The sequence below is a fragment of the Clostridium celatum DSM 1785 genome, from assembly GCF_000320405.1.
GTDB lineage: Bacteria > Bacillota > Clostridia > Clostridiales > Clostridiaceae > Clostridium > Clostridium celatum.
In genome coordinates, this window is the sequence record NZ_KB291640.1 from 57,672 (window position 1) to 100,728 (window position 43,057).

Annotated in this window: 37 protein-coding genes and 3 pseudogenes (1 of these 40 running past the window's edge); 37 read left to right on the forward strand and 3 right to left on the reverse strand. The window is 27.5% G+C overall.

The genetic code is table 11. The features are described 5' to 3' along the window. The 11 genes and pseudogenes from HMPREF0216_RS17485 to HMPREF0216_RS07435 all read left to right on the forward strand — a co-directional run. Positions 1–1,158, forward strand: partial view of a restriction endonuclease subunit S gene (locus tag HMPREF0216_RS17485; protein ID WP_005213129.1) — the 3' portion only. The gene continues 117 nt to the left of window position 1, outside the view; the window shows 1,158 of its 1,275 coding nt (coding positions 118–1,275); its start codon lies off the left edge, out of view; the stop codon is at positions 1,156–1,158. Positions 1,159–1,260: 102 nt separating this feature from the next. Then, positions 1,261–1,644 (forward strand): hypothetical protein, encoded by a 384-nt coding sequence (locus HMPREF0216_RS07395; RefSeq protein ID WP_005213131.1) that lies wholly within the window; start codon positions 1,261–1,263, stop codon positions 1,642–1,644. Positions 1,645–1,755: 111 nt separating this feature from the next. Beyond that, positions 1,756–4,770 (forward strand): type I restriction endonuclease subunit R, encoded by a 3,015-nt coding sequence (locus HMPREF0216_RS07400; protein ID WP_005213133.1) that lies wholly within the window; start codon positions 1,756–1,758, stop codon positions 4,768–4,770. Between the two features lie 195 nt (positions 4,771–4,965). Continuing rightward, positions 4,966–5,067: pseudogene (locus tag HMPREF0216_RS16745) on the forward strand (sporulation initiation factor Spo0A C-terminal domain-containing protein); the annotation flags it as partial. 274 nt (positions 5,068–5,341) lie between these two features. After that, on the forward strand, positions 5,342–10,651 hold the full coding sequence (locus HMPREF0216_RS07405; RefSeq protein ID WP_005213135.1) for an NPCBM/NEW2 domain-containing protein: 5,310 nt from the start codon (positions 5,342–5,344) through the stop codon (positions 10,649–10,651). A gap of 185 nt (positions 10,652–10,836) precedes the next feature. After that, the gene (locus tag HMPREF0216_RS07410) at positions 10,837–11,505 is read left to right on the forward strand and encodes an HD domain-containing protein (protein ID WP_005213137.1); all 669 of its coding nucleotides are present in this window, start codon (positions 10,837–10,839) and stop codon (positions 11,503–11,505) included. 81 nt (positions 11,506–11,586) lie between these two features. After that, positions 11,587–12,222 (forward strand): stage II sporulation protein M, encoded by a 636-nt coding sequence (gene spoIIM, locus HMPREF0216_RS07415; protein WP_005213139.1) that lies wholly within the window; start codon positions 11,587–11,589, stop codon positions 12,220–12,222. A gap of 71 nt (positions 12,223–12,293) precedes the next feature. Next, positions 12,294–13,172 carry a tyrosine-type recombinase/integrase gene (locus HMPREF0216_RS07420; RefSeq protein WP_040419322.1) on the forward strand — a complete coding sequence of 293 codons (879 nt, stop codon included), beginning with the start codon at positions 12,294–12,296 and terminating at the stop codon, positions 13,170–13,172. 41 nt (positions 13,173–13,213) lie between these two features. Next, a complete protein-coding gene (locus HMPREF0216_RS07425) occupies positions 13,214–14,386 on the forward strand; it encodes a phosphopentomutase (protein WP_005213143.1) in 1,173 nt (390 codons plus the stop codon). Between the two features lie 19 nt (positions 14,387–14,405). Then, positions 14,406–15,710, forward strand: coding sequence for a pyrimidine-nucleoside phosphorylase (locus HMPREF0216_RS07430; protein WP_005213145.1), 1,305 nt, complete (start codon positions 14,406–14,408; stop codon positions 15,708–15,710). A 91-nt stretch (positions 15,711–15,801) separates the two neighbouring features. Next, positions 15,802–17,022, forward strand: coding sequence for a D-alanyl-D-alanine carboxypeptidase family protein (locus tag HMPREF0216_RS07435; RefSeq protein WP_005213147.1), 1,221 nt, complete (start codon positions 15,802–15,804; stop codon positions 17,020–17,022). Positions 17,023–17,140: 118 nt separating this feature from the next. Here the strand turns inward: HMPREF0216_RS07435 and HMPREF0216_RS07440 are convergent, their stop codons facing one another. Continuing rightward, positions 17,141–17,788 carry an HAD family hydrolase gene (locus HMPREF0216_RS07440; RefSeq protein ID WP_005213149.1) on the reverse strand — a complete coding sequence of 216 codons (648 nt, stop codon included), beginning with the start codon at positions 17,786–17,788 and terminating at the stop codon, positions 17,141–17,143. Positions 17,789–17,947: 159 nt separating this feature from the next. Between HMPREF0216_RS07440 and HMPREF0216_RS07445 the strand changes: the two genes are divergently transcribed. From HMPREF0216_RS07445 to scpB, 17 genes and pseudogenes are all read left to right on the forward strand, one after another. Further along, on the forward strand, positions 17,948–18,577 hold the full coding sequence (locus HMPREF0216_RS07445; protein WP_040419324.1) for a hypothetical protein: 630 nt from the start codon (positions 17,948–17,950) through the stop codon (positions 18,575–18,577). A 312-nt stretch (positions 18,578–18,889) separates the two neighbouring features. Further along, positions 18,890–20,803, forward strand: coding sequence for an NADH-quinone oxidoreductase subunit 5 family protein (locus HMPREF0216_RS07450; protein WP_005213151.1), 1,914 nt, complete (start codon positions 18,890–18,892; stop codon positions 20,801–20,803). Next, entirely contained in the window at positions 20,803–21,660 is an 858-nt protein-coding gene (locus tag HMPREF0216_RS07455) for a respiratory chain complex I subunit 1 family protein (RefSeq protein WP_005213152.1), read from the forward strand. Before HMPREF0216_RS07450 ends, HMPREF0216_RS07455 begins: the two co-directional genes overlap by 1 nt. Before the next feature lie 30 nt (positions 21,661–21,690). Continuing rightward, positions 21,691–22,155 carry an NADH-quinone oxidoreductase subunit B family protein gene (locus HMPREF0216_RS07460; RefSeq protein ID WP_005213153.1) on the forward strand — a complete coding sequence of 155 codons (465 nt, stop codon included), beginning with the start codon at positions 21,691–21,693 and terminating at the stop codon, positions 22,153–22,155. Next, positions 22,145–22,510, forward strand: a complete 366-nt coding sequence (locus tag HMPREF0216_RS07465; protein ID WP_005213154.1) for an NADH-quinone oxidoreductase subunit C — start codon at positions 22,145–22,147, stop codon at positions 22,508–22,510. Before HMPREF0216_RS07460 ends, HMPREF0216_RS07465 begins: the two co-directional genes overlap by 11 nt. A gap of 1 nt (position 22,511) precedes the next feature. Continuing rightward, positions 22,512–23,591: a hydrogenase large subunit gene (locus tag HMPREF0216_RS07470; protein WP_040419326.1), complete on the forward strand. Its 1,080-nt coding sequence runs from the start codon at positions 22,512–22,514 to the stop codon at positions 23,589–23,591. A 23-nt stretch (positions 23,592–23,614) separates the two neighbouring features. Continuing rightward, positions 23,615–23,950, forward strand: coding sequence for a 4Fe-4S binding protein (locus tag HMPREF0216_RS07475; RefSeq protein WP_040419328.1), 336 nt, complete (start codon positions 23,615–23,617; stop codon positions 23,948–23,950). An 81-nt stretch (positions 23,951–24,031) separates the two neighbouring features. After that, positions 24,032–24,751, forward strand: coding sequence for a PspA/IM30 family protein (locus tag HMPREF0216_RS07480; RefSeq protein WP_005213158.1), 720 nt, complete (start codon positions 24,032–24,034; stop codon positions 24,749–24,751). A gap of 39 nt (positions 24,752–24,790) precedes the next feature. Further along, the gene (locus tag HMPREF0216_RS07485) at positions 24,791–25,855 is read left to right on the forward strand and encodes an SPFH domain-containing protein (protein ID WP_005213160.1); all 1,065 of its coding nucleotides are present in this window, start codon (positions 24,791–24,793) and stop codon (positions 25,853–25,855) included. A gap of 176 nt (positions 25,856–26,031) precedes the next feature. Beyond that, positions 26,032–26,643 (forward strand): DNA-3-methyladenine glycosylase, encoded by a 612-nt coding sequence (locus HMPREF0216_RS07490; RefSeq protein ID WP_005213163.1) that lies wholly within the window; start codon positions 26,032–26,034, stop codon positions 26,641–26,643. A gap of 294 nt (positions 26,644–26,937) precedes the next feature. Next, positions 26,938–27,303, forward strand: coding sequence for a methylglyoxal synthase (locus HMPREF0216_RS07495; RefSeq protein ID WP_040419353.1), 366 nt, complete (start codon positions 26,938–26,940; stop codon positions 27,301–27,303). 255 nt (positions 27,304–27,558) lie between these two features. Then, on the forward strand, positions 27,559–28,542 hold the full coding sequence (locus HMPREF0216_RS07500) for a CobW family GTP-binding protein (RefSeq protein ID WP_040419356.1): 984 nt from the start codon (positions 27,559–27,561) through the stop codon (positions 28,540–28,542). A gap of 12 nt (positions 28,543–28,554) precedes the next feature. Then, a complete protein-coding gene (locus tag HMPREF0216_RS16290; protein WP_005213169.1) occupies positions 28,555–29,391 on the forward strand; it encodes a GTP-binding protein in 837 nt (278 codons plus the stop codon). 23 nt (positions 29,392–29,414) lie between these two features. Next, positions 29,415–30,302: pseudogene (locus tag HMPREF0216_RS07510) on the forward strand (permease). Between the two features lie 15 nt (positions 30,303–30,317). Then, the gene (locus HMPREF0216_RS07515; protein WP_005213175.1) at positions 30,318–30,986 is read left to right on the forward strand and encodes a TIGR03943 family putative permease subunit; all 669 of its coding nucleotides are present in this window, start codon (positions 30,318–30,320) and stop codon (positions 30,984–30,986) included. A 69-nt stretch (positions 30,987–31,055) separates the two neighbouring features. After that, positions 31,056–31,808, forward strand: a complete 753-nt coding sequence (locus HMPREF0216_RS07520; RefSeq protein ID WP_005213177.1) for a segregation/condensation protein A — start codon at positions 31,056–31,058, stop codon at positions 31,806–31,808. Further along, positions 31,805–32,443, forward strand: a complete 639-nt coding sequence (gene scpB, locus HMPREF0216_RS07525; protein WP_005213179.1) for an SMC-Scp complex subunit ScpB — start codon at positions 31,805–31,807, stop codon at positions 32,441–32,443. Before HMPREF0216_RS07520 ends, scpB begins: the two co-directional genes overlap by 4 nt. A 202-nt stretch (positions 32,444–32,645) precedes the next feature. Here the strand turns inward: scpB and ytfJ are convergent, their stop codons facing one another. Next, a complete protein-coding gene (ytfJ, locus tag HMPREF0216_RS07530; protein ID WP_005213180.1) occupies positions 32,646–33,059 on the reverse strand; it encodes a GerW family sporulation protein in 414 nt (137 codons plus the stop codon). A gap of 8 nt (positions 33,060–33,067) precedes the next feature. After that, positions 33,068–33,481 (reverse strand): DUF2953 domain-containing protein, encoded by a 414-nt coding sequence (locus tag HMPREF0216_RS07535; protein ID WP_169317571.1) that lies wholly within the window; start codon positions 33,479–33,481, stop codon positions 33,068–33,070. 328 nt (positions 33,482–33,809) lie between these two features. Here HMPREF0216_RS07535 and HMPREF0216_RS18115 point away from each other — a divergent pair, with 328 nt between their 5' ends. The 9 genes and pseudogenes from HMPREF0216_RS18115 to HMPREF0216_RS17075 all read left to right on the forward strand — a co-directional run bounded on the left by HMPREF0216_RS18115 (position 33,810) and on the right by HMPREF0216_RS17075 (position 42,733). Next, entirely contained in the window at positions 33,810–34,970 is a 1,161-nt protein-coding gene (locus HMPREF0216_RS18115) for a D-alanyl-D-alanine carboxypeptidase family protein (protein ID WP_005213183.1), read from the forward strand. Positions 34,971–35,161: 191 nt separating this feature from the next. Further along, the gene (locus HMPREF0216_RS07545) at positions 35,162–35,773 is read left to right on the forward strand and encodes an NUDIX hydrolase (protein WP_040419330.1); all 612 of its coding nucleotides are present in this window, start codon (positions 35,162–35,164) and stop codon (positions 35,771–35,773) included. Positions 35,774–36,009: 236 nt separating this feature from the next. After that, positions 36,010–37,353 (forward strand): APC family permease, encoded by a 1,344-nt coding sequence (locus HMPREF0216_RS07550; protein ID WP_005213187.1) that lies wholly within the window; start codon positions 36,010–36,012, stop codon positions 37,351–37,353. Positions 37,354–37,528: 175 nt separating this feature from the next. Next, the gene (locus HMPREF0216_RS07555) at positions 37,529–38,302 is read left to right on the forward strand and encodes a hypothetical protein (RefSeq protein WP_005213194.1); all 774 of its coding nucleotides are present in this window, start codon (positions 37,529–37,531) and stop codon (positions 38,300–38,302) included. 211 nt (positions 38,303–38,513) lie between these two features. Further along, entirely contained in the window at positions 38,514–39,509 is a 996-nt protein-coding gene (locus tag HMPREF0216_RS07560; RefSeq protein ID WP_040419332.1) for a sulfide/dihydroorotate dehydrogenase-like FAD/NAD-binding protein, read from the forward strand. Next, positions 39,506–40,783, forward strand: a complete 1,278-nt coding sequence (locus tag HMPREF0216_RS07565; RefSeq protein ID WP_005213196.1) for an FAD-dependent oxidoreductase — start codon at positions 39,506–39,508, stop codon at positions 40,781–40,783. The genes HMPREF0216_RS07560 and HMPREF0216_RS07565 overlap by 4 nt, the downstream gene beginning before the upstream one ends. Positions 40,784–41,123: 340 nt before the next feature. Next, positions 41,124–41,315 (forward strand): annotated as a pseudogene (locus HMPREF0216_RS18230) (N-acetylmuramoyl-L-alanine amidase); the annotation flags it as partial. A gap of 182 nt (positions 41,316–41,497) precedes the next feature. Beyond that, on the forward strand, positions 41,498–42,463 hold the full coding sequence (locus HMPREF0216_RS17680) for an RpnC/YadD family protein (protein ID WP_005213197.1): 966 nt from the start codon (positions 41,498–41,500) through the stop codon (positions 42,461–42,463). Between the two features lie 102 nt (positions 42,464–42,565). After that, positions 42,566–42,733, forward strand: coding sequence for a hypothetical protein (locus tag HMPREF0216_RS17075; protein ID WP_005213198.1), 168 nt, complete (start codon positions 42,566–42,568; stop codon positions 42,731–42,733). Positions 42,734–43,057 lie beyond the last annotated feature (324 nt).

Sequence of the window (43,057 nt, forward strand, 5' to 3'; positions counted from 1 at the left end):
GAAATAATTGAAAAGCATAAAGGTAATGATATAAGTACTGAGTTATATATTACTGAAGAAAGATATAATGAGCTGAAAGAAAAATTTGGTGTACCTAATGCAGGAGATATATTATTAACATCTGTTGGTACTTTAGGAGTACCTTACTTAGTTAAAGATGAAGAGTTTTACTTTAAAGATGGTAACCTAACATGGTTTAAATCTTTTAATCAAAAGTGTAATAATAAATTTATTTACTACTGGTTACAAAGTCCTTTTGCAAAAGAACAAATATATAATAGATGTATTGGTTCAACTCAGAAAGCATTAACAATAGACACATTAAAAAAGTTTGATATAAAACTACCGAGCCTAAGAGAACAAAAAGAAATAGTAAATTTACTATCAGCATTAGATAGAAAAATAGAACTAAATAATGAGATGAATAAAACTTTAGAGGAAATAGCTCAAGCTTTATTTAAAAGATGGTTTGTTGATTTTGAATTTCCTAATGAAAATGGAGAACCATATAAATCAAGTGGTGGAGAAATGGTTGAAAGTGAATTAGGGATAATACCTAAAGGATGGGAAATAGGATATTTATCTGATTTAGTAGACTCTATTTCAGTTAAGCATAAATTTAATAAGGATAAGATTATATTCTTAAACACTTCAGATATACTAGATGGTGAAGTGCTAACTAATGAATATTCAGATGTAGCAGCCCTTCCAGGACAAGCAAAAAAGAGTATACAAAAAAATGATATTTTATATAGTGAAATTAGACCTAAGAATAAGAGGTATGCATTTGTAGATTTTAAGTGTGAAGATTATGTTGTTTCTACTAAACTTATGGTATTAAGAGCAAAGTCAATTCTTAGCCCGACATTAATATATCAATTTTTAACTAGTAGTGATACTGTAGATTATTTACAATCAATTGCAGAGTCAAGGTCTGGAACATTTCCACAGATTACATTTAAAGAATTAGAAAAGTTAAAAATAGCGCTTCCAGAACAAGAGACATTATTAAAATGGAATAATAGTATATCTTCATTATTCTATAATATTCAAGAAAATAAGAGAGAAAATAAGTCATTAATTGAATTAAGAGATATATTATTACCAAAGCTTATGAGTGGTGAAATAATAGTAGAAGATATAGAAGCTAATCTGTAATGGATTGGCTTTTTTCTTGTAATAAATAATATGAAGCTTTGTAATAATTAGATGAATGTAGGAGTATAAATTAATATATTATCAAATTTGGGAGGTATATTAATGTCTAAATATATGAGTGATGAGGAATTTAGTAGCTCTAATATAATAAGTTACAGGGAAATTTCAGATATAAGAGATGTTCTAGAAAGTAAAGGTATAACAAATCTTACTGAAAGAATAGATTATGTAAAAGAAAATTATAGTGAGAAAACTTATGTCTATTTTATGTTAGAAGAATTAGATAATAAAATTTTGATGAATTATCGTGAAGCTCCTGAAGAGTGTTCATTCTCGATAGGAGCGATAGATGGAATTTTGAGGGCTTTTTTATTTGCATCTAAATATATGCAGGATAGGCTTCCAGAGCATGCTTATAAGTATATTATAAGTAAATCAAGTACCTTTGTATATGAATTGGAGGAGCAGCTAAAAGATATTAAATAAAATTACAGTGAAGAAAGTGTTATAGAAGTTATTTCTACAGGACTTTCTTTTTATTTGTTCAAAATTAAGATATAATTATAAGTAATACTGTAAATAAAGAGGAAGAAAAGTATGAAATTTCAAGAAGCGAGTTTAGAGAATGTTGTAATTGAATATTTAAAAGAAATAGATTATGAATATATACATGGCAGCCAATTAGTTAGAGATGCTAAGGAAGTTTTACTATTAGATAAATTAGAAGAAAGTATTATTAAGATAAACAAAGGATTAGCTATTAGTTCTATTAAAGAAGCTATTCGTAAGCTTAGAACTTTTGAAACTAATGATGTATTTACTAATAATAAGGTTTTTCATAAGTATTTAACAGAGGGAGTAGAGATAACAGATTTTATCAATGGTGAAACTATTTATTCTACTGTTAAGCTTATAGATTATGAAAATATTAATAATAATGAGTTTCTTGTAGTTAATCAATTAGAGATTAATGAAGATGAGGTTAAGAAAATACCAGATGTAGTTGTATATGTTAATGGTATGCCTTTAGTTTTAATGGAGCTTAAGAGTACTTCAAGGGAAGAAGTAACTATTGAAGATGCTTATAAGCAGCTTATGAATTATAAAGAGGTTCATATACCTACATTATTTTATTATAATGCTTTTTTAGTAATAAGTGATGGAGTTAATAGCAAGGCTGGAACTTTAACTGCACCTTTTGATAGATTTATGGCTTGGAAAAAGGTTGAGGCTGATGATGAAGTTATAGATAAGCTTAATTTTGATACATTACTTTACGGTATGTTTGATAAGGAAAGGCTACTTGATATAATTAAGAACTTTATTTTATTTACTACTAAAGGAAAGATAATGGCTGCATATCATCAATATTTTGGTATGAATAAAGCTATACAAGCTGTTAAGAAAGCTGTTGATACTGATGGTAGAGCAGGGGTTGTGTGGCATACACAAGGTAGTGGCAAGAGTTTTTCTATGACTTTTTTAGCAGGTAATTTAGTTAAGGATAAAGCTTTAAATAATCCTACTATATTAGTAATAACAGACAGAAATGATTTAGATAATCAGTTGTTTAATACTTTTGGATCAGCTCATGACTTTTTAAGACAAAAGCCAATTAAAGCAGATAGTAGAGCAGATGTTAAAGCTATATTAGATAATAGAAAAACTGGTGGAGTTATATTCTCAACTATACAAAAGTTTGAAGAAGAAACAGGGCTTTTATCAGAAAGAAGAAATATTATTGTAATGGTAGATGAAGCTCATAGAACTCAATATGGTATGGATGGTAAAGTTGATTTAGACTCTGGAGAAGTTAAGTTTGGATATGCTAAATATTTAAGAGAAGCTATGCCTAATGCAACTTATATAGCTTTTACAGGTACTCCAATAGAAACTACTGATAAATCAACTTATGGAACATTTGGAGATTTAATTGATGTTTATGATATGACACAAGCTGTACATGATGGAGCAACTGTCAAGATTTATTATGAGTCAAGACTTGCAAGGGTTAAGATTGATAATTCTGTTTTAGAGGATATAGATAGGGCTTATTGGGAAATGCAAGTACATGAAGGTGTTGAAGATTATGTAGTAGATGCCAGTCAAAAGAAATTATCTAAAATGGAGCAGATTATAACTAATACTGATAGAGTTAGAGAATTAGTAAAAGACCTTATAGAACATTATGAGGAAAGAGAAAATTTAGTTAAGGGTAAAGCTATGATTGTAGCTTATTCAAGAATAGCTGCTTACAAAATGTATCAAGAGATATTAAGGCAAAAGCCAGAGTGGCAAAACAAAGTTAAGATGGTTATGACTGCTAATAATAGTGATGAAGAAGAAATGGCAAAGGCTATAGGTAATAAAACTTATCAAAAGGAACTTGAAAAAGAGTTTAGAGATGAAAATAGTGAATTTAAGATAGTTATAGTAGTTGATATGTGGCTTACTGGCTTTGATGTGCCAAGTCTTGATACTATGTATATAGATAAACCTATGAAAGCTCATAACTTAATGCAAGCTATAGCAAGAGTTAATAGAGTTTATCCAGGTAAAACTGGTGGACTTGTAGTTGATTATATAGGAATTAAGAAAGAATTATTTGAAGCTTTAAAAACTTACACTACAAGAGACCAAGATAAAATACAAGAAAATGAAGAAGGAAGAAAGATAGCTTTAGATATAGTTGAAGTTTTAAGAAATGTGTTCCATTACTTTGATTATAGTGGTTTCTTTGGTGATTGTGATAAAACTAGATTTAAGCTTATAAGAGATGGTGCTGAATATGTGCAGTTAACAGAGCCAAGACAAAAGGTATTCTTAAATGAAACTAAGAGATTAAAAGATGTATATAAGATTTGTACAAGTTTATTATCTAGGCAAATAAAAGATGAAATAGCTTACTTTATAGCAGTAAGAAGTTTTGTATTAAAAACAACAAGAGAAGGGGTTCCAGACCTTGCAGAAGTTAATAAGAGGATATCTGCTATGCTTGAACAAGCTATTTTAGAAGATGAAGTATTATCTTTAACAGAAGCAGGAAGTAAGGAAACATTTGAATTATTGACTGATGAAAACTTAAATAAACTTAGAGCATTACCTCAAAAGAATATGGCAGCTAATATATTAATGAGAGTGATGAAGGAAAAAGTCGGAGATATAAAAAAGACTAATTTAGTAGTAAGTAAGAAGTTCAGCGAAAGACTTGAAAAGATAATTGAAGCTTATAATAACAGAAGTGATGAAGCAGATGTATTTAAAGTATTAGAGCAATTAATACAGTTTAAACATGAGTTATTAGAAGCAATAGATAAAGGGCATCAAATAGGATTAACTTATGAAGAAAAGGCTTTCTTTGATGTATTAACAGCAGACCCAGAAGTTATAGCTGCTATGGGGGATGATACTTTAATAAAGATAGCAAGAGAATTAACTAAAACAGTTAAAGAGAATATGACTCATGCATGGTATGAGAAGGCACAAGCTCAAGCTAAAATGAGAAGTGTTATAAAAAGACTTTTAAAGAAGTATGATTATCCACCTAATAAGAGTAAGGAAGCTATAGAAAATGTATTAGAACAGGCTAAGTTACAATGTGTTAATTTGTAAAATGCTGAAATAAATACAGTTATTATTGTTGACATAACTGTAAAATTTAGCTATGATTATCATATCAAACATAGCACTAAATATATTGAACTTATAGCGACCAAGATATGGCTGTTATTAAAGTTAGATTTTATTAATGTTATGATACGAAGGAATGCTTGAAGCTACTGAATAAGCGAAGTTGAGCGTAGCTCACTATTTGGATATACTGTTCACAATGATAAAGGTAAGCCAACAAATTCAGAATTTATCGCTATAATTGCTGACAAGCTAAGACTTAAGAATAAAGTGAGCTAGTGAGGCTGTGAACGTAGTAAAATCAACGTAGAACACAATTTAACAATTTGTCAAATGTATTTCAGTTATGCTAACTAATTACTTTTTGACATTACTAAACTTAATAAGCAAAGAAAGTTAGAACACTTTCTATTGGTTGTTTAATACAAACAGCTAGTAGGAGGTGTTTTTTATAATTTAAATTACTAAAAAATAATAAAATACATAAATAATTTTACAAAATAAGTATGAAAATGTATAATATAGAATGATAAAACAATAAGGGGGAGAAAAAATGAGGAAGATAAAAAATAATGTAATGAAAAAAACAGCACTATTAACATCAATATTTATGGCTTTTTCATTAATATTAAACAGCAATAAAGCTTCTGCTGGAATATTTAAGAAAGAAAATTCTATTATTATTGATGTTACAGATTTCGGAGCAGATCCAAGTGGTAAGAAAGATAGTACAGAAGCCATCTATGAAGCTATTGAATCAGCAAAGGAATATAATAATGAGGTAATTATTAATTTTCCAAAGGGTGAATATCAAATTTACAAAGATAACGCTCAAAAACGAGAATATCACACTTCAAATACAAATAGTATGGAAAATCCAATTAAAACTATAGGTATTTTAATTGAAGAACAAGAAGATTTAACTTTAGAGGGAAATGGTTCACTATTTAATATGCATGGTAATATGATGGCTATTGCTGTGGTTAAATCTGAAAACGTTAAACTAAAGAACTTTTCTTGGGATTTTGAAGTTCCTACAACATCAGAAATGACAGTTTTAGATATAGGTGTAGAGGATGATAAAAATTATATTGATTATTATATACCATCAAATTTTAGATATCAGATAGTAGATAATAATACAAATATTTTATGGACAAGTGAAGAAAGCCCATATACTGGTAAATATTATTGGACACAAAAAGGGCACCATAGTAATTCATATGCTGTAGTTATATATGATCCCGAAATAGAAGTTAGTAGAAGATATCAGTTAAGTTCTAGTCCTTTTAACGGAGTAAATACAATAACTCAACTTAATGAAAACACAGTTAGAATAATTTATAACAATGCAATTCCATATGGTCAAAAAATAGGTGTTGTAAATGAAATGTGTACTTCAGCAATGAGAGAAACAGCAGGAGCATTTATTTGGGAGAGTAAAGATACTGTATTAGAAAATATAAATATTCATTATATGCATGGATTTGGATTTTTAACACAAATGAGTGAGAATGTAACTTTTGATACCGTTAATTTTATGCCAAGAGAGGGGACAGGAAAGTATACAACAAGTTTTGCGGACTTAATACATGTATCAGGGGCAGCTGGTAAAATAACAATTAAAAACTGTAATTTTTCTCATGCACATGATGATCCAATTAATATACATGGAACATTTACAAGAGTAGAAGAAAAAATTGATAGTAAAACATTAAAATTAAAATATATACATTCTCAACAAGGTGGATTCCCGCAATATTATGTAGGGAATGAAGTTGCTTTCTTTACAAGAGATACATTAATGTCTCCAGATAATGAAGAAAAAATGTATACAGTAAAAGAAGTGATTCAAGCAGGTGAAGAAGGTAATGATTTAAGAACTATGATAGTAACTTTTAATGAAGAGTTACCAAGTGATATAGATGAAAAAATAGGAGATCAGCCAAAGTATGTTGCAGAAAATGCAACTTATACTCCAGAATTAGAGATAGTAGATAATATATTCCATACAATTCCGACTAGAGGAATTCTTTCAACAACAAGAAAATCAGTTTTAATAGAAGGTAATGAATTTAGGAATATGGGGATGGCTACTATATATTTATCAAATGATTCAGCTAATTGGTATGAATCAGGCCCTATAAGAGATTTAACTATAAGAAATAATAAGTTCTATATAAGAGAAAGTGGACAAATTGAGTGGAGATTTAAATCGGCAATTTATATTAATCCAGTAACATTAGGTGGAGCTTTACCTTCAGCAGAAAGTCCAATTCATAAAAATATAACTATTGAAGATAATGAATTTTATATGGAGCATGATGCAGTTGTAAATGCAGAAAGTGTTGAAAATTTAACTATAAGAAATAATAAAGTATTTAGAGATAATCCTAATGTTCAATTAAATTTATCTTTAGATAATACAACCTTAAATGAAAATGAAAAAGCAAATTTAACACTAGAAAGCACTGGAACACAGATTTCAGGAAATGAAGAAAACGTATTTTACTTTAGAGGTTGTAAAAATGTTATTTTAGAAGGAAACACATATGACGATGGATTAATAAAAAATGCAGTTGTTACAAATATGCCTTTAGATTACATTACAAATAGCGATGATATAACTTTAAATGGAAGTACTACTCCAAGTATGCCGGTAAATAATATTAAATATGTAAGTTTAAATCCAGCTGTAGCAACAGTTTCAGCTTCTGGTGAAATAACAGCAATATCTTCAGGTGAAGCTGAAGTATTAGCATATTATGTATGGAATAATACTTCAATTGAATCAAACAAAGTTACAGTAACAGTTGTTGGAGAAAGTTTAGAAAAAGCAGATAGTATTGAAATTACTAATAAAGATAATAGTATTATAGAAAAATTAAGTGAAGGTATTAAATTCAATGCAGAAGTATTACCAGAAAATCTTTCAAATCAAATAAAATGGTCTGTAACTAATATAGATGGTACTAGTACTACTAAGGCTACAATTGATGAAAGTGGTTTATTAACTGCAAAAGAAAATGGAGTTATTATTGTTAAAGCTAGTATAAATGGATTAGAAGCAAGTAAAACAGTAGTAATATCTGATGAAGCTACCTCATATATACCAAGCTATGTAAATATAGTAAATGAAAATTCCCAAAATTTAACTATAAGTGAAAATGGAGAATCAGCAATCATAAAAATGGAAAGAGGAGATTTATATAACAGTGATAATAATATAAGAAATCTTGTATTAATTGATGTACCAGATTCAGTTAGTGCAGATGATATGAGATTTACTGTTAAAGTAGATAATCTTCCGTTAGCTGAATCAAACAGATGGGATACTGCTTCAGTATTACTATTCAAAGATGTAGATAATTATATATCTTTAGGTAAAAAATCACATTATAATGGATTAGTTACTGTAAGAGAAGTAAATGCATCTGCTATAGAAAATGATAAAAGTGGAAGTGTAAATGAAAGTACTTTAATTTTTGATGTGTATAATAAAGATGGAAATGTCACTATTAGCTACAAAACTCCAGATGGTGAGTATATAGAATGGGGAAATTTAGATAGTTCTTTCTTAGGAGAAGATTATAAAATAGGTTTTGCTGTTTGGAACCATGATGGAAGAGATAAGGATGTAACATTCTCAAACCTTAAAATTGCAACTGGTTCAGAATATAATAAACAAGAAATTGAAGCTATAGATAGCATAAAACTTAAATCTACAAAAAATAATAAACCTACTATTTCAGATGTAACAATAGAAAATACATCAGTAAAAATAGGGGAAGAGCTTGAAGTTAGTTATAAATATTACGATGAAGATAATCATAATGAAGAAGGGTCTATTTACAAATGGGAAACTACAAGTGCTACAGGTAAAACAGTTGAATATACTTCATCTAAAACTTATATAGCTAAGATTTCAGGAAGTATAACCTGCACAGTTTATCCAAGAGATCAGTATAACAGATTAGGAGATCCAGTAGTTAGTAATAGTGTTGAAGTAAGTGAAAATAAAGTAAATGGAACATTAGAGAGTATAAAAATAAATTCAATAGAATTAAGTGGATTTGAATCTGAAAAGTATGAATATGATTATTATTTAACTAATAGTCAAAATAATTTAATATTATCAGGAGCATCAAATAATGATAGTGATAATATTAAGGTAACTTTAAATGGAGAAGTTATTTTTGATGATATAGATAAATTTAGTAAAGAAATTACTTTAAATAATAGTGGTGTAATAACTATTGAAGTTGATCCAGTAGGTTTATTTAAGAGTAAAAAAGTATATACAATAAATGTAAATAAGTTAGTAGATAACTATGCTAAGCTTGATACAATATCAATTGAAGAAATGGATATTAATATAAGTGATAATATTAATAGCTACTATCACTATAATGTTAACTCAGATATTAAAGACATAACGTTAAGGTTATCTGCAAATGAGAGAGTTGGAAGCATTAAGGTTTATGAAACTGAATATAGACGTGAAGTTATTAATAATTCACTAGACAACAATAAATTTGAAAATAATGTCACTTTAGCGTCAGGAAATAATCTTATATTTATTGAAGTTACTGCAAAGGATGGAGTAACAACTAGCAAGTATATTATAAATGTTGCAAGAATGCCTTCTAGAGATGCAACATTAAGTGATATAAAAATTAATGGAGATAGTATTGACGGCTTTGAAAAATCAAAATTAGAATATACTATTAAATTAACAGAAGAAGAAAGTAAAAATATTACTGTGGAGGCTACTGCAAATAGTTATTACTCAACTATAAGTATTACTAATAATAATGAAAGAGTGGAAGCAAACAAAAAAGATGTTGAATTAAAGCCAGGACTTAATGAAGTTGTAATAGCATGTAAGGCTGATGATTTATGGACAACTAATTATTATACATTAAAGATTTTAGTTTCATCAGATTCTAATGCAACATTATTATCATTAGAAACTCCAAATAACAATTTAGATCCTATTTTTGAATCAAATAAGACAGAGTATAGCATAACAACAAGTAAGCAAGATTTTGAGTTAGTTGCAGTAGCACAAGAGGAAAATGCAACTTTAGAAATTTCGATAAATGGAAATAAGCTTAAAGCAACTAATAAAATAGAAATAAATGAAAAGCTTGTGGCAGGTGAAAATTTAGTTTCAATTAAGGTTATATCACCAGATAAATTACAAGAAAAAATTTACAATATAAATATTACAGCAAATGAATTTGTTTATCTTTCAGATTTGAATTGGAATCCAGAGTCATATGTTGGTTATGGAACATTTAATAGAGATAAAGCACCAAATGGCGGAGTAATTACCTTATTAAAAGATGGAGATGTTAAAAGTTTTGAAAAAGGGATTGGGGCACATGCTCAATCTGAATTAATTTTTGATATAGAAGGTAAGGGATATGAAAGGTTACAAGGATTTGCTGGTGTTGATTATAGCCAAGCTACAAGTTTAAATGGGCAAGTAACATTTAAAGTGTTATTAGATGGTGTAGAAGCATTTAATAGTGGAGAAATAAATGGAAGTTCTGAATGTAAGGAATTAGATTTAGAATTAAATGGAGTTAAAGAAGTTAGATTAATAGCATTATCAGGCCTTAATAATTGGAACGATCATGCTGTATGGGCTGATGCTAAGTTTTTAACTACTTTTGATGAGGTTATACCTCCAGTTAAGGATGCTGATTACAATGATGATGGTGTTATAGATATTAAGGATTTAGGAATGGCATCTAAAAATTATGGTAAAGATATACCACAATATGATATTAATAATGATAATATTATAGATAAATATGAAATACAATTTATAATGGATAAGATATTAGAAAAATAAATCGATTAAAAAGCTGCTATAAGACTGTAAAGTTTTGTAGCAGTTTTATTTTTTTAAGTTATAAACTTAAAAACTTAATTTTAATTATATATCAAAAATTAATTTATAAAATTTAGTGTTAAAATTTAATAAATTAAGTAAACTAAAAGTGAACGGATATAAAATTATACAAAAAGGAGAATGAAATGGAAAAAAATATACTTAAAAATATAGAAGAGCATCTGTTAAATGATGAAATTCCATCAACTTATTTAAAAGAAATAAGGTCGTCATTAAAAGACACTCCATTAGAAATAGTTCTTAGATTAAAAGGAACTATGCAAAATCCAGAGTTTCATCCAGAAGGGGATGTGTGGAATCATACATTAGAAGTTGTTGATATAGCAGCAAAGCTTAGGGAGTTTGCAAATAATAAAGAAGCCTTTATGCTTGCAACATTTTTTCATGATATAGGAAAGATAACAACTACAAAAAAGAATAAGCAAGGAAGATGGATTTCTTACAATCATGATACTGAAGGAGAAAAAATAATAAGAGAAATATTAGATAATTATGATATAAATGAAAATAAGAAAGAAATAATAATAAATTTAGCTAAATATCATATGCATCATATTTATATAAATAAGGATTTACCATTTGGAAAGCCAGAAGCAATGATTAAAACAGTTGATATGAATGATATGCTTTTAATGTTCTTAAGTGATAAATTAGGAAGAGGTCAAAAAGAAAAAGATAAGAAAATGAAAGAAATTGAGGAAGTAAAAAGTATTTTAGAAAAGTTGAAAAATAATAATCAATTAAATTTCCCTAAAGAAAGTGAATTTTTTGAAAAAATTATAAAAAAATTATAATTTACATATATTCACTTATGAATATATTTAAACATCTCATCATAGTATTAGTATACAGCTATATATTAGGAGGTGTTTAAAATGAATATATTAAATAAACTTAATTTTAATTATAAGGAAAATAAGCTATTTTACATGATGGTTTTTGTATTCTTTTGCGTGGGTATTGTACTAGGTACATATATGGTAAAATATATGAATTTAAATGACTCAACAGATCTTGCTGGCTATTTTTCATCTTTTACAAAAAGTATTACAGAAGATCCAGTAAATAATAAAGTTTTGCTTATTGATATATTAAAGAAAAATTTAATGCTAATAGGGATTATTATAGTACTTGCATTTACTGTATTTGGTACACCGTTTATATTACTTGTAGATTTAATTAAGGGTTTTACATTAGGATATACATTTAGCTTTTTAATTTCTACTTTTGATGGAAAAGGTATTTGGCTTGCGTTAGTATCCATATTGCCTCAAAACATAATATATATTCCATGTTTTATAGCTCTTAGTATTGTAGCTATAGAATTTTCTTCAACAAAACTGCGAGATAGGTTCTTTAATAAGAGTAAAGTAAATACAATAGTAGAGAGAGAACTAATTTTTAAAGTAGGAGTTTTATTATGTGTATTCATGGTAGGGACCTTAGTGGAAGCATACCTTAGTCCAGGTTTAATAAGGTTTGTTGTTACCAATGTTTATAAAGTTATTTAATCTGTGATAATATAGAGGAATTTTAAAATAATTGTCGAATAATATAAAATAAGATGGGAATGGGGATAGTTATGAAAGAGATAGTAAACGAGTATAGGGAATCATTACTTCAAAGTCATAAAAGTGAAAATACAGTTTATGCCTATGTTACTGATGTGAATTTATATATAAAATATTTAAATAGTAAAGATATATATTTAGACGAAACAGATAATGTAACTGTTAAAGCGTATATAGATCACCTTTTAGAAGAAGGAAAATCAGAAAGGTCTATAAGTAGAATAGTAATTAGTTTAAGGAGCTTTTATAATTATTTAAAAGAGCATAAAATAATTAGAGATATTCCTAAAATATATTATAAGAGCAGTGATACTTCTAAAAAGTTACCAGAAATACTTACTGTTGAAGAAGTTGATAGAATAATAAAGATAGTAGATAAAGATTGTAATAAAGGTATAAGAGATAATGCATTATTAGAACTTATGTATGCAACTGGAATGAAGGTTTCTGAAATAATTAATCTGTCAGTTGAAGATGTAAACCTTGAATTATCATATGTAAGGTGTCATGATAACAAAAATTATGAAAGACTTATACCAATTGGTAGAAGTGCACAACGTGCAGTGCAAGATTATTTAAAAATAAGAGATATTATAGCATGTCAAGGTGTACCAAATCTTTTTGTAAACTTAAATGGAAATCAACTAACTAGACAAGGAGTATGGAGAATTGTAAAAGAATATTCTCATAAAGCTGGTATAAATAAAGATGTAAACTTAAATACATTTAGACATTCTTTTGCAGTACATTTATTACAAAATGGTGCAAATGTAAGAGCTGTACAAAAATTACTTGGAAATCAAGTTTTAACTTATATGGATACCTATTATGAAATAATAAATAATGATAAAATAAACTTAGTTTATAAAAATACCCATCCAAGGGCATAAGCATTAAAAAAGGGGCTTAAATTAGGAAGGAGATAAACAATATGAAAAGAGCTATTTTAATAGTATTAGATAGTTTAGGAGTTGGAGAATTACCAGATGCTAAAAATTATGGAGATGAAGGAAGTCATACTTTAGATAATATTTGCAAAGCTTGTGGAAAGTTAAATATAGATGAGTTAGAAAAGTTAGGTATCGGTAACATTGAAGGAGTTACTATGCCAAAAGCTTGTGATTCTGCTATAGGTGCATATGGAAGATCAAGCGAAAAATCAATGGGTAAAGATACAGTAACAGGACACTGGGAAATAGGTGGAGTAATTTTAGAAAAACCACTTAATACTTACCCAGATGGTTTTTCAAAGGAAATCATTGATGAATTCTTAAAGAGAACAAACAAGGAAAATATATTAGGTAATACAGTTGCATCAGGAACTGCTATAATAGAAGAATTAGGAGAAGAGCATGTAAAAACTGGATACCCTATAATTTATACTTCTGCTGATAGTGTTTTCCAAATAGCTGCACATGAAGATGTAATTCCAGTTGAAGAATTATACAAAATGTGTGAAATAGCAAGAGAAATGTTAGTAGATAAATGGGCTGTTGGTAGAGTTATAGCAAGACCATTTACAGGAGAAGTAGGAAGCTTTAAGAGAACATCAAATAGAAGAGATTATGCTTTAGATCCATTTAACAAAACTATGTTAGAGTATTTAAAGGAAAGTGGAAAAGAAGTAGCTGCAGTTGGTAAGATTGAAGATATATATAATAAGAAGGGTGTTACTCTAGCTGTTCACACAAAAAATAATATGGATGGAGTAGACAAAACTTTAGAATATATGGATACTGTTAAAGAAGGGCTTATATTTACTAACTTAGTTGATTTTGATATGCTTTATGGTCATAGAAATGACGCAAAAGGTTACGGAAAAGCAATAGAAGAATTTAATGACAGATTACAAGAAATATATGCAAAAATGACAGATGAAGATATGCTAATTTTAACAGCAGACCATGGATGTGATCCTACAACTGCAAGCACAGACCACTCAAGAGAGTACATTCCAATACTTGTATATGGTAAAAATTTAAAAGGAAATGTTAATTTAGGAACTAGAGAAACTTTTGCAGATATAGGAAAGACTATTTTAGATTTCTTTAATGTAGAAAATGAATTAGTAGGAAAAAGTTTTTTAAATGACATAAGAAAATAGCTTTAGGAGGAAGACTTTTATGAGAATGTATGATTTAATAATGAAAAAGAGAAAAGGTGAAGAGCTAACAACAGAGGAAATTAACTTTTTTGTAGATGGATTTACAAAAGGTGAAATTCCAGACTACCAAGCTTCAGCTCTTTTAATGGCTATATTCTTTAATAAGATGAACAAGAGAGAAACAGCAGATTTAACTAATGCAATGGTAGAATCAGGAGACAAAATAGATTTAAGTAATATTAATGGTATTAAAGTTGATAAGCATTCAACTGGAGGAGTTGGAGATAAAACTTCAATATGTTTAACACCACTTGTTGCATCACTTGGAATACCAGTTGCTAAGATGTCAGGAAGAGGTCTAGGTCACACTGGAGGAACTATTGACAAATTAGAAACATTTAAAGGATTTTCAGTAGAGCTTACAGAAGAAGAATTCATGAACAATGTAAATTCTATAAATATCGCAATAATGGGGCAAAGTGGTAACTTAGTTCCAGCTGATAAAAAATTATATGCACTTAGAGATGTAACTGCAACTGTTGATAATATGTCATTAATTGCATCAAGTATTATGAGTAAAAAACTTGCAAGTGGTGCTGATGCAATAGTTTTAGATGTTAAGGTTGGAGATGGTGCTTTTATGAAAACACCAGAAACAGCTAAAGAATTAGCAACAGAAATGGTTAACATAGGAAATATGTTAGGCAGACAAACAATAGGTGTTATTTCAGATATGGATCAGCCTCTAGGATATGCTATAGGAAATAGTTTAGAAGTTATTGAGGCTATAGAACTACTAAAAGGAAATGGTCCTAAAGACTTATTAGAATTAACTTTAACATTAGGATCAAATATGCTTCTTTGTGCTAAGAAAGCAGACACTGTAGAAGAGGCAAGAAAACTTTTATTAGAAAGCATTGAAAATGGTAAGGGATTAGAAAAGCTTAAGGAATTTGTAGCAGCTCAAGGTGGAGATATAACTCCAATTGATGATTATAGCAAGTTCCCTAAAGCTAAATATATAGAGCCAGTTGTTGCACCAAGAGATGGATATATTACTAAAATTAAAGCAGAAGCATTTGGTCTTATTGCTATGGAACTTGGAGCAGGACGTGCAACTAAGGAAAGTGAAATAGATTTAGCTGTAGGTATAGTTTTAAATAAAAAGAGAGGGGAAGCTGTAAGCAAAGGAGATGTATTAGCTTACATACACTCTAACGATATTTCTAAAATAGAAAAAGCTAAAAATAGTATATTAGAAGATATTATAATTGAAGATAAATATGACCTTAATATACCATTAATATATGATATAGTAAGATAACTTGAAAAAATATGATAAAAAGAGTTAAAACTTCTTTTTATCATATTTTTTATTTTCTTGGAAATAATAAACTTGAGAAGGAGGAGAACAAATGAAAAATAAAGTTATAAGTAAAATTTCTATTATTTTATTAAGTGTAATATCCTTAATTACATCAATACCTTTTGTAAATACAAAGGCAGACACTATTAATTATGAGGATTGCTATTATGATGTTAATACTTCTACTACAGAAGAGGGAATGACTGTAGATGCAAAAAGTGCTTTATTAATTGAACCTAGTAGCGGTACAGTATTATATGAAAAAAATCCAGATGAAAAATTTGCACCAGCATCTGTAACAAAAATAATGACAATGTTACTTGCTATTGAAGCAGTAGATAGTGGGAAAATCAAATTAAGCGACACCATAGTTTGTAGTGAAAATGCTAAAAAAATGGGTGGAAGCACTATGCTGTTAGATACAGGAGAAGTAAGAACTGTTGAAGAAATATTAAAAGGTATAGCTATTGCTTCAGGAAATGATGCAGCTGTAGCTATGGCAGAATACTTAGGTGGAACAGTAGATGCTTTTGTTGAAATGATGAACAAAAGAGCTCAAGAACTTGGAATGAATAATACAACTTTTAAAAATTGTAATGGTTTACCAGAAGAAGGACATTTAACAACTGCTAGAGATATTTCTATAATGTCATTAGAATTATTAAAACACCCTCAAATATTAAAATATACAGGAACATATATGGAAACAATATCAGAGGGAAGAAAGAGTCCAATAGAACTTGTAAATCATAATAAATTAGTAAGATTCTTTGAAGGCTGTGATGGATTAAAAACAGGATATACACAAGAAGCTAAATATTGTATATCAGCAACTGCAATGCGTAATGGTGTTAGAATGTTAACTGTAATAATGGGAGCACCAACATATAAAATAAGAAATCGTGATGCAAGTATGCTAATGAATTATGGTTTCTCTAAATTTGAAGGTAAAAAATTATTTGCAAAAGATGATGAAATTGAAAAAGTATATTTAGGCAAAAATACAGATAGATACTTTATAGCAAAAGCTAAAAATGATTTATATATAGCAATGCTTAAAGGTACAGAAGGAGAACCGGAAAAGAACTTAGTATTAGAAGAATTAAAAGATTCCTATACAGAAGGTGAATATGTAGGAAAATGTGAAATTTACATAGGTGATACTAAGGCAGGAGAAGTAGAATTATATTGTGATAGAGATGTAGAAAAAGCAGGCTTCTTCGATAATGTTAAATACAATATGAAACACTTATTTAAAAAAGGTGTTTAATTAAATTATAAATAAGTAAGATGATTAAAAGTTCATGATATAAATTGTAAAGAGCGTTATAAATGTTCTTTACAAAATATCATGAACTTTTCTATATCCCTTTTAATAGTAACCTATATTAATTAATTTCTAATATACAATCTAATAATTCAGCTGGTGTTTTTACAATAAAATCAGCTCCGGATTTTTCTAATTCACCATCTTTTGCATATCCAAACGTAACTCCAATACTTGTAGTACCAGATTCTTTTGCACCTATTATATCATGTTTACGATCTCCAATCATAACTGTTTGTCCAGGGGCAGCACCAAGTTGTTTAAGTACCTCACAAATAACTTCTGATTTTTTTGTTCTTGTTCCATCAAGTTCACTTCCAATAATTAAATGAAAGTATTCACTTAAGTTGAATTTTTCGCAAATAGGAACAGCAAAGTGGGTAGGTTTGCTAGTGGCAACTGCCATTATATATCCATGCTCTTTTAATTTACTTAATACTTCTGGTATTCCGTCAATTACACTATTTTCAAGTAATCCAATAGTAGAAAATCGTTCTCTATAATACTTTATTGCAAGTTCTGCTTTTTTTATATCAAAACCGTAAGATTCCATAAATGAATCTAATAGTGGTGGTCCAATAAATGAAATTAGGTTTTCACATTCCTCTTCAATTCCAAATTTTCTAAGTGCATATTGTACACTTTTAGTAATCCCATCTTTAGGATCTGTTAATGTTCCATCTAAATCAAATAATAAGTATTTTTTCATCCTTAAATGTCTCCTTATATTTTTATTAATATATCATAATATTAATTGGTAATTAGAGATTTAACAACTAAAGATTGTCTAAAGATAGACGTAACTTAAAATAGCCTTTGAAATTAGGATAGATTTGTAATAAAATGAATAAGGAGGATGGTGATAATATTGAAGAGAGGTATTATAGTATTAGCGTTATTAATGTTACTAACAGGATGTAGTAATAATATAAAAGAAGAAAATAATAATACAGTTGAAAATAATGTAGAAGAAAGCCAAGGAGTTAATGAAGAGAAACAGGAAAAGGTTTACTCTGAATTTGAAGGCCTTGGAAAATTATATACTGTAAATAAGAACATTGTAGAATTAGAAGATGGAACTCAAATTTATGATAATTGGGGGGAAACTCCTTATATATATGGAGAATATTTAGAAGTAGATTTTGCAGTTGACTTAATTACAGAATATTTATTAGGTAATGATGGAATATATGCAAATGTAATAGAAAGCTTTGATGGTGAAAGTGAAGATGTTGCTTTAATTAGTGAAGGTGAAAAAGAAAGGTTAGTTGAATCTACTGATTTTTTAAGAGAACAAATGGGAATTGAGGCAGGAGGTCCTATTTATTTTAACTTAAACAAAGTTATTTATAACGGAAAAGTAGGAGAAGATAGTTCAGGAGTATCTATAGAAATTAGAGGACATATATCAGCATACCAAGGATATTATGCATCTATATCAACATTTACAGTAGAAGTATATAAAAAGAACGGTAAGTTGTATGGAATAATAAGTTAATTTAAAAGCCTATAAATAGTATGAAAAGTTATTCATCTATTTATAGGTTTTTTTATTATTAAATTTAAATCTTAAGTAAAGCTTGTTAAGTAGAAATAAGGGTTTAATTTTTAATACGTAATGTAAATATTCGACAATGTAGGTATGTTGTTTAATATACCTATGTTATTTAATATAAGTAAATATAATTTAATATGCTTTAAAGTTGAATATTGAGATAAAGATAGATAAAAAAGGTTATGATAGAAAGCCTAAATTAAATATCTCTAAAATATAATATATATAGTTTAGAAATTGAAAGAGGGGAGTTACGTGACAGAAATTATTCTTCTAATTTTTTTGCCGTTACTAGTAGCTTTAATTTTATTATTAACAAGGGAAGAAAAATACACAAATGCAGTAATAAAGTTATCAGTGATATTTATCGGAGCGTTAGCTATAGGGGTTGCGTTTAAATACTATAATAATCCTAATAGATTTCATTTTATAAATAATGATTTAGTTAGCCTAATAATGATACTTATAGAAATTGCAATGACAATATATATAATTTCATATTCATTAAAATCAAGAAAAGGTTTGACTGCACTATTATCTTTTATTTCTTTGGTATTAATGATATGGGTAGAAATGAATGGGCAAGAAACAAGCTTTGATTTAGAACATCATTTATTTATAGATAAGTTATCGATAATTATGGTTTTAATTATTGCAATAATAGGAGGTTCTATTTGTGTATATGCAATATCATATATGAAAGATTTTCATAGCATTCATAAAGAGGTAAGAGATAGGAAAAATGTGTTTTTTTCAATAATGTTTATTTTCCTATCTGCAATGTTTGGAATAGTTTTATCAAATGATTTAACTTGGATATATTTCTTTTGGGAAATAACTACTTTAAGTTCTTTTCTACTTATTAAATATACTGAAACTAAAGAAGCTGTTAACAATGCATTTACAGCACTATATATGAATTTAATAGGTGGTGTTTGTTTTGCAATAGCAATTATATATTTAAGAGTGAACTTTAATATTTGGGATCTTAAAGGAATAATATCATTGGCAAGTGAAAATAGTAAGGCTTTAACAATACCTGCTATATTAATAGCTATTGCTTGCTTTTCAAAATCAGCACAATTACCATTTTCAAAGTGGATATTAGGAGCTATGGTAGCACCAACTCCAAGTTCTGCATTGCTTCACTCATCTACAATGGTTAAGGCTGGGGTATATTTGTTAATTAGAATTTCACCTATATTATCAGGAAATATTGCAGGAGATTTAGTTTCTTTTATAGGGGGAATAACATTTGTACTTATGTCTATTATAGCAATTTCACAAAATGATGCTAAAAAGGTATTAGCATATTCAACAATGGCAAATTTGGGGCTTATAACTGCTTGTGCAGGTATAGGAACATATGAATCTATTTGGTCAGCAATTCTTTTAATAATATTTCATTCAGTATCAAAATCACTTATGTTTTTATCAGTTGGAGCAACAGAACATGTCATTGGAAGTAGAGATATTGAAGATATGCATGGGTTAATAATAAAGTTGCCAGAAATGGCGTTAATGATGGCCATTGGTATTGCAGGAATGTTCTTAGCACCATTTGGTATGCTTATATCAAAATGGGCTGCTTTAAAGTCATTTATTGATTCAAGAAATATAGTAATAGTACTTTTAATTGCTTATGGAAGTGCAGCAACGCTTTTTTATTGGACAAAGTGGCTTGGAAAGATAGCAGCAGTTAGGCATAAAAATGATAGGGTAAAGTGTACTGTAAAAAGAGGAGAATGGAGTGTTTTAATTGCTCAAGCTGTAATAACTATAGTGTTATGTTTTTTATATCCTCTAGTATCAAAGGTGTTAATAGTACCATTTATACATGAAATGTTTAATATATCAGAAGTTAATATTATATCTCAAGCAAACCAAGAAATATTAACTATTATGCTTGCTGTTATAGTAGTTTTACCATTTGGAATGAGATTTTTAACAAGTAGAGGAGAGAATATATCTTCAATATATATGGCTGGAGTAAATAGTGGAGATGATAAAAAGTTTTATAGTGCATATGGAGATAAGAAAAGCTTATATTTATCAAGTTGGTATATGAATAATATCTTTGGAGAGAAAAAGCTATTACCTATAGGTATATATATATCGCTTATTATTATAATTGGTTTTTCTGCTTATGCTATAGGAGGGATATTATAATGAATTATATAAATGGAATATTATTTATAATTTTTGCTCCAATTATAGGTGGATTATTACAGGGCATAGATAGAAAAATATCTGCTAGAATGCAGGGAAGAATAGGGCCACCTATATTACAACCATTTTATGATGTAAAAAAGCTTTTATCTAAGGAAGTTATAGTTATAAATAAAGCAGAAAAGTTTTTTTTAGCATTCTTTTTAATATTTATGATTTTTACAGGTGCTATTTTCTTTTGTGGTGGTGATATATTATTAGTTACCTTTGCTTTTACTTTAACTAGTATCTTTTTAGTTATTGCAGCATACTCAACTAATTCACCATTTAGCACTATTGGTGCAGAAAGAGAACTACTTCAAATGATGTCTTATGAGCCAATGGTATTACTTACAGCAGTTGGATTTTATCTTGCAAAAGATAGCTTTAATGTAAAAGATATAGTTGTTGGTAATGTGCCTCCAATAGTATATTTACCAGGAGTATTTTTAGGATTTGTGTTTATTCTTACAATTAAGCTTAGAAAATCACCTTTTGATTTAAGTGCTTCTCATCATGCACATCAAGAGTTAGTAAAGGGAATAACTACAGAATTCTCAGGAAAGACATTAGCAATAGTAGAAATAGCCCATTGGTATGAAGATGTTTTATTATATGGATTTGTATATATATTCTTTAGATTTAATAATCCAATGAGTATTTTATTAGCATTAGCTATGTGTGTAGTAGTATATATTGTTGAAATACTTATAGATAATACTTTTTCAAGGGTAAAGTGGCAAGCTTTATTAAGCAGTTCATGGATTGTAAGTGGAACTATTGGATTTGTAAATATATTTATTTTATCTTTGCTTTAATAAATAAGAAGACTTCAGGAGGGACTTAATATGAGTACTTTAAAAAAATCACCTTGGATAATACATTATGATGGGTCAAGCTGTAATGGATGTGATATAGAGGTTTTAGCTTCATTAAGTCCATTATATGATGCAGAAAGGTTTGGTGTAATAAATACTGGAGATCCAAGACAAGCAGATATTTTAGTTATTACAGGAGCTGTTAATGAAAAAAATTCAGAAGTAATTAAGCAAATTTATGAACAAATGCCTAATCCAAAAGTTGTTATGGCAGTTGGAATTTGTGCCTGTTCTGGAGGCATATTTAAAGACTGCTATAACATATTAGGTGGAGTAAATAAAATATTGCCAGTAGATGTTTATGTAATGGGATGTGCAGCAAGGCCAGAAGCAATAATTGATGGAATAATAAAAGCTGTAGATATTTTAGATAAAAAATATGTAGAAATGAAAATGGCAAAGAGTAAAAAAGGGGATATAGAGAATGGAGAATAGTTATAAGGATGAGGAATTAGATTTAAAAGAATTATTAAATATGGCTTACAAAATGAATGAAGAAAAATATAGATTAGTTCAAATATGCTGTACAGCATTAAAGGATATTTATAATTTAAATTATTCATTTAGTAAAGGATATGAATTTGTAAATTATACTATAAAAATTACAAAGGATGATGAGATTCCAAGTATAAGCAATATATTTAAACCAGCATTTTTATATGAAAATGAAATGAAAGATTTGTTTGGAATAAAAATTAAATATATAGCTATTGATTATAAGGGACATTTTTATGATATAAAAGGAAAAACACCATGTGAAATAAATAGAGATGAAGAAGGTGAAAAGTAATATGAGTAATAGAAGTATAGTTCCTTTTGGACCTCAACATCCAGTACTTCCAGAACCAATTCATTTAGATTTACTTTTAGAAGATGAAAAAGTAATAGAAGCTATTCCAACTTTAGGCTTTGTTCATAGAGGACTTGAAAAATTAGTAGAAAAAAGAGATTTTAAAGATTATGTTTTCGTTGCAGAAAGAATTTGTGGTATTTGCAGTTTTATGCATGGAATGGGATATAGTGAAGCAGTAGAAGAGGTAATGAATATAAAAATACCAGACAGGGCTGAATATCTAAGGGTATTATGGGCAGAATTATCAAGAATTCATAGTCATATATTGTGGCTTGGATTACTTGGTGATTCATTAGGATTTGAAAGTCTCTTTATGCAATGCTTTAGAATTAGAGAAAAAATATTAAATTTATTTGAATTAACTACTGGTGGAAGAGTAATATTTTCAGTTTGTAAAATTGGTGGAGTTAGACGTGATATAGATGATGAAAAGTTTAAAATTATATCAAAAACTCTTAATGAAGTAAAGGAAGAGCTTAATGAGATTAAAAAAGTATTTTTTGATGATTACTCTGTAAAGCATAGATTAGTTGGTGTAGGAGTATTATCTAAAGAAGATGCTTATGAACTTGGGTGTGTAGGTCCTATGGCAAGAGCTAGTGGAATTAATTATGATGTAAGAAATTTAGGCTATAGTGCATATAAAGATTTAGAGTTTAATACCATCGTAGATAATAATGGAGATTCTTATGGAAGATGTATAGTAAGGTTTAATGAAATATATGAATCTATAAATATAATTAATGAAGTAATAGGAAAAATACCTAAAGGAGAAATAGAAACTAAGGTTATTGGAAATCCTAAAGGGCAATATTTTGCAAGGCTTGAACAACCTAGAGGTGAAGTTATATATCATATAAAAGGAAATGGCACTAAATTTTTAGAGAGAATGAGAGTTAGAACTCCAACCTTTGCAAATATGCCAGCGTTATTTAAGCTTTTACAAGGCTGTGATTTAGCAGATGTTCCAGTGCTTATATTAACTATAGATCCTTGTATAAGTTGTACTGAGCGTTAATAAGTTATAGGGAGCAAAATAATATGAGGATTATGAAATTTTTAGATACAATTATAAAAAATGTATTTAATAAACCTAAAACTATTAATTATCCTAATGAAGAAAAGAAAAATTATGAAATAACAAGAGGCCATATTGAAATAGATATGGATAAGTGTGTTTTATGTGGACTATGCAGTAAAAGGTGTCCAACCTCAGCAATAACTGTAGATAGGCAAAATAAAGAATGGAAGATAGATAGGCTTAAATGTATTCAATGTGGTTATTGCTGTGAAAGCTGTGGTAAAAAGGCTTTAACAATGAAAAATGAATATATAAAACCAGTAGATACAGAAAAGATTGATGAATTTTCAAAATAGATAAAGAATAAAGTTTTAAAGATATCTATAAATATAAAATATATAAGATAAAAGGTATTAAAGAATATAGGGGGCAATGATATGTCAATATTAAAAAGATTTACTGATATAATGTCATGCAATATTAATGCATTATTAGATAAAGCTGAAGATCCAGCAAAAATGGTAGATCAATTAATAAGAAATTTAAATGAGGATTTAAATAAAGTAAAAGCAGAAACTGCATCTGTTATGGCAGAGGAAGTAAGGGCAAAAAGAGAAGTAGATAGTTGTAAGGCTGATATAAGCAAAATGCTTGAATATGCAAAAAGAGCTGTTGATGCAGGAAATGATGATGATGCAAGACAGTTTTTATCTAAGAAAGCTAGATTAAGTGAAAATTTGGTAAACTTAGAACAGAGATATGGAATAGCTAAAGCAAATAGTGACAAAATGAAAGAAATGCATAAAAGATTAACTGATGAAATAAATGAACTTAATGATAAAAGGAATACTATAAAGGCTAAGATTGCAACAGCTAAGGCACAAGAAAAGATAAATAAAATAGGGTCATCATTAAAAAGTTCAAAATCAAGCTTAGATGTTTTTAGTAGAATGGAAGAAAAGGCAAATAGAATGCTTGATGAAGCTAATGCAATGGCAGAATTAAATGAAGAAAAAAGAGATGAAATAGATGATTTAATGAGTAAATATTCTTCAAGTAATTCATCAGTAGAAGATGAGCTTGAAAGCTTAAAGAATTCAAAGGATTCTTCCATTGAAGATGAACTATATAATCTTAAAAAAACTAAAGAGGAATAATAAAAAAATTTAACAAAGGGTAGAAATTAGGAGGTTTTTATGGGGTTATTTAGTAATCAGTTTTCGGACATTATTGAGTGGAATGAAAGTAGAAATGATGTGCTTTTTTGGAAATGGAGAAATAGTGAAATAAAAAAGAATAGTAGGTTAATTATAAGACCAGGTCAAGATGCTATTTTTTTATATAATGGAAGAGTAGAAGGTATATTTACAGAAGAGGGAAACTATGAAATAGAAACAGAAATACTTCCATTTTTATCAACATTGAAAGGATTTAAGTTTGGATTTAAATCAGGGATTAAAGCAGAAGTTTTATTTATTAATACTAAAGAGTTTTTAGTTAAGTGGGGAACTAAAAGCCCTATAAATATACCAACTCCTAATATGCCAGGTGGTATGCCAATAAGAGCCTTTGGTTCTTTTAATGTTAAAATTTCAGATCATATGGTATTAATAGATAAAATAGCAGGAATAAAAAATCAATTTACAGTAGATGATGTTAAACAAAGAGCATTAGCAACCTTAGATCAATTATTGATGAAGTGGATAGTAAGAGAAGGTAAGGATATGTTTAACCTTCAAGCTAATTCTTTTGAAATAGCAAAGGGAATAAAAACAGATTTAGATATGGAAATGATTAAAATTGGACTTACAGTTACAACATTAAATATAGAAAACTTTAGCTATCCAGAATCAGTTCAAAAAATTATAGATAAAAATGCAGCATATGGAATGGTAGGAAATGTAGGACATTATCAAAATGTAGCTATGGTAGAATCTATGGAGAAAAATCCTAATAATTCTATGTCATATGTAGCACAAGCAGCTATAGGAATTCAAATGGGAATGAATATTGCCAAAGAAATGAAAAGTAATATTAATAATAATGAAAGTAATAATTTACAAGGCAATGTTAAAGGTATAGTATGTACCAATTGTGGAGAAGTTATAAATAAAGAAGCAAAGTTCTGTCCTAATTGCGGTTCAAAAGTTAAAGAGATAGAAGCAAAAAGCAAAGGAAAACAAAAATTCTGCACAGAATGTGGTGCTGTAATTAAAGAAGGGTGTAAATTTTGCTCAGAGTGTGGAAATAAGGTTAATTAAGAATATCGTATTATGATTCATTATTTATATTTTAATAAAGTCAGCTTAGGCTGACTTTATTATTGAATAATAGGTAAAATACTAATAAAGTATAATAAATACAATTTATTTATAAAAATAAAAATGTTTTTTTAAAAAAGTAGTTTACATAAGGATAAGTTCTTAAGGAGAATAGAATGATTATACAAAAGGAATTTTATGATAAAAGCGCTTTAGAAGTTGCAAAGGAGTTACTAGGAAAAGTATTAGTTAGAGAAGTTGATGGAAAGATTTTAAAGTCTAGAATAGTTGAAACAGAAAGCTATATAGGAGCCATAGATAAAGCCTGCCATGCTTATAATGGAAGAAGAACAAAAAGAACAGAAATACTATATGATGAATATGGTCTTTCATATGTATATTTTATATATGGTCTTTATCATTGCTTAAATGTTGTAACAAATAAAAAAGATATTGCAGAAGCAGTTTTAATTAGAGCAGTAGAGCCATTAAATGAATTTGATTATTTAGCAAATATAAGATTTAAAAAAGATTATAATCAGTTGAAAAAAGCTGATATAAAAAACTTAACAAATGGTCCATCTAAGCTTTGCTTAGCATATTCAATAGATAGAGATATGAATGGTAGACAGTTATATACTAAAGGTCCTATTTATATAGAAGATGATAATTATAATAATTTTGAAATAGTTGAAACTAAGCGCATAGGCATAGATTATGCAGAAGAAGCTAAAGATTTTTTATGGAGATTTTATATTAAAGATAATATTTATGTATCTAAAAAGTAAGGAATATATAATATGTTAGAGTTAAAAATATATAATAAATCTTTAGATAGAAGTTAATTTAAAGAAATTATAAAGTAATATATAAAAAATATTAATTGTAATTTATACCATATTATGTATGTGTTTTTTGTGAAATATTCTGAATTAAAATAATTTAACATTATTTAAATGAAAAGTTTAGAAAAGTTATATATAATTAAAGTAAGAGTTACTTATAAAAAATTCATTAAGTATATAGTATTAATTAAAAATATTATTAGTAAAATATTATTAATTAAAGGGAGAGATACAAAGATGAGAGTAGCGTTAATTGCACATGACAAAAAGAAAGAGGCTATGATTGATTTTGCAAAGAGAAATGAAGAAAGGTTATCAAAACTTGAGCTTTTTGCAACAGGAACAACCGGTCTTAGAATTATGGAAAATACGAAATTAGAAATTCATAGACTAAAAAGTGGTCCTCTTGGTGGAGATCAACAAATAGGAGCTTTAATTTCAGAACAAAAGTTAGATTTAGTAATCTTCTTTAGAGATCCATTAACTGCACAACCACATGAGCCAGATGTTAATGCATTATTAAGATTATGTGATGTTTATGAAATTCCACTAGCAACAAATGCATCAACAGCTCAACTTGTTTTAGATGCAATTCATAATTAAATAGTTTACCCAAATTTAAGCTATAAATAAAAAATAAGCTATGCGATATTAATGCATGGCTTATTTTTTTATGTATAACGTTCACAGTATAGAGTGATACATTTACATTAATATTATATGAGTTTAATAACATATTATTCATATATACTTTACTTATTGTTAAAAGAAGAGTTAATGAAATTAAAAATAGTGCATATTTAAAGTAGTTATTTCATAGAATTTTTTTAGGAATAATAAAATTTAATGGAGCAAGAAATGAGCGTTAAAGTAGAGATATTTTCAGGATTTTTAGGTGCGGGTAAAACTCAGCTTATAAAAAAACTTATAGAAGAAGGATACTATAAAGATAGAATTGCCATAATTGAAAATGAATTTGGTGAAGTTAGTATAGATGGAGAAATTTTAAGTAGAACCAATACTTTAGTTAAAGAAATTAATGCAGGTTGTATTTGTTGCCAAGTTACAGGAGACTTTAAAGAATCAATTAAAGATGTAGTAGAAAATTGTAATGTAGATAGGCTTATAGTAGAGCCAACAGGTGTGGCAAAACTTAGTGATTTAAAAAATACATTTGAAGAAAAGGATTTAAAGGAAATAGCACAAATAGAAAAGATAATTACTGTAGTAGATAGTGAAAAGTTTAATATATATTTAAAAAACTTTAAAAACTTTTTTGTAAATCAAATAAAAAATGCAAATTTAATAGTACTAAGTAGAACACAAAACATAGAAGAAAATCAATTAAAGAAAGTAGAAGCTGAAATTAGAAAAATTAATAATAATGCCCAAATAGTATCTACACCTTGGAATAAGATAAAGGCAAAAGAGTTAATTCCTATAAAGCTTCAGTATAAAAATTTAAAGGAAAGTAACGAAAAGACAGAGGAAAAGAATGAAGATAAAAGCTTTAAAACAATGAGAAAATTAAGCTTTAGATCTAAGGCTGTAGTAAAAAAAGAAAAAAGCCTTGAAGAAATGTTTGAAACTTTTGCTCTTAAAATTGAAAAGAAATTATCAAAAGAAGAGCTAATTAGTAAATTTAATTTTATGAAGGATAATGAAGAGTTTGGGAAAATAGTTAGAGCTAAAGGCATTGTAAATACTAAAAATGGAACAGAGCAATTTAATTACACCTTAACAGAAATAGAAATGGAAGAGGTTAAGTATAAAGGTGAAGCTGTGATTTCTTTTATTGGAACAAACTTAAATAAAGATAAAATAAGTAAGTTCTTTTTATAAGAAGGTGAAAAGATGAAAATAGGTATTGAAGTTATAACAGGATTTTTAGGGGCTGGTAAGTCAGCCTTTATTAATTCCTTAATAGATAAGACTATAGTAGAAAATGAAAAAATTGTTGTTATGCTTTGTGAAAGTGGAAATACAACTGTAAAAGAAAGAAATTGCAATAACTTAAAGCAAGAAGAATATAAAGTTAATTCTAGTAAAGATATTAAAAAAGGTAATGATATAGGTTATGTTAAAGTAATAGAATTTATGGATGAAAGTGAAAAAATGAAAGACAAGCTTTTAGACATAATAAGCTCCTATAATCCAAATAGAATAATAATTGAATATAACGGAACTGAAAGCTTAGATTATCTTTATAGAAGTGTTTTTAATAAAGAGATAGAAAAGAAATGCAGAATTTATACTATGTATTATATCTGTGATGGAGAGAATGTAGAATTTTATATAAAAAATATGGGAGATATTTTATTACCTTTTATTCAAAATAGTGATGTTATTGTAATTAATAATTATACAAAATTAAAATCTAGAGAAATAGAAAATAGAGAAAGTGAAAATATAAAAACTAAAAATGCAAGGCAAGAAAGAGATAATATAAAAAGTAGTAAAGATAACAAAAGTAGATATAGTAAAGACAATATAGAATCTGGAGATTGCTTACATAATATAATAAAGGATTTAGAAGCACTAAATAATAGAGCACATATAATACTTGCAAAAAATAATGAAGATATAAGTAAAGCTCTAGAAGAAAGTAATTTATTAGAAAGTAAAACAGTAAGGAATATTAGAGTAAAGCTACAAGATGTCTTAAAAAATAGTAAGCAGGTGAGAAAATGAATGTAATGAAATTAGAAGAGTGGATGTGGAGTTATCTTGGAATAATAATAGAAGCCTTACCTTTTTTATTAATAGGAGCAGTATTATCTGCTGTAATTCAAATATATGTATCAGATGAATTTATAAAAAAGATAATTCCACCCAATAGTATAATTGGATATTTAATTGCAGCATTATCAGGAATATTCTTTCCAGTTTGTGAGTGTGCTATAGTTCCCATAACAAGAAGTCTTATAAAAAAAGGTTTACCAGTTAGTGTAGGTATTACATTTATGCTAGCTGTTCCTATAGTAAATCCTGTTGTAATTATGTCTACATATTATGCATTTCCAGGTAATATAGATATAGTTTTATTAAGAACAATTGGAGGTGTTATAGGGGCCTTAATTGTAGGATTAACAATAGGCTTCTTTTATGATAAGAATGATAAAAAAGATGTTTTAAAAGATGAAAATAATATTAATTATTGTGACTGTTGTAGTTATAATAACAATTATTATATATCATTTAAAGGTAAACTAAGAAATTTAGTTATAAACGCTAGTAATGAGTTTTTAAATATAAGCATTTACTTTATAATAGGTGCATTTATATCAAGTATATTTGTAGTATTTTTCTAAGATGGACTTTTAGAAAATTTAGTAGCAGGAAATGCAGTTGGAATTATTATAATGATGCTTTTAGGATTTTTATTATCACTTTGTTCAGAAGCAGATGCTTTTGTTGCAAGAGGCTTTTTAGACAATTTTGGACCATATGGAGTTATAGCATTTTTAATATTAGGACCAATGATGGATTTAAAGAATCTTATTTTAGCTTTTGGGTTCTTTAAAAAGAAATTTGTATTTAAATTACTATTAATAATTATAATAGTAGTCTTTAGTATATGTTATTTATTAGCACTGCTATAATGAAAGGATAAAAACATGAAAAAATTTAATATTGATGAATTAATATGGTTTATTATTTTAATATTACTTGCAGCAGGTATTATATTTTTAATAAGAAGTGAGGAAATAACAAACTTTGTAAGTGCAGATATGTTGGTATATTTCTATATAAGTGTATTTATACTAGGTATATTTATTATATTTCAATTTAATAGAATTTTTACTGTAAGCAGAAAAATAGAAATAACCAATAAATTTATACCAATAACTTTTACATTAATTATAGGTGGTATATTATTTTTTATAATGCCTATTATGAGTAGTGATAATAACTTTTATGATGATTTATTACTATACTATAATGATGATGTAATTGTAATAGATAATGAAAATTACACTATACTAGATGACATAAATGAAAATAAGGAAAAATATGAAGGTAAAACAATGGTCTTTTTAGGATATATAGATGAAGAAAGTGAAGGAGTAGATGAAACTTTAATAACTAGAGAAAAAATTAGCTGTTGCCAAGCAGATAAGGAAAAAATACAGATAAAAGTAAAAGGATTAGATACATCAGTAAAAAGTGGACAATGGATAAGTATTGCTGGAAAAATATCCTTTGATGATGGTTTTTATATAAATGTTAATGACTATAGAATTCAAAATAAACCTAAAGATATATATTACCACGAGCACTTATAGTCTTGTTCTTTCATTATAAAATTGGTATTATAGAAGTTGCGAGATTTAAAATGAAGGCGGGATGAATTAATGGAATTGCCAAAGATAAAAGTGGCAGATTTTGAAGGACCCTTTGATTTATTACTACATCTTATAAAGAAAAATAAGATGAATATATATAATGTAGAAATATATAAGATAACAAATCAATATTTAGAATATCTTGAAAGTAGAAAGGTTATGGACCTTGAAATAACTTCAGAGTTTATTGTAGTAGCAGCTACATTAATTGAAATTAAATCTAAAAACTTACTTCCAAAGATAAAGGTAGAAGATGAAGAAAGCGAAGAAGATATTGAAAAGAAGCTACTTGAAAGATTAATAGAATATAAAAAGATTAAAGCTGTTTCTGAATTCTTTAAAGATAGATATGTAAGCGGTGGAGATGTATTTAGTAAAAAGCCTGAAATTATTGAAGAAGATAAAACTAAAGAAACTTCAAATAATGATGATATCCTTAGAAATACAACTTTACTTGATTTATATAATATTTATAATAAAGTTTTAGAAAACTATAGAGAGAAACAAAATAAAGTTAATGTAGTTCAAAAGAAGATTTATGTAGATAAATATAAAGTAGAAGACAAGATGAATGAGCTTTTAGACAAATTCAAATCAGAAGAAATAGTTGAATTTAAAAAACTAATGGAAGAAAGCTCTTGTAAACTAGAAACTGTAGTTACGTTCTTAGCACTGCTTGAACTTATTAAACTTAGAACTATAGCAGTATATCAAGATGAGAGTTTTGGAGAGATACTAATAAAGAGGAGGAAGGATTCTTGAGTTCAATAGATGTAACACAATATGAATTTGAAGAAGTTTCAAGAAAAGCAAAGATAAAATCAGCTGTTGAAGCTATGTTATTTGCCAGTGGTGAGCCACTAAGTTTAAAAGATTTAAGTCATAATTTAGAAATACAAGCTAAAGCATTAGAAGAAATACTTAAAGAAATGATTAATGATTATGAAGATGAAAATAGAGGAATAAAGCTTATAGCTATTAACGATGGATATCAATTAGTTACTAAGGCAGAAAATTCAGACTTTATCCAAAAGCTATTAAAAAAGAATAGAAGACAATCACTTTCTCAAGCATCAATTGAAAGTTTAGCTATTATAGCATATAAGCAGCCTATAACACGTATAGATATTGATGAAATTAGAGGAGTTAAATCAGAATCAGCTATACAAAAGCTTGTTGAAAAGAATTTAATTAAGGATATAGGACGTTTAGAAGTTCCAGGAAGACCAATACTTTATGGAACTACAGATGAATTCTTAATACAATTTGGACTTGAAACATTAAAGGAATTACCATCACTTGACCTTTATAGTGATGCAGAAACAGAAAATTCTTTAGATATGTTAAACAAAGCTATTTCAGAAATGGGAGAAGTAGCTGTAACTGAAGATAGTTAAGGCAATTTAAGTTAACAATATCTTATAGTATGGTTTAACATTTATAAGTAATAATTAAATTTTTTTGATTAACTATAAAATCAAAAAAGATGATGATATAAATTTTACGGCAAATTATATCGTCATCTTTTTTATGTCAACTTATAGTTGTTCATAAGGAGTTTGTAAGTTCGTGTTTTTTCTAAAACTTAATGGTTAAATATTATTCTGCTACGTTGTTATTGTGTGAATTTTTATCTTTGAAGAAGCTTTTTACTATATCTAGAACTTGTGGTACTGAATCCACTATTCTATCTACAGTTGTATCATAGTTTACTGGCAATAGACGTACTGTATCTTCTCTTATAATTAAAAAGGCTACTGGTTTTACAGAAACACCAGCACCAGAACCACCACCAAAAGGATACTGATCTTCAGAAGCTTTTGAATCTATATTAGGTTCACCAAATTCACTTCCAGCTGAAGCAAAACCAAAAGAAACTTTTGAAATTGGAATAATACAAGTACCGTCGCTGGTTTCAACAGTGTCTCCTATAACGGTATTAACATCAATCATATCTCTTAAGTTTTCCATGGTGCTTCTCATTAGATTTTCTACTTCATGTTTATCTGACATAAAATTCCCTATACAGGGTTCACCTCCTTATTTTTTAATAGACATTTTAAAATAAGTAATGCTATATAAATAATTTGAGCTAAATTAAAGGTAATTATACAACTTATTGAAAGCTCGTAAATTATTTCATCTTTAAAAATAGGATTAAATTTGTTTTTAAATTTTTTTACTTTAAAAACTATATTAAATAAGTAATAAAGAAATGGATTAATATTTGATAATAAACCATAAAATATTGCAGTATTAGATGAATCACTTAAAGAATACTTAATATTGCCGTTATATTTTATAGATGGTTTAAACTTATTTTTCTTAATTGTTTTATAAATATTTTTTATAAGATGCTTATCAAACTTTATATTAAAATTCTTTTTTTCTTTCTTATTACTATTTTTATTAGCTTTATTAATTTCATCATCCACATGTTTATCTTCTTTTATTTTAGAATTCTTCTTTTTATTTAAGATTTTTTTTATTAACCCATCATCTTTAGAAAATAGATTTAAATTATAAAATTTAAAAAAATACTCCTCCTTTGAAATAAAGATAGAAAATTTCAAGGGAAGAGGAATAAATAATAAAAGTAATAAAATCAAAATTATATAAAAAAGCATAGTAAACCTCTCCGAATCCTCTAAAGTATTACCAAATTATAAAAAAATAAACTAAATATTCATGTTCAGAAAATGTTTAAAATTAAAAAAAATGAAAATACTACATCTGTAAGGAGAAAATAGAGGTGATATAGTAATGAAGGTAAAACTTTTAGCATTAACCTTAACTGTAACTTTAATTTTTTCTATTTTTGGTAATGTAGTTACTTACGCTGCTTCTTTTGAAGAAGAGGATCCTGATGAAGAATTAGCAATAATTGAGGAAGATGAAATAAATGATGTTGATATAAATAATTTATTAACCAATGATTTAAGAGTATCTGCAAGATGCGCAATAGCATTAGACGGAAAAACAAAGCAAATATTATATTCACAAAATTCTAATGAAATTGTACCAATGGCAAGTACAACTAAAATCCTTACAGCATTAGTTGCAATAAATTATGGAAATTTGGATAGAGAAGTAACTATAAGTAAAAATGCAGCAAGTATAAGAGGTTCAACAGTTGGGTATATAGCAGGTGAAAAAATAAAAATGAGAGAACTTTTATATGGATTACTATTTAAAAGTGGTAATGATGCAGCTATAGCAATAGCTGAAGATATTGGAGGTTCTGTAGAAAACTTTTCAAATATAATGAATGATTATGCAAAAAGTTTAGGACTTATAAGTTCTCATTTTGAAAGCCCTCATGGTTTAGATAGTGGAAAACATTATACCACTGCCTATGACTTAGCACTTTTAACTTCTAAAGCAATGGAAAATGATGTTTTTAGAAGTATTTGTGGGGCAAAGACAATATCTAAAGATCAATATAATTTTACAAGAGAATATAACAACATAAATAAAATACTTTGGAAGATACCAAATGCAAATGGAGTAAAGACTGGATATACAGGTCAGGCAGGAAAATGTTTAGTATCATCTGTCATATATGAAGATAGAGATATTATAATAGTAGTTTTAAATTGTAGCGATCGTTGGAATGTAACAGATAAAATTTTTAAATATGTAAGTGCAAATTATTGTTTTAAAACAAATAACGTAAAAGAAATTATAAACACTAGCGAATTTATTAATTTAGGTACATTAATAGAAGATTGTGATTTTGACTATGGATTTAGAGGTGAAGGATCTGTAGAAGTAGAGGTATTTAATCCAGTTATTGATTTAAATAGTGGAGAAATAGTAGGAAAAGTATCTTTTAGTGATGGAAACGAAGAATTATTAAAGCAATCTTTAACATGTAAAAGTAAATTCACTAAAAAGGATTATGAAGAAAAAGTATTAGAATAGTTATATATAAATATAATGTTAACTTTAAAGTACTAAGAATATTAGTACTTTTTTCTTTTATAAAGTTAATTATTAGTATAAAATAGTAATTAATGAAAGAAATATCAAAGGATTCAACTAGAGTTGTAGCTAATTAACCTAATAAACTACTATTTAGATTAAAAATCACTTAATGAATGGAGGAAATATTTATGGAAATTAATAAAATAAAAAAATTAACAACATTAGCAGAAACAAAATTCTTAAGCATGTATAAAGCAGATTATGTTAATAAGTCAGGAAAGGAAAAATCATGGATAATTGCTTCAAGAAAAACAAAAGAAGATTTAAGTGAGCAATACTTTAATGGAAAAGAAGGTAAAGTAGATGCTGTTGTAGTACTTGGATTCCATAAAGAAGAAAAAAAATTAATCATAATAAAGCAATTTAGAGTTCCATTAAATGATTATATTTATGAATTACCAGCAGGTCTTATAGATCCAGAAGAAAATATATTTACAACTGTTGAAAGAGAATTAAGAGAAGAAACAGGATTAAAGTTAGAAGAAATAATAAAAGAAAAAAGTGGTAAACAATTATATTTATCAGCAGGAATGACAGATGAATCAGTTTCATTAGCATATTGCATATGCAGTGGAGAGATTTCTAAAGATAATTTAGAGGAAGACGAAGATATAGAAACAATTTTAGTATCAAGAGAAGAAGCAAAAGAACTATTATTAAAGGACGAAAAGTTTGATATAAAGGCATTTATGGCATTACAAAGCTTTGTAGCATTAGGCGAAGATTTATTTAAAAAATAGAAAAAACATTAGTAAAATAACCATTGATTTTGTAAAAAAAACGACAGAAAAAATAAAAAATATACATAAACATGTATAAAAATTAATAAATCGAAGTCAAAATATAGTTATTTGTAATAAAATCATAAAAAAATCAAGGGAATATTTACTACAATACGAATAGATGTTATATTATAACCATTAATAATAAAAGTGGTATTATTATTAGTAATCATGTAGGATGGTAGGGTGATAAAATGAAAAAGAACGAATATGGATTATTTACAGCCATAGCAATGATAGTAGGAATTGTTATTGGGTCTGGGATATTCTTTAAAAGTGACAACATATTGATAGCCACAGGAGGAAGCATTAGCTTAGGAGTTTTAGTATTTTGTATTGCGGCTATAGCGATAATTTTTGGAAGCTTAACAATTGGAGAACTTGCATCAAGAAGTAATGAATCAGGTGGACTAATAGCTTATGCAGAGCAGTATTATAATAAATCTATAGCATGTGCATTTGGTTGGTTCCAAACTTTCTTATACTTCCCAACATTAATAGCTGTAGTTTCATGGGTTGCAGGAATATATATTTGTTTACTATTTGGTATAAATGGTACTCTTGAAACTCAAATTTTAATTGGACTTGCAATTATGGTATTAGCATTTATAGTTAATACTATGTCAGCAAAGTATGGTGGATATTTTCAAAATGCCTCAACTGTAATAAAAATTATACCACTAGTTTTAATTGCAATTTTAGGCGTAATATTTGGTGATTCAAATAGTATTTCTTTAGAACATGTAACTTCTATGCAGTCAACAACATGGATAGCAGCCATTGCACCAATTGCGTTTTCATTTGATGGATGGGTTGTATCTACATCAATAGGACATGAAATAAAGGATTCAAAGAAAAATCTACCAAGGGCATTAATAATAGCACCAATATTTATTTTAGCAATATATCTTTTATATTTTGTAGGAATAAGCATATATGTTGGACCAGAACAAATAATGGCACTTGGAGATGCTCACGTTGATTTAGCTGCAAATAATTTATTTGGGCCATGGGGAGCAAAACTAGTATTAATATTTGTTATAATTTCAATTATGGGAACTGTTAATGGATTAACTTTAGGGTTAATAAGATTACCACATTCATTAGCTAAAAGAGGAATGTTCCCAAATTCAGAAAAAATAGCAAAAGTAAATGAAAAGGTATTAATGCCTGTAAATTCAGCTATTGTTGCATTTGCAATAAGCTGCTTATGGTTAGTATTACATTACTTAACAACAAAATTTAACTTACTTCAAAACTCTGATATTTCAGAAATATCAATAACTATTAGTTATATATTATATATTTTACTATATGTTAAAGTTATTTCACTTGGAAACAAAGGCGAAATTAAGGGTGTATTTAGAAGTAAGGTAAATCCTATATTAGCTATTATAGGATCAGTAATGATATTATTTGGAAGCATAGGAAATGACTTATTTATAGTACATGCATTAATATGCTTAGCAGTAATAGCTTCAGCTATTATCTTCTGGAAGAAAAAAGAAAATGATGACAACTTAGTAAGTAGTTATTAAAAAAACATACAGACTATAGTTACCTAGTAATATAGGTTACTATAGTCTGTGTTTTTTTATCTGAAATTTTATAGTATAAATTTGTAATAAATAACAATTTAATATTATAAATTAATAGGAGAGCCATTAAATATAATGGCTACAATTTTATAAAATCTTTGGAGGAATAATAAAAATGGCTATGAAGAAGTTTAATATTTTTGCAGGTGATAACAATGAAAAAGAGGCATTTTTTAAAGAAAACAATAATGATATTTTAGTTAAAGATCAAAAGGAAAGTGAAATAATAGATGTAACTTTAATGTCTTATATAAGAGATGAATTTCCAGAAGTGGCTGAGAAAATCAAAGAATCACTAAAGGGATTAAAAGATACTTTAGAGGAATCTATTGATTATATAGAAGAGAAATCTAGTAATATAGTAAAAGAAGATAGAAATTTTACTTTAAGTGGAAAATATAGAGAAACTTCAATGGAGCTATACAACATAGCAAACAATATAAAAAACTATATAGAATGGATGGAAAATGCAGATGATACAAATGATAAAAAAGATGATAATGATAAAAATAATGGAAAGAAAGATGAAAAAGATAGCTTAGAAGAAAAAAAAAATGAAATAGATAGTAAAGGAGGCAATGAAGTATTATTAGAAAAAGATGATGAAGAAAATACAGCAATTTATGAAGATTTTACATCTAAAGAGCCTCGTTTATTTAAATTAGATAATCATAAAGTTGAAGTAGAAAATTGGGATGATATGATAGTAAAGACTGCTGCAGTTTTAACAAAAAATTATAAAGGTAATAAGTTCTTAAAATTCAAAAATAATAATAAAGTAAAGGTGGTAAAAAGAAAGTCAAAACAAAATGAATTTAGAGATACAATAATAGAAATGTTAAGAGATTATAATGTTAGTCTTCATAACTATAGAGTAATACTAAAATAAGGTATATTTTAAAAATAAATAGCTTTGTTGAAATAAGTACAATAAAAGGGATGTTCATATGGACATCCCTTTTAATTTGGAATATTTTAAATATAAAAATTTAGTTATTCTAAAGTATAACTATGAGAATTTGTATAATAAAAATGTTAATTGTAACAAAAAGCAAAAATTTAAATAATCTATAGTGTATAGTATTTTTTTAGAGGATAAAATGTTGAAGGAGACAATTGATTGTATAGATGCTGGTACTGAATATTGTCCATGTCACTTAGCTGAGTCTGGTGAATGTATACTTTGCTCTCAACTTCAAGGTAGTCATTTTTGTGATTGTCTAAACTGGAAAGGTGTATGCATATATCAAGAGTTACATGATAATGGTGGGAAGGCAAAAGAACAAAGAAAAACTTATAATTGCAAAATAGTAGAAAGAAAATTATTTTCAGATGAAGTATTATTAGTGAAATTTGAAGCACCTCATAAATTAGTTATAGATTTAGCAAAACCAGGAAGCTTCATTTTTGTTAGAAGTGAAGAGGATAATATATATTTCGATGTGCCTATATCTATATTAGATGCTGATACAGATAATGATATATTATCTATAATGATAGAAATAAGAGGAGTAAAAACTAAAAAACTTTTAGAGCTTGAAAAGGGTGGAGAAATAACAATAAGAGGACCTTACTGGAATGGTATATTTGGATTAAAGAACATAAGAAAACAAAAAAATAATCATGTTTTAGTTATTGCAAGAGGAATAGGGATGGCTCCAATGATTCCAGTATTAAAAAAATTAATAGACAGAGATAACGTAGTTACACTAATTGTTGATAAGGCACCTTTTGATGATATTTATGTGTCAGATTATCTTGAAAAATTAGAAATAGTACCACAAGAGATGAATTTAATAGATAAAGGAAAATTATCAGCAGAAGGAAAAGTGGCTATAAAGTCATTAATTAAATATAACAATATATCTCTAATTCATATAGCAGGAGCAGATATTTTAACTTATAATGTCATTGAATTTTTAGATAGCTTAGAAAGACAAGACATTGATTTATCATGCTGTAATAATTTTAAAATGTGCTGTGGTGAAGGAGTCTGTGGAGCATGTACTGCAAGGTTTGCAGGACATAAAGTAAAAAGATTTTGTAAAGTTCAAGCAAGCCCAAGAGGAATTTTTGAGGGGAGGAGATTAATATGAAGGTTGTTATCGTTGGGGGAGGCTGGGCAGGTTGTGCTGCAGCAATTACAGCAAAAAAAGCAGGTGCAGAAGTTCATTTATTTGAAAAGACAGATCTGCTTCTTGGTCTTGGAAACGTTGGCGGAATAATGAGGAATAATGGTAGATATACTGCATCTGAAGAGCTTATAGCTTTAGGTTCAGGTGATTTAATAGAAATTACAGACAAATGTGCAAGGCATAAGGATATAGAATTCCCAGGTCATAAACATGCAACACTTTATGATGTAAATATAATTGAAGGTGAAGTAAGAAAATATTTAAAAAACCTAGGAATTAATATTTATACAGAAACCAGAGTTAAGGATGTTGATGTAGATAATAAAAAAATAAGAGGCATCATTTTAAGTGACGATAGATATATAGATGGAGATGTTTTTATAGAAACTACAGGTTCAACAGGACCAATGGGAAATTGCTTAAGATATGGTAATGGATGCTCAATGTGTATATTAAGATGTCCAGCTTTTGGACCAAGAATAAGCATTAGTGCAAGATGTGGAGTTCAAGATATACAAGGAGAAAGAAGTGGAGATGAGCTTGGGGCATTTTCAGGTTCTTGTAAATTGGCAAAGGAAAGCTTATCTACAGAAATAAGAGAACAACTAGATAAAACAGGAGTAGTTGTATTAAAGGTTCCAGAAGAAGATGTTAATTATGGAAAGCTTAGCACAAAGGTTTGCCAACAATATGCATTAAAGGAATTTGCAGAAAATATAGTGTTACTAGATACAGGTCATGCTAAGCTTATGACAACTTATTATCCACTACAAAAACTAAGAAAGATAAAAGGATTAGAGCGTGCAAAATATGTTGATCCTTATGCAGGAAGTAAAGGAAACTCAATAAGATATTTATCAGTAGCACCAAGAACTAACGATATGAAAGTTAGTGGAGTAGATAACTTATTTTGTGCAGGAGAAAAAGCAGGATTATTTGTTGGACACACAGAAGCAATATGTACAGGAAGTTTAGCAGGTCATAATGCAGTAAGACTTATGATGGGAATGCCACTTTTAATATTACCATCATCTATAGCAATTGGAGATTTAATATCCTATGCAAATGAAAAAGCTGCAACAAGAGAAGGAAGAATGGATAGATACACATTTGCAGGAGCAAATTACTTTAAGAGAATGCAAGAGTTAGGACTTTACACTATAGATAAAGAAGAAATTAAAGATAGAATTAGAAAGCTTAATTTAGACAATATATTTGAACAAAAATTAGTTTAGTATAGATTCATAAAGGTCACTAAGAAATAAATTTAAATTCTTAGTGACCTTTTAGGTTTAAGAGAAAATGTAATACTTTTAATAAGATATATTTTTTAAGTATAAGTATTTCTAAAGGGTGTTGGTATGAATATAATATTATAATTGAATAATATTATAAAGAATTTGAGAATTTTGGGGAAAAGTGACAAGTTTAATAAATGTTTAGGTAAGAAAGAATTGAATTTATTATATTATATTTTTAGTAATTCGGTTGATGTGGGGGCGTAGATAGATTTGTACACAATGTTCCTTATGATGGAGGAGCAGTAGGAATAGGTAATGAAATGATCTAAATAAGTTAGTTGGAAATGAATTAATAAGTAAGCTTAGGGGAAGAGGGATTAAAGTTGTAAATTGTACACTTAGTACTGCAACAAGTCTTAATAATTTATTGTATCAAAGAGTAATAAATGCAAATAATTCTGGTGCAATCTTGTTTGTATCAATACATCATAATGCATGCCCTGATGGATATGGATCAGAGGTTTAATGTAATACTGAATAAGGAATGACTGAAGGTGCTTAAAGTGTTTCCATATATTTCATAAATATAAGCTTTATTAATAGTATTAAGCATAATAAAAATTCATTTAATTTTTCAAGATTAATATTTAATAGTTTAAGAACAAATAAATATGGTATATAATATAATCATAGAAAGTTGGTGTTTATTTGGAAAAAGAAAAGGTCAAATTAGATGAAGTTTTAAAATTTTTGTTTTCAACATCTAATAAGGTATTAGTAAAATTATTAAATGGAATATTTAATGAAAATTTTAATGTAGATGAAGTAGAGCTAACTGTTAGTAATAATGAGTTTGTTGAGGATGATTTAGGAATATTAAGAGGAGATATGTTTTTTGATATTCTTAATAAAGATTATGACAAAGCAAGCTATCATATAGAGTTTCAAACAAAAAATGATAATACAATGATTATTAGAATGTTTGAATATGGTTTTAGAAAAGGAAAAGAACAATTAAAAAGTTTAAAAAATAATAAAGAAGATATAAAGACTATATATTTTCCAAAGCAGAAAGTAATATTTTTTGAAGAGAATAAAAATATTAAGGACCAACTAAAGTTAAAAATAGTATTTCCAGATGAACAGGAGATTATTTATATAGTAGAGGTAATGAAATATTGGGAATATAGTGATGAAGAACTTAGAGAAAAGAAAATGTATCCGTTAATGCCACTGCAGCTTTTTAAGTTAAGAAAAGAATTAGAAAAGGCACATAATAAGAATGATTTAAATAAAATAAAAGAATTATCTAATAATGCAAAAGTGCTTGCTAGTAAATTAGCTAAAGAATCTGCAATATTATTTGAAGCTGATGAGATATTAGGTGAAGATTTTCATAAGATGTTATTAGCTATACAAAATCTTATAGAATATTTAAATAGAAATTATATGAATGATGAGAATATAGAAGATGAGGTGACTACAATGACTAAAACATTATATGACCCTGAAGTTGAAAAAAGAGGAATAGAAAAAGGAATAGAAAAAGGAAGAGAAGAAGGAATTAATCTTACTAAAAAAGTGTTCAAATTATCAGTTGTAGGTGAATCTATAAGTAACATTGCTAAGATATGTGGAATATCAGAAGAAGAGGTAAGAGAAATTTTAGAATAAGATTTAATTTTAGTATTTAAATAATGAATTATACAGAATATTATAGAATATCTAAATAAAAAGTATATGAATGATGAGAATATAGAATATTAGGTTACTACAATGACTAAAACATTATATGACCCTGAACTTGAAAAAAGAGGAGAATTAAAAAAGGCCAAAATAGCAATAAGAAATATGCTACAAAAAGGTATGGATGAAAAGAACATTGCTGAAATATTGGAAGTAGATATGTCTTTAATTGAAGAAGTTTTAAAAGATATTAAATAGTAATATAGAATTTTAATTTTACAAGTTAATAAAATATAAAAAAATATAAAAAATAAAGGTTAAATGTTCAGAAAATGAATATTTAGCCTTTTAATTTAAGAGTACATTCAGTAGGATGTTGAACTAATTGTTTATTTCCAGTAGCAAGTAGGTAATTAATGGAATGTTTAATGTGTATTTATTGACAGTAGCTTGGATATGGCAAATAGAAATTTAATTAATGTTGGACAGAAGTTGAGGGTAAAGTAAGAGTAAGGTGGATGAAAGGTTTATGTATTGAGGTACGTAAGCCTTTTTGTGTGTGCCCAGCATGGGCAACAACTT

What these genes read in the sequence shown, in the direction of transcription:
- HMPREF0216_RS07395 (WP_005213131.1), top strand. Translation starts at nt 1,261, where the DNA reads ATGTCTAAATATATGAGTGATGAGGAATTTAGTAGCTCTAATATAATA.
- HMPREF0216_RS07400 (WP_005213133.1), top strand. Translation starts at nt 1,756, where the DNA reads ATGAAATTTCAAGAAGCGAGTTTAGAGAATGTTGTAATTGAATATTTA.
- HMPREF0216_RS07405 (WP_005213135.1), top strand. Translation starts at nt 5,342, where the DNA reads ATGAGGAAGATAAAAAATAATGTAATGAAAAAAACAGCACTATTAACA.
- HMPREF0216_RS07410 (WP_005213137.1), top strand. Translation starts at nt 10,837, where the DNA reads ATGGAAAAAAATATACTTAAAAATATAGAAGAGCATCTGTTAAATGAT.
- spoIIM (WP_005213139.1), top strand. Translation starts at nt 11,587, where the DNA reads ATGAATATATTAAATAAACTTAATTTTAATTATAAGGAAAATAAGCTA.
- HMPREF0216_RS07420 (WP_040419322.1), top strand. Translation starts at nt 12,294, where the DNA reads ATGAAAGAGATAGTAAACGAGTATAGGGAATCATTACTTCAAAGTCAT.
- HMPREF0216_RS07425 (WP_005213143.1), top strand. Translation starts at nt 13,214, where the DNA reads ATGAAAAGAGCTATTTTAATAGTATTAGATAGTTTAGGAGTTGGAGAA.
- HMPREF0216_RS07430 (WP_005213145.1), top strand. Translation starts at nt 14,406, where the DNA reads ATGAGAATGTATGATTTAATAATGAAAAAGAGAAAAGGTGAAGAGCTA.
- HMPREF0216_RS07435 (WP_005213147.1), top strand. Translation starts at nt 15,802, where the DNA reads ATGAAAAATAAAGTTATAAGTAAAATTTCTATTATTTTATTAAGTGTA.
- HMPREF0216_RS07440 (WP_005213149.1), bottom strand. Translation starts at nt 17,788, where the DNA reads ATGAAAAAATACTTATTATTTGATTTAGATGGAACATTAACAGATCCT.
- HMPREF0216_RS07455 (WP_005213152.1), top strand. Translation starts at nt 20,803, where the DNA reads ATGAATTATATAAATGGAATATTATTTATAATTTTTGCTCCAATTATA.
- HMPREF0216_RS07460 (WP_005213153.1), top strand. Translation starts at nt 21,691, where the DNA reads ATGAGTACTTTAAAAAAATCACCTTGGATAATACATTATGATGGGTCA.
- HMPREF0216_RS07465 (WP_005213154.1), top strand. Translation starts at nt 22,145, where the DNA reads ATGGAGAATAGTTATAAGGATGAGGAATTAGATTTAAAAGAATTATTA.
- HMPREF0216_RS07470 (WP_040419326.1), top strand. Translation starts at nt 22,512, where the DNA reads ATGAGTAATAGAAGTATAGTTCCTTTTGGACCTCAACATCCAGTACTT.
- HMPREF0216_RS07475 (WP_040419328.1), top strand. Translation starts at nt 23,615, where the DNA reads ATGAGGATTATGAAATTTTTAGATACAATTATAAAAAATGTATTTAAT.
- HMPREF0216_RS07480 (WP_005213158.1), top strand. Translation starts at nt 24,032, where the DNA reads ATGTCAATATTAAAAAGATTTACTGATATAATGTCATGCAATATTAAT.
- HMPREF0216_RS07485 (WP_005213160.1), top strand. Translation starts at nt 24,791, where the DNA reads ATGGGGTTATTTAGTAATCAGTTTTCGGACATTATTGAGTGGAATGAA.
- HMPREF0216_RS07490 (WP_005213163.1), top strand. Translation starts at nt 26,032, where the DNA reads ATGATTATACAAAAGGAATTTTATGATAAAAGCGCTTTAGAAGTTGCA.
- HMPREF0216_RS07495 (WP_040419353.1), top strand. Translation starts at nt 26,938, where the DNA reads ATGAGAGTAGCGTTAATTGCACATGACAAAAAGAAAGAGGCTATGATT.
- HMPREF0216_RS07500 (WP_040419356.1), top strand. Translation starts at nt 27,559, where the DNA reads ATGAGCGTTAAAGTAGAGATATTTTCAGGATTTTTAGGTGCGGGTAAA.
- HMPREF0216_RS16290 (WP_005213169.1), top strand. Translation starts at nt 28,555, where the DNA reads ATGAAAATAGGTATTGAAGTTATAACAGGATTTTTAGGGGCTGGTAAG.
- HMPREF0216_RS07515 (WP_005213175.1), top strand. Translation starts at nt 30,318, where the DNA reads ATGAAAAAATTTAATATTGATGAATTAATATGGTTTATTATTTTAATA.
- HMPREF0216_RS07520 (WP_005213177.1), top strand. Translation starts at nt 31,056, where the DNA reads ATGGAATTGCCAAAGATAAAAGTGGCAGATTTTGAAGGACCCTTTGAT.
- ytfJ (WP_005213180.1), bottom strand. Translation starts at nt 33,059, where the DNA reads ATGTCAGATAAACATGAAGTAGAAAATCTAATGAGAAGCACCATGGAA.
- HMPREF0216_RS18115 (WP_005213183.1), top strand. Translation starts at nt 33,810, where the DNA reads ATGAAGGTAAAACTTTTAGCATTAACCTTAACTGTAACTTTAATTTTT.
- HMPREF0216_RS07545 (WP_040419330.1), top strand. Translation starts at nt 35,162, where the DNA reads ATGGAAATTAATAAAATAAAAAAATTAACAACATTAGCAGAAACAAAA.
- HMPREF0216_RS07550 (WP_005213187.1), top strand. Translation starts at nt 36,010, where the DNA reads ATGAAAAAGAACGAATATGGATTATTTACAGCCATAGCAATGATAGTA.
- HMPREF0216_RS07555 (WP_005213194.1), top strand. Translation starts at nt 37,529, where the DNA reads ATGGCTATGAAGAAGTTTAATATTTTTGCAGGTGATAACAATGAAAAA.
- HMPREF0216_RS07560 (WP_040419332.1), top strand. Translation starts at nt 38,514, where the DNA reads ATGTTGAAGGAGACAATTGATTGTATAGATGCTGGTACTGAATATTGT.
- HMPREF0216_RS07565 (WP_005213196.1), top strand. Translation starts at nt 39,506, where the DNA reads ATGAAGGTTGTTATCGTTGGGGGAGGCTGGGCAGGTTGTGCTGCAGCA.
- HMPREF0216_RS17075 (WP_005213198.1), top strand. Translation starts at nt 42,566, where the DNA reads ATGACTAAAACATTATATGACCCTGAACTTGAAAAAAGAGGAGAATTA.